Origin of the sequence: Sphingobacterium chungjuense (assembly GCF_011316935.1) — a bacterium.
Classification (GTDB): domain Bacteria; phylum Bacteroidota; class Bacteroidia; order Sphingobacteriales; family Sphingobacteriaceae; genus Sphingobacterium; species Sphingobacterium chungjuense.
Genome location: NZ_WLYS01000001.1, coordinates 922,741 through 980,411, shown reverse-complemented (window position 1 = coordinate 980,411; position 57,671 = coordinate 922,741). Strand labels below are relative to the sequence as shown.

Here is a 57,671-nt window from a genome sequence, read left to right as displayed (position 1 = left end):
GATGTCGATGCCATCCGCACGCGTGCGGGATTAGCTGGACTATCTGCATCGCTCACGCAAACGCAACTGCTGACGGCGATCGAAACGGAACGCTTGCATGAGTTTTTCGGGGAGCTTGGACACCGTTGGTTTGATTTAAAACGCACCAATCGGGCGACCGCAGTCTTGTCTCCAATCAAGGCGAACTGGCAGCCTACAGATGTGCTCTTCCCAATTCCGAACGCACAGATTCTCTTAAACAATAACCTGACTCAAAACGCAGGATACGAAAATTAGCATTACATACGTCAACCATAAAAACATAGACAAGATGAAAACTAAACTATTGATAGCTATGCTCCTTACCGCGACTTTTAGTTACGCACAGCAGCAGCCAGAAAACCTGTACCAAAAAAATCGCGGCGTCATAGAAAATGGCACACTAGAACAGAAGGATTCCTTAGCGAATGTGTTGTTTAGTGACGTCAAAAACTTGAAGGCCGAACAAGATTACCGCATGACGATCAACATCCTTCGTACGCTCGACCACGAGGATAAGATGGAGGCCGTAACCAAGACGGCTACAAAGAAATTCCCGAAAGGCAGTCTGACCAGAGATACATACATCACTGAGGTATTTTATGAGGCCGAAGGTAGTGCCGCGAAAGAAAAGGCATATAAAGAGTTGGTCAAAAAATGGCCGGTGAAAAACTTCCCAGAACAAGAGCTCACTTACGATTATGTGCTCGCTAATTTGGCGGGAACTTTTGCCAAAGAAGAAAAACCAACGCAAGCAATTCAATATTTGGAGCAGATGCACGAGCGTTTTTGGCGTGGGAACGGTTATCTCCCTGTCGGACAAACTTTATTAGCGGCGGGCGACACGGTTTCTGCAGCGCCGCTATTGAAGGTCGCGATGGACGACGCTTATTATTACATTAGCCTGCCCGAAGAGCAAAAGGATAATAAAGCCAAATTTGCTGCAATGGGTTATGCGAGTTCTATGTCTTCATACGTGGGCATTTTAGTAAACCGCGGAGAATACGCCGAAGCATTGGATCTTATTGAGAAGGCGATGGCGGTTGCGCCAGAGCAGGCAGATGGTTTATCGAATGTGTACTACAAATCGTTGATGGGCACAAACCGTAAATTGGAGGCATATAATGTGCTGTCGAAACTGTATGCCAAAGGCCAATTTAACGTAGAGAATGATTTGAAAAAACTCTACGAAGAGCTGAATGGTTCTATGCAAGGTTATGAACGGTACAACACCGGCCTGAAGCAGGAGCTAGTAAAATCTATCCAAGAGCACATGAAAGAAATGGCGGTCTACAAGGAGGCTCCAGCATTCGACTTGCTGAACCTTAAGGGCGAAAAAGTAAGCTTGGCCAGCCTGAAAGGCAAAGTGGTCGTTTTGGATTTCTGGGCAACATGGTGTCAGCCATGTATTCGTTCCTTCCCGGGCATGCAAGCTGCTCAAGCCATGTACGAGAACGATGAAAACGTACAGTTTTTATTCATCAACACTTGGGAACGCGACAAAGAATACAAGAAAAATGTGGTATCATTCATCGAGAAAAACAACTACCCTTTTGAGGTATTGTATGACGATCAGAAAGATGCGCAAACGGGAGAAGTATTGGCTGGGAAATTTGGCGTGAGAGGAATTCCAGCGAAGTTTATAATCGACGCAGATGGTAAGATTCGCTATTTCTTAACTGGCTCATCACCCAATGTAGATTATATCAAAATGGAGATGAAGGAGCTTATTGAGGCAGCTAAAAAACCCTATCAGGCAGCAACTAAATCTTAATTTTTCAGCTCGTTAGGGAGTGATGTATTGAGCATTACTTCATGAATATACAATGATAGCTACTATCTCAAAGAGCCTGTTTCCTTTCGGTAACAGGCTCTTATATTTATTAAACTAAACTACGAACACTTATTTTTTATAAAAGGAAATCTCTCCTTTATTGAAATTCAACGTCATTTTATATTGGATCAAAAATGGAGTCCCCAATAAACCTACAATAGGTAATGCCTGATCTCCCGTACCACCACCGATCATCTGATCTGTCACGGCGGTATACATATCTTCAAGATCTACATCACCAACAGAGGAATGCATCAAAAACCCCACTTTGTTATTCTGGGCAGAGCCGCCAACTCCGTTAATGGAAACCTGCTCTTCGTCATAATCCATATGTTCGGCTAAGACCTCCGCAGCTGCCACTTTAATCACGTTTGCATTGGCACCACAGTCAATCCCCATCGGATAGACCGCTCCATCTACTAGTACATCAACAATAGGGATATGCCTTTTCATACGCATGACTGAGCTAGAAAGAATTTCGCCTTTAGCAAATTGAGTACCCGTCAAATTGCCTTGCTCATCCACCTTTTCTAATAAAAGTAGTTGCTTACCGTAATCAAAGGTAAGCTGATATCCTTTCAGAATGCCGTAGCCCATCAATCCAAAAATAGGAACGCCATTTTCTAACTCCATGTCATCCATGGAAGCGACCGGAGCATCAAGATCATTCAATTGAATACCTCCCCAATCCAAGGTATTCCCTGTTGCCCATTTTACGTCTTGCATCATGCCGCCCATTCCCGTAAAATCTACCGATACATCTTTGCTGATGTGGGCTTCACTGATATATTTTTTTCGAAGAATTAGTACTGGCGCGCCGCTATCAAACATGAAATATCCTTGTTGATTATTCAGTTTTGCGGGTACATAAATAAGACCATTCATCATTTGAAATGGAATTTGCACCGTATCTGGCTGTATGGCTGATGCTTTGGCATCTGCCAAGGCACGCTCTGGATTTCCAGTCAGACGTGCCTTGATGATGCCTAGATTAACGATATCACCCTTTTTATTAAAGGTAAAAGTAGGTTTCCCTTCCTTACCATCTTGGTAGGTGACACCTAAAGAAATCAACAGATCCCCATTCGGCAAATGCTCTTGCTTAGAAACAGAAAAATCCGTTATGCTATTGAATTTGGATAAGATCTCTGGCACCACTTTGCTGTTATCCATCACAGGTAGATTGCCAATACGGGCACTATCGGCCATCATCCGCAACAATGCATCGCTATTCTTTGTATTGAGATGCTCTATAATCGTATTCACCTTTTTAGTGGACTGACTTTCCTGTGCAGATAGTGTATCGAATAGCCCCAAAGACAAAACGATCAGAATAAAACTCTTTTTCATTATTTCACCGTTTTGTCTAACCAATCACCCACGAGCGCCAACGTACTAATTGGCATGGCGCCTAGCTCCGCATATTCCTTCGTATCGCAAGTCACACATTGTTGCATCAGGTGATTTACCTGCGGCAAAAGGATCGTAGTGACCAAACCTTTTTGTCCTGACTGACTGTAATTTTTCCAGCCGTCCAAATTAGTGGGATCGACAAACATATCTTGATCACCATTGATGGCCAAAATAGGCACTTTGACATGGCTCAATACTTTTTCGGCGTTGTAACGCACGAAATATCGATACCATGGACCGGCAGCATTCAGCGAATAAGAATAGATTGGAAATCTAAAATGGTCGTGCTCTATACCCAACGTCTTGAAGTACAAATCATCTTTTATTTTCCAATAATCGTACACTTCGTTTAGCTTACTATGCAAGCTATCTGACTCGGCATATTGGTACGCCGTAGAAAACATCAATCGGTTAATCTGATTGTAGCGCCCTTGATCCACAGGCGTTGCGGGCGAGTTACGCACAATGTTTTCGTTCTGCACCAACAATGATTCCATACCATTGGTTGCTAAACCCGCCAAACTCACTAAAAAAGTAACATCATCCGATTGAGAAGCCGCAATCGACATTGCTGCACCTCCCTCGCTATGTCCTAGAAGACCGATTTTATTCACATCAACTTGTGGATACGCTTTGAGATATTCTATCGCTTCTAAAGCGTCTTTGGCAAAATCCGCTGTGGTCGCATCCATATAAGTTCCCGTGGTTTTTCCTACACCGCGATCATCCATTCGCAATACGATATATCCACGATTACTCAAGTAATCTGCTAACTGAGCAAACAATTTTTGCCCCGCCATGGTACCATCACGATCCTGCGGCCCAGTTCCAGAAAGTAGAACTAGGGCAGGAAATGAACCGGCACTGTCAGGAACAGTAATCGTAGCACCGATCTGTATCGTATCTTTTTTTGTATTGATAACAACATCCTCTTGTTTGTACTGCTGTGCAAAACCTAATCCTGGAATCAAACACACAGACAACACCAATAGGTTAATTAATTTCCTCATGCTATTTACCCTCTTTTAATACACGTACCATTTCGATAATCTCATCCGATAATTCTGAAGCGCTACCCATATAGCCTACTTCCGAAAACCGCATCTTCCCATTTGGCCCTACCACAATCTTATGTGGAATAGCGCTAACACCGAAGTTTTTTGATGCTTTGCTGTCGCCATCCAACAATACGGTAAAGGGATAATTATTCTCTTCCATATAATTTTTCACATACTCCGTCATATCACCTTTTTTCTCTTGCGTATCTACGAAAAAGAAAACCACATTATCATCGTTTTTGAAATGATCGACCGCGAGTTTCATACCTGGAAAAGCCGCTTTACAAGGTGCACACCATGAAGCCCAAAAATCTAGCACGACGATTTTTCCTTTTTGATCAGCTAAGCTGACGGTCTTGCCGTATTGATCTTTCAATTGGAAGTTAGGTACCTCTTTGCTGATCAGCAATTTGTTGACTTTGGCTTTCAATTCTTCGCCCTTACTAGCATCTTTTAAAGAGGCCATATATGCATCGTACCCCTTTTCAGATCCTTTGTCGGCGATGTATAGCGCTTTCATCAGATCCAACATATAGGTGGAGCTTTGATTCAATCTATAACTCGTCTCCAGCGCTTGTCTCAATTCTTTGGATTTTTTCTGACCTTCTAAGGCACGTACATAGGTGTCATTAAGATCCGCACGCTCGTATTTTTGAATACCTTGCGCAGCAGCAGCGTATTCAAAAGCCTCATCAAAAAGACCATTATCTACCAATATCTTCGCAAACAGATCTGCACTTCCATAATACATTGTTGCATATTTATCATCCTGATAATTATCTCTGTAGTATTTCAGCCTGTCCATTACCACGCGAGCATACGGAAGAATTTCTTGCGCATTCATACTTTTTTGAGATAGATAAGGCACATACAATGTACGATAGATTACATTGCTCATGGCCTCATACGGTGCCAACGTGGAAATGTATTTTGTATATGCTGCCAGATCTTTAGCCATACTGGTGTAGACAGACAAACTCCAATACACTGTAATGTAATTAATACGATTGGCATCATTAAAAGCTGTTTCTGCCTCATTATATGGATGTTTATCCAAGAATGATTTAGCCAATGCTAGACGGGTTTCATCAGTGCTTGCTTCCGTAAACTTCTTAAAATCCGCCAATCGTTGTTGATCTTTCACATACTGACCATTAGGGAAGCGAGTCGTAATCATCGACTCTAACTCCTTCGCTTTTGCCTGATCATTTAAGATTTCTTTATATACCTTCTGAATTTCCAAAAGATCTTCTTCTTTCAAATCTGGAATCTGCATAAGCGTGTTGAGCTCATTATTAAGCTTCCCTAAGGAAGTTTCGGTATTCATATGCTTCAAGGCAGATGCTGCAGCATACAACACTTTGAATCTATTTTCTGGGTGATACTGCAATTCATATTTTACCCACATCATCAGAATTTCATCCGTCTTGTACGAAGCGCTATCTACCACATACGGAACGCCTTTTACTAGGTGAGGTGTGCGTAGCAAACCCCAGCCTAGCATACCGCCCGATACTTGACGTCCATCAGGTGCAGATAGAATGTACGAATAGGTCAGATCACCGCCCAAATCCATCAATTCTCCTGATTGAAAGACTAGATTCATCAAACCAAGTCCTGCTGGGATAACATAATTAGCGGTCCACACTGAATCGCGCTTAGTGAAATTAAGCTGCTCCTGTGTCCATGTAAAATTTCGATATCCTGTGAGCGTAGCGGTGATTTCCTGCGCATCTTTCAACGATGTCTGTCTGGCATCATAGCTAAGCTCTACTTTTTCATTTTCTTTCGGAAATTCCGGCGTCACCTTAAAGTTGGGTGTCTGTGCTAGCGCCGAAGTGCTGAAAAAAATAGCTGCGGCTAATACTTTAATTCTGTTCTTGATATTCTTCATCTTCGTATATGTTGCTTAATTCTCGTTGTTTTTTAGCTCTTAATTGGTAGCTCTCGCAGCCATATCCACCACACGGCCTCCCACGTCAAATGTGCTTACGGGATTGGATGAAATAACACCTGAGGTTTCATTCAAGGCTAGTTCGTAGACTTTCCCAGTTGTGCCATTCCATGTAGCTACGTATAACACCCTTTCCTCTTTGTCCGTAACTCTAATATTCGGAATAGGCTTGTAAAATCGCATGCACGTAATTTCTTCGCCCGCAGGAACTTGAAATGCGACACTCGCTGTATTGGCGTTGCGGTAGGCGTAATTATATATCTTATCATGAGTAGCGTAATAAGCAAAACCACCAAAACCACTCACTTGATAATACTTGGCCTGCTCTATCTCTGGCAAGGCAGCCATATTGTACATACCGACTGCTAGATCGCCACCATCTACACTTTTAGTAAAATCTATGACATGCATCCACCGACCGTTGCCCGTTTTATCCTTAAAGAAAGCATAGGTATAGTTGGAAGCTCCATTACACATGTAAAGCATATCTTTTCCTATATTCCGTAAGCTAAACAACTGACCCGGTATGGATTCTGCGAAATCACCAATGGAGTTATTAGATAGATAATATCGAATGAAGCGACCATTTTTTTGATCATAAGCTATGGTGGAGAACGCTGATGCGTGGCGCTGCACCAAATACGGTGCTACCTCATAATTACCATCTACTGCGCCCGGAAATTTGATATCACTTTCGTAAAAGCCATTTCCAGTAACATGTAGTTTTTTACCATTGATCAATACGTGCAATGAATTGCTGTTATATACATAAGCTTGCGGGTTGATTTCCGTTTCTCTACGACGATAGATATCTTCTTGATCACGAATAAATGTAAAATCTCCGCCTTTGAAACGTGCTAGGTAATTATCACTTCCTAAAGTGATCCAGTTGGTAATTTGAAACGCTTGGTAAGCGCTCCAGATAAATTTGGCTTGACCGCTCAGCGGCTTGCCCATCGAGAGGCTGTATAAGCCTTTGACATGGGTTTTCTCGGTAATGGTACTAGATAAGGCTGGCGTACGAATAAAATCTACATCGCCACCGGCCGAACCTTGATACAAGATCATCATCCCAAATTCCATATTGGCGGTGACACTGACATTAAACGTCACATTTGACTTAATACCCGTTGTCTGATCCGTTACAATTAATTCCGCAACATACTCCCCGATAGGTTCTGCGATAACAACATCTAAATCTGCACGATCCGAAATCTCTTTCGAACTCATCGAAGAATTATTCGAAGTTTGCTTCGCATAAAATAACCATTGATACGTTCCGTTATGCCCTTCGGGAATACGGATTTTCGGTGAAATTTTCAGGTTGGACAAACGATTCATACGGTAAGTGGACCCCATTCCAGTGGTATCGATCTGAACGATATCCGTATCAACATAGTCATATGAGCCGAGGTCTTCTTTACAGCATGTAAAAGCGGTAAAAAATAGCCCCATTACTAAATATATTATTCCTTTCATCTGTATGCTCCTTTTTAAAATACGATCAACACCCCATTTTCATCCCGTAAAGGATAATTTGGGTTACCTACATTCTGTTCATTTACTTCTCTCAACCGGATGCGAAGCAGACTGGCCATATCTGTCAAATCGGCTAGTGAGTATTCGCCGGGTTTTGCCTCAATGCGTGGGCTCAACTGCGCCGGATAATCCGCAATCCCCAGTTCATCGATCACAAACTGGTACTTCACATTACTATAAGCTCCAAAAGCAAATGGCCAAGTATCTGGACGCACTAAACGGTCAGACCAACTCAGTGAAAAGGTATCATCTTCACGCACACCACCCTTAAAATCAGCAGATTCACCAATAGTGAGATTCAACACCACCGTTTCCTGCTTGAGGCGCGCCGTACGATGCAAAACCACCGCAACGTAACCCTCAATCTGATTGGCGGCAACTAATCCTGGAATAAATTCATAATCGGTTCCTTCAACCGCCGTCGTACCTTCCTTGAGCGTTTTTGCAATGGGATATCTGTCGTTGGCAGATACTTCGCCCATTGTTTTTACTTTAATGTGTAGGGTATCCTTCCGTTGTTCTTCTTTTAAGGTCAGGAACGTAAAGCTGCGCTGTGTGATACGTGTCGCAGTAACATCATTGGCGCGCTCAAAGAAATAGACGCGTGCATCTTGCTCGTACCCCATAATATCTTTCTCGCAGCTCGAAAACGCAATCACACTCGAAAGTATAATAGCTGCTTTTATCTGTTTAAAATATGTCTTCATTTTGCTATTCCTTTCCAATTATTGTCCATAAGATATTTCACGATCAGGCAAAGGCAATACATACGTATTCTCTGTCATTGTGATATAAACGCCATCAATTTGCTCCGCATTCATGCGCTTGTAATAGTAAAAAATCTGCCCTTCACCGATCAATTCTTTGCGGTATTCATTTTTGATTTCGCCTGCCACATCTGCGGAAGACAAGGAAGACGATAACTCACCGGCATTACGATGCGTGCGCACAGCATTTAGATAATTTATGGCTTCCTGTGGATTGGTTTCGAACAAGCATTCTGCTGCAATGTAATAGAGTTCCGACTTACGGATCATCGGCATACGGTTGCTAAACGCCGCTTGTGAAGAAGGCGGTTGTACCAATTTGGTAGAATATCTAGCCCACACCGCATCGCTGTATTTCGTCAAATAGACAAACCGATAATCATCTTTATTGTCAAACAGGTTTGAATAATCGAAGTCAGACCTTTTCAAAAGAGCCCCCGATACGCCTTCATCATAAAAAGGACTGGTGATCGTAGACATACCGTTGATATACAAGCTAAAGATGAGCTCTTGTGTAAATACGCGGTTTCTATTTCCTTCCACCGTAGTGGCGATTTCTGAAGATGGTGTCCATTCAAACACATTGGACTCGATCACCGCTTTGGCTGCGGCCAAGGCACGCTCTTTATCGCCCGCATACAGATATACGCGCGCCTGCAATGCTTTTACCGCATAATAGTTGAATTTTAAGTATCGATCACGCAGGTAGGTTGTCGCATTGACAGCATTGGCAGGGACAATAGGATCATATGCTCTCAGCTCCTCGGCAGCAATCTCCAAATCTGCTATCACGCGATTGAGAATAGCGCGCGTTGTTAAACGTTCTTTTGGAGTCACACCAACCGCGTCCATATAAGGAATGGCAAGCGCCGTCTCTCCGTTGGCCGCAATGGCAGATCCGTACAACCGCACTAAATCAAAATGTAGAAATGCACGAAGCCCATAAGCCTCACCTCGAATAGTATGGTAATTGACACCCGAGAACAAACTTGGCCCTTTGCTATCTAAATTGGCGATGAGCATATTGATATTGGCTATTGTGTTATAGCCGCTTTCGAATACATCGCCCGATTTTGTGATAAAGTTCTCTTGATTGTAATCGTAATTTATGGTGGAGTAATATTCATTCGCTGTGCCCAAACCATTGAATTGCCCGCCGAGGCCATCCAACATCCCGAAGGTTAGCTCTCTGCCATATAGCTTTTGATCCGTCATTTTGACGTATACGCCGGTCAGAGCATCTTGAAATCCAGATTCTTTTTCAAAAACGCGATCTGCCTCAATTTGAGTTTGTGGAGCTACATCCAGCCATTTCTCACACGATGATAGACATACCGCCAAAGCGATAATTCCAATATGTAAATATGTAGTATATGCTTTCATTGTATTTCTTCTAATAAATGGTTACTAAAAACTTGCACTCACACTAAACGATAGTGTACGAGCATAAGGATAGTCGATCCCACGTTCAATGCGCACGGTACTCAATCGTCCTAAGTCGTTTAGATTACAGGTCGCCATTAAACTTTTGAATGGTGACTTGGTTACAAAGCCCATTCTCGTAAAATTGTAGGACAGACTCACCGATGAAAAAATAAACTCATTGTAGTCTTGCACAAAGCGCGAGGTCGGACGCGTAGCTGTGGAGCTCAATTCGGTAATCCCTTTGAACAAGGAGATATCACCGGGCTGCTTCCAACGATCTTCCAAGGCGCGAATATCCACGTTGTAATTAAAGTCGGCATCGTCCACTAAGCTCACCAAAGAAGAGTTGTACATCTGTCCGCCCCAACGATAGGTAAAGGCAAAATTCACACTCAGATCCTTGTACTGCACATTTGCTCCAAACGTTCCGTTGTACAGCGGTTGTGTGTCGCCCAACACTTCTTGATCTTCTGCAGCCCATTGATACGTCATGGTGCCATCGCGCTTTAAGAATATCTCCTGACCATTAGATGGATCAATACCCAAAGATCGTACAGCCCATATCGCTGACATGGAACGACCGACTTCATAGCGTCGTGCTGGTCGCTGTCTATCGCCTTTAGGAGCGAGAGCTTGACCGTCGCCTCCTGTTTCATCGTATTTATCGCTATTCAAATTATTCAAGGCTTCTAAGGAGCTTGAAATACGACGAATCTTATTGGTATTGTGTGCTACATTTCCAAAAACATTCACATTCAAACCTCGGCCTGTATCTTTGATCAGTCGGTAGTTCAAAGTAGCTTGGAATCCCTTGTTTTGTACATCGCCGATATTCTCTGCATAGTCGGAGAAACCTAGCGAAGGTGCAATCTCCAGACTCAACAACAGATTGTTGGTATTCTTGATGTAATAGTCGAAACTAGCATTAAAGCGATTTAAAAATCCAAACTCGGCGCGGTAATTCGTCTCTGCTACTTTTTGCCATTGTAAATTAGGATTAGCCAAAGCCATCAGCTCCAAACCCATGTCGCCATTGTACGTTCTGTCCAAGATATAATTGTAAGTGGCTAATGCTTGATACGCGTTTTGTCCTGGAGGCGTGCCCGTTACCCCTGTATTGGCCGTGATGCGGAACAAATCGACCCAACCGAAGTTGCGCACAAACTCTTCTTCGTGCAAATTCCACCCAGCACCTAAGGACCAGAAGTTACCCCATTTAGCATTGCGGCCATATTGTGAGGACGCATTTCTACGAAATGATGCATCTACCAAAAATCTTCTATCCAACACATAGTTGAGGGCAGCAGTAGCGGCAGCAACACGTACGGTATTCTCTGTGCCCAATGCTTTTGTTCCTTCTTGGTATTGCTTACCCATCGAGATATTATTCAACTCATCATTAGGAAAACCGACCATACTCATCCCATTCATCTCCATAACGTTTTCGTTAGCGGTCAAAATACCATTGAAGTAGAACTCATGTTTTCCAATTACTTTATTGTAGATCGCACTTAAGTCTACGGTATATGCTTTTTGAAAAGCATTAGTTATTCTATATGTTCCTCGGTTTAGATACTCCGCGCTCGTCGGTGAAACATTCAGGTAATCGGTATGTAAAGCAGAGCGGAAAAAGTCGGTTGCCGTATTTTGTTGATTGTATCCTACACGCGCATTGAACCTCAAATTATCATTTTGCCTGTAGTCTACCTGAAAGTTTTCGGTAATGGCCGTATAGTTACTTCCATCCTTAGAATTCAGCGTACCATTGTACAAGGGATTTCCTATGATCAGGCTGGAAGCGCCAGTACCAATGGTATATGATTTAATAAGATTACCATTATCATCATGCACACGCCAATAGGGATTCATCCGAACATAATCGCGGAAAGTTCCGTACGGGCTATTATGAGAAAAGTTACGATCAACCGTTAAGTTGTTGGTCGCAGAAAGTTTGCCCTTTCTGTAAACTAGTACAGACTGACCGGTGTAGTTGTCACGATCCGAACCGATCATCACGCCCTTGACATTATTGTAACCTAGATTGACCGAATATTGCAGGCTCTCTTCACCGCCATCAAGCGTGACCGAATGACGTTGACCGATACCATTTTGCAATGGTTTTGAAAGCCAATAGGTATCGACTCCGTCTAACGCTGCTTTCAGGTTTTGAGAATACACTTTGGTAAGCGCTGCTTGCGTTTCTGGATTCGCAGAGAAGTACTTGCCCGCTAACACCTCTGCTTGTACTTTTTCGTGGCTGTTGGTCATCCGGTAACTACTCAAATCTGGCGCTTGAATATTCAAACTGGCGTTGTATGAAATACGCATTTGCCCGACCTGAGGGCGCAATGTTTCAATAACAACGACACCATTACCTGCTTTGGCTCCCCACATCGCTTTCGCGGCGGCATCTTTTAATATCGTGACACTTTTAATAAAGTTGATATTCAAATCAAATACCCGTTGTATGGTCGACTCAAAACCATCGACAATAAAAAGTGGTTGATTGGCTATATTGCTGTATTCTGTACGCAAATCCTCGGAAAAACCGGTCTGCCCGCGCAACTGAATATCTGGAATCATGTTAGGATTAGACCCAAAATCGTTATTGGCTAGCATTTGAAAAGCAGGATCTAAAATGGCCAATGCAGACAAGACGTTTTGATTGGTCACTTCTTTGATCTGTTTCTGATTAAAAGTCGACGTACTTCCGGTGAATGTCCCCGCTTTACGCTCGAAAAGACCTGTATTGATGACGACCTCTTCTAACACATTATCTTGCTTTTGTAGCACGATATCCCCCATTTTGCCATCGCCGATGGCCACAATACGTGTTACAAAACCCAAATATTTAAATTCAATTTGGCTACCACCTTCTGGTGGAATAATGCGGAAACTACCCACTTCGGATGTCGTGCCTCCATAACGTGTGCCGACCACCCAGAAAGTGACTTTCGGAAGTGGATTTCCCTCTTGATCCACCACACGACCGGTCACTTCTTTTTCTTGATTTGAGTTATCAAAAGCCGATCTTTCATTTTCTTGTCGGTGTATTGCGTACAACGTATTATTGACCTTAGATACGGTGATATCCTTGCCTGCAAAAGCACGCTCCAAAACGGCTACGACATCTTCATTCGTTGCACGTACCGAAACCTCGATATTCTGATCAAACAAATCATCACTATACACAAAGCGCACTTTGGACTTCTGCTCCATATCATGTAAGAATGTATGTAGAGCAGTATTCCGGTAATTCACCGAAACCTTGTTTTGAGCAATGGCATTGGCTGCTGCACTTAGTGTGCCGATGCAGACCAATAATAGCGTCAGTTTCATATATATTAAAACTTTAGGGCAAACAGAAGTCTGGTTAAAGCTATTCTGCTTTAAAAAATTATTCATAGATTTAGAATGGATTTAATAGTTAATCAATAGAGAGGTACGGACGCCAATCTTAAAACCTCTCGATTACTAAAACCGGTAGTGTACAGAGTTGTAGCAACGATTTCTGTGCACTACTAATTAGTTGAGTTAGTAAATTACAATGATACTGCCCTCCTTCCTGTAAGAAAATGGTTTCACCAGAATGAGTGCGCGCAACATTTCATCAATACCCTCTTTCTCAAATGTGGCCGAATATCGATTATTGGCAATTTCAGCATTCTCAATTTTTATCTCTACGCCATATCTTCTTTTCATTTCTCTACCAATATCTTGTAGTGGCATGGAGACAAAGGCAAATTTCCCATCTTTCCAAGCGACATCAACTGGACTGGAGAGATCATCGTCTCCCAAAAAATCAAGTGTCTGAATTGAGATTTTTGGCATGCTCACCTTGTTCTTATTCGAATTTAAATGCTCCTTTTTCACCACAATTTTTTCGTTTGGTTTGAGGGTACTGAGCACCTTGCCATCGTCAGCCTTCAACACCTCTACTTTCCCGTGTATAAGTGAGGTCTCTACAGCCGGATCTTCTTGATATGCTTTCAAATTAAATGTAGTGCCCAACACGCGAATCTTGACCTGCGGAGTGGATACGATAAAAGGATGCAAACTGTCTGACTGCACTTCGAAAAATCCTTCTCCCGAAAATGTAACCTGACGTGAATTGCCGGCAAATGCAACAGGATAGCTAACCGAACTATTCACATTCAAGGTGATCTTCGAGCCATCTGGAAGTAAAATCTCTTTGGTTTCTTTACCGGTCGAGACCACGACCAACTCTTCTTTATTGATGACAAAGACATAGGTCATCCATGAAAAAACCCCAATCAAAAGTAGGGATGCTGCAATCCGGATGTAAAATGACATGGATCTTCCTTTTCTAGATTCTACTGCGTATTGGTTTTCTTGGATTCGCGCAAAAAGTTCCGCTTTCACGACAGCCTCTTCGCCCATGTAAGACGCATCCCAAGCGGAAGACCATTGGTAGCTATTATAATAGTCCATGAGCTCTTGCCGCTCGTCAGCAGATAGTTGACCACTATTAAGTTTGTCTACCAGTTGATGTAGGTGATTGCGATCCATCTTTTCTTAATTGTACGGTTAATCAGGTGCGAGATTTTACTACCCGCTTTTATATGTATGTAACGCTGATGCGCGCTAACCCCCAAGGGAAAATGAAAAATTTATTAAAAAAACATTAAAACAGTGTTAATACGTAAAAGATTGATCCGCAAGAATGGAATTCTATTAATCACTGTAGGTAAAAGGGAGGAAGCTATGATCGGTAAAAAAGCAAAGGAAGGAGGTAGGCTAAATCCTTTAAGGAAATTCGAAGTTTTTTTTGCGCGATAGAAATTTGGTTTTCTACGGACTTGACAGATATCGCTAGTTTGACGGCGATATCGTGATGGGATAAACGATCAATACGACTTAGTATAAAAATCTCCCGACAGCGCGGAGGTAATTGTTCTATACCTTCGAGCATGCGGCGATGCAGATCCTCTTTGACCAATTTTAGCTCACCGATATTCTGCGTAAGCTCTTCTACGATATACAGGTTTTCAAAGCGCGTACGCACTTTGCCGGATCGTAAAACATTAAAAACTTGGTACCGAACAGCAGAGAACAGCCAAGCATTGAGGTTTAGAATGTTCAATGATTCTGCATTATTCCATAAGCTGCTAAAGACCTCTTGAACCACATCTTCGGACTGCTCTTTATTGCGAAGCACATTAAAAGCAGAAATATACAAGCTTGACCAATACAAATCGTAGACTTTTTCAAAAATAGCCTTATCGCGGTTTTTCAAACCTTCTATGTAATATTGATCAATATGTTTGGAGCGCTCTTCCATCTTGCTCTTCTGCGTAAGGCAATATAGTTCTTCGCAAATATAATTTTTTAAAACTTTAGAAGTATATCTTTCGAAGATGCTTACTGTAGTGTGAGAATTTGTACTGGTTCTTTAGGGTTTTGAACTTTTCGCAAACCCCATAAACGACAAAAGCTACAAATCGTTGATTTGTAGCTTTTGATCATTTTTTAGTAGCCCGTAGGGGAATCGAACCCCTGTTTCCAGAATGAAAATCTGGCGTCCTAACCCCTAGACGAACGGGCCGATTTTCTGTTTCGGTGTGCAAATATAGAATTATATCCCTACAGATCAAAATTATTTTTAAAAAATTGCGGCAACCTTTTAAAAAAGCTATTTTAGACCAACGTAATATCCATCCCATGAAAAAAATAGGCCTATCACTTTCCGCTTATCTTGTTGCCCTGAGTATCGGATACGCTCAACAACCTTATTCTTTGAGCTGGCGAGTTTCGCCAAATGACACCACCGGTAAGCAGTTTGATATTGTATTAAAAAACAACCAAAACGAGACGCTGGATCTAAGTACATATGATCTGTGGTTCAATTCCAACTATCATCTTAAGGAACAAGAACAAGCTAAATATAAAATATCTGACGAGAATGGGAATCTATATCGCGTCAACTTTACCGAGGCAATACGCCTAAAAAATCGCGATTCGCTACTCTTAACGTACAAGACAGATTTTCCGATTACACATACCTCTATATCACCCAATGGCTTTTACCTGCAATCACGAAAAGATCCAAGTAAGGTGATTGCCTTACCGAATCCAGAGATCGCAGCGCCAAAATTATCGACCGAGAAGCACGTCAAAATGCTGGCTGACTTGTTCGACAAAAACGCGTTATTTCAAGGCACGAATACACAGCTAATCTTACCTACACCGCAGTCTATTACCGCATCAGCAGGTCAATACGAACTAAAAAAAGGTTTCTCATACTATATCGATGCTACAATAGCACAAGAGCTATCTACCGTATTAAATGAAGTAGCTCAAGATTTTTCTGCTTGGAGTCTTAAAAACGTCGATCAACCAAAAAATGCCCAATTAGCGATCGAAAAAGTTGATGGATTGGCAGATGATGCTTATCAGCTTTCAGTAGATGCTAAAGGCGTTCGCCTGCACGCTAGCCATGCCAAAGGCGCGTTTTATGGCCTTCAATCTTTATTGTCCCTATTCCCAGCCAATTTTCAAGCAGGCCAATCGATTTCGCTCCCATTTGTAATGGTACAAGATGCACCACGCTATGCTTATCGCGGTTTGATGTTGGATATTTCGCGAAATTTCAAAGATCTACAAACGCTGAAAAAGTACGTAGATGTGATGGCGCGGTACAAATTAAACAAACTGCACTTACACCTTATCGACGACGAAGGATGGCGTTTGGAAATTCCTTCTTTGCCTGAGCTAACCCAAATCGGAGCCAACAGAACACCACAATATGCAGATGGATCTGGCATTCAGCCATCGTACGGCTCAGGTGCCAGTGTAAAAGAGAAACAGTACTTATCGAAAGAAGAGTTTAAAGAATTATTGCGCTACGCGAATGAACGATTTGTCACAGTGATTCCCGAAGTAGAGACACCTGGACATGCGCGCGCCGCCGTAAAAGCGATGGAAGCCCGCTACCATAGATTATTGAAAGCCGGACAAAAAGAGGAAGCCGAACGTTTCTTGATGAATGATTTTCAGGATACATCGACCTACTATTCTGCTCAATATTGGCAAGATAATGTGATGAATCCAGCTATGCCCGGCACCTATCGTTTCATTGCACACATCATGGACGAGATTAAAGCTATCTATGCAGAAGCTGGCATACCACTAAAAGTCATTTCGATCGGTGGTGATGAATTGCCAACCGGATCTTGGGAAGGATCACCGCTCGTGCAAGCTTTAATGAAAGAGCAAGGTTATTCTTCGGTACACGAAGTGTGGACGTATTATATAGATCGCGTACATAAGATCCTGAAGGAAAAAGAGCTGACCATGGCCGGATGGGAAGAAGTAGGCATGGTGAACCGAGGCAAAGGCATGGAAGTAAATGAAGCTTTTGCCGATCGTGGGTTTTTGCTCGATGTGTGGAATAATACCATCGGCGGTGGCCAAGAAGATTTGGCTTATAAACTAGCGAACGCCGGACATAACACCGTGTTCGTAAGTGCTAGTAACTTCTATTTTGATATGGCGTGGGATAATCGCTTTGAAGAGCCTGGTTTGACTTGGGCTTCAAAAACAGATCTATACCATGCGTATTCATTACTTCCAGAAAGTTACTTTGCCAATATCGAATATACAGATCGTGGAAAGCCACTAGGCAAAAAGCATTTTGAAGACAAAACAAGACTGACAGCAGCAGGTGCAAAACACCTGAAAGGGCTGAAAGGCGCTTTGTGGGCAGAAACCGTGCTCGACAACGATGCGATGGATTATATGATCTTCCCACGTTTCTTCGCACTGGCAGAACGCGCTTGGGCACCCGCAAGTGAATGGGAAAGCGAAGCCAACTTTGATAAAAAAGCCTTTGATAAGACCTATGCCGGATTTATTGACAAGATCGGGAAACAGGAGCTACCGAAATTGCGCAGCTTTGCCGGCGGATTCCACTATCGCCTACCAGCCGTAGGACTAAAAGCAAAAGATGGAAAAGTATGGGCTAATGCCGAATATCCGGGCTTCCCGATCCAATATACCATAGGCTCTGACGCAAATACAAAGCCATTTCCGGAAGGAGGTTTGTCTTTGAAAGCGGGCGAAAAAATTCAGGTATTTACCATCGATGTAGATGGTCGCAAAGGTCGTGTGAGTCATTACACTAAGTGATAATGAGCTATATGGAGATTCCCCACATCTATTAAGTGAGATGTGGGGAATTTTTATTTACGGACGATAGCGACTGTAAGACGAGACACACAAGTCAATTTGCCTTTGCTATCTCTGATTTTGATATCCCAAACATGAGTTTTCCCGCCAATATGTAATGGCGTACAGGTAGCGATGACCTCACCAGATAATACCGGACGCAAATGATTGGCATTTACTTCCAAACCTACGCCCACATATTTTTCAGGATCTACAATGAGGTTTGTCGCCACACTGCCGACCGACTCAGCCAGCACGACAGAAGCGCCACCATGCAATAATCCATAAGGCTGCTTGACTTTATCTGTGATCGGCATGCGGGCTACGAGTGCATCTTCGCGAATCTCAACCACCTCTATGCCTAGAAAGCCACTCATATTCTTACCGAAGAGCTCATTGAGTTCTGCGATACTGTATTCCTTAAACCACATGCAATTGCTTTTGATTATTATTATCTTCTTTGAGGTATCGACTCCGCAAAATACTCATATGATGATTCATGTGCCCAGCAATGATATAGATAAATGCCTGCACACTAATCAAACGATCGGAGGCCATGCCTTTACGATTGAGCTCCGTATCGTTAAATGTTTTAAATAGCATCATATTAGCTTGGCGTAGTGCCGTAAACTCCTCGATAATGCTTTCAAAAGACCGTTCATTATGTCGACCATTGGCCACAAACTCATCTTGCTCAAAAGAGGCCAAGGCTGTCATATCATTGCGTGCGAAACGCAACGCACGATACGCCATAATGCGTTCGGCATCTAAAAGATGACAAAGTACTTCCTTTACCGTCCATTTGCCTTCGGCATAGGAATACGTCCCCATCTCTTCGGGAATGCTGCGCACAAACTTTGGAAAAGAGCTTAATTTGGCTGCAAGTTCATCCATAACCGGTTCGGTCACACTATCGATATACTCTTTGTAAATCGCCGGATAATCATCCGATTTGAGTTGGTTCATATCTCAAATTACTTTTTAAAATTATTCTGAAAGTGGTGCCCTTGCCCACTTCGGATTCCTTTACAAATATCTGGCCACGATGCAGTTTCACCATTCTTTTGGTGAGACTCAATCCTAAGCCCCAACCACGCTTTCTAGTGGTAAATCCCGGCAAGAAAATCGTTTCCCAATTGGATCGCGGTATACCTCTCCCGGTATCACTTACATCTAGGAAAATCTCTTCCTTGGCGATGTTTTCATGGATGTGAATATGCACTTTTCCCTCCGACTCGATTGCATTCACCGCATTCTTCAAAAGATTTTCTACAATCCAATCAAACAGTTGCACATTCAGCATGGCCTCGACATGTTGATCGCCATCCAGTTCAAAAGAAATACGACCACTCGTACGCACGCGGAAGTAATCCATATACTCTTTGACCACATGGTAAATATTATGATTGGAAAGATGTGGCTCAGAGCCAATTTTTGAAAAGCGATCGGCTACGACCTCCAGTCGATATACATCGCGTTCCATCTCGTCAAAAAGCGTATTATCTTCCGATTCAAAAGTGGCTCTCGCCAATTCTAGCCAACCCATCAAAGAAGAAATTGGTGTGCCGAGCTGATGCGCGGCCTCTTTGGCCATCCCTACCCATACTAAATTTTCCTCCGAGCGTTTGATAGAATTGAATACGGTATACGCAATAATCAGGAAGATCGCTATTAAAGACAATTGAATGTATGGAAATATCCGAAGTTGTCGCAGTGCATCCGAATCTTTGTAATACACAAACCACTTCTGTCCTGCGGTTTCCAACTCGATAATAATGGGCGCATGTCGGCGCTGCATTTCGGCTAGCTCTTTTGCAAAATAGCCCGGATCATACACCAACTTGGATGACAAGGTGTCACTTACTTCTGTCTTTATATTTGTACGTGTGCTGTCCAAATCACGCCAAAAGATAACATCCCCTGTGTCGTCTGTAATGATCGCTGGCAAAGAAAGACTATCGCGCACCGCGTAAATAAAACTGATGAATTCGTCATTCACATCGGGCAAAGAAACGATGGTGCGCGTACTCATGGCCCACACTTCTGCCTTAGTACGCTCGGATTTTGACAGACTTTTGGTCAGATAATTCGTGTATAGCAGGGATGCTGCCGCAATCATGGCTGCAAATAAAAACAGAAATAACTTCCAATGTTGTCGATGGTGACGGTACGGATTTCGTTGCATAGTTTTCTAAATCGCTTTACAAAATAGGCATTTTCTAATTAGCAGTAGGCCATTTGCGCTGTCACGATCGGGAAATAATATGTAGTTTTGTGGTTATGAGTTTGGAAAAGAAAGTTCGGGTGCGCTTTGCGCCCAGCCCTACAGGTGGTTTGCATCTGGGCGGCGTACGTACCGCATTGTTCAATTACCTGTTTGCAAAACATCACAAAGGAGATTTCATTCTTCGTATCGAAGACACCGACCAGACACGTTTTGTAGCTGGTGCAGAATCATACATCAACGAATGTCTAGCATGGTGTGGCATCACACCAGACGAAAGCCCAGAAAAACCAGGTTCATTCGGACCTTACCGTCAAAGCGAGCGCAAGCCTTCTTACCGTCAATATGCCGAGCAATTAATTGAAAAAGGACACGCTTATTACGCTTTCGACACGGCTGAAGAGCTGGACGAACAGCGCAAACTGCAACCAAACTTTCGCTATAGCCACGAAAATCGCCTTGATCTTCGAAACTCCTTAAGTTTGGATGAGGCCGAAGTAGCGCGCTTATTGGCCGAAGGCCATCCGCACACCATCCGCATCAAAATTCCTGCAGAAGGAACCGTCTCTTTCGAAGACATGATTCGCGGTCGTGTCGCTTTTGAAACTAGCTTAATTGATGACAAAGTACTTTTAAAAGCCGATGGCATGCCGACGTATCATCTAGCCGTAGTTGTGGACGACAAAGCGATGGAAATCTCCCACGTTTTCCGTGGCGAAGAATGGCTTCCATCTGCACCTGTACACATCTTACTTTGGGAATACTTGGGTTGGAAAGAAGAAATGCCTCAATGGGCGCATTTGCCTTTGATTTTGAAGCCAGATGGCAATGGAAAACTGAGTAAACGCGATGGCGATCGCTTAGGATTCCCTGTATATGCCATGAATTGGACAGATCCCGCTTCTGGAAATACAACGATAGGATTTCGCGAAAAAGGTTTCTTGCCAGAAGCATTTGTCAATATGCTGGCAATGTTGGGGTGGAATGATGGCACAGAGGAAGAATTCTTCACGTTGGAGCAACTTATTGAAAAATTCTCATTCGAACGCATCAGCAAAGCAGGAGCAAAATTTGATTTTGAAAAAGCAAAATGGTTCAACAGAGAATGGATCCAACGCACGCCAAATGAAGAATTAGTTCCTCAAATCAAAGCATTATTAGCCGAAAAAGGCATCCATGCGGAGACAGATAAAGTAAATACAACCTTGGCGTTAGTAAAAGACCGGATGACCTTCGTTGCGGACTTCTGGGAACATGCTTCATACTTCTTTCAAGCGCCAGAATCCTTGGATACAGCTGCTGTAAAACCAAAATGGACACCAGAAAAAACGGTCTTTTTCGAAGAAGTAATTACGCTTTTTGAAGAACAATCTGACTGGACGGCTAGTAATTTAGAAACTATATTTAAAGAGAAAATTGCACAATCTGGATTGAAAGTAGGAGAGTTGATGTTGCCTTTGCGCATTATGTTGGTAGGTGGAAAATTTGGTCCAGATGTCTTTGTGATCGTAGAAACCCTTGGCAAAGAACAAGTGGCAAACCGTATCAAAAATGGCCTTGAAATCATACAAAACTAATCACTAATAAATCATCACTATGAAACTACAAACCACGATGCTACAAGCGGCCTTGGTGGCCCTATTAACATGGACCACGACTGCTTGCAACAACAATTCAACATCTCAAAACGCAGCTGAAGAAACGGCAGACACCAGCACAACGGTTGCAGCAAGCTATCCAGAGGAAGAATTAGGATGGAAATTAGGCGCACAAGCGTATACATTTCGCCTATTCTCTTTCGAAGAAGCATTACAAAAGATCAAAGAAGCTGGTCTACAACATGTAGAAATGTATCCTGGTCAAGATTTGACCAAAGGTAGTTCGGATAAAACAGGACATCAACTATCTGCCGAAGGCCGCAAAAAAGCCAAAGAATTGTTGTCTGCACATGGCATCACTTTAAATGCTTACGGCGTTGTAGACGGAAAAGACGAAGCAGAATGGCGCCAGATCTTTGAATTCGCGAAAGAAATGGGCATAAGCGTGATCGTGTGTGAGCCAAAGGCGGAGCATTTGGACATCTTGTCTAAATTGTGCGATGAGCACAATATTAAAGTGGCTATCCATAATCATCCAGATCCTTCGACGTATTGGGATCCTACAACGGTATTAAAAGCAATTGAAGGCCGAAGTGACAAAATGGGCGCTGCGGCTGATGTTGGGCACTGGGAGCGCTCAGGATTGAATCCAGTAGAATCTTTGAAAAAACTAGAAGGAAAAGTATACCATATGCACTTCAAAGATCTAAATGTAGCTAACGATAAATCGGCTCACGATGTGCACTGGGGAACGGGTGTGATCGGCATGCCACAGATCATCGAAGAGCTGAAACGTCAGAACTTCAAAGGAATGATTTCTGCAGAATACGAACACAATTGGGAAAACAATGCTGGTGATGTTAAAACCAGTGTTGCCAATTTTAGAAAAGCACTATAAGCACTTCTAGCAACTAATTAGAAAAAGCGATCAAGACTCGGAGTTTTGATCGCTTTTTTGATGTCAAGAGCAGCAGAAATTTTAGAAAACAATGAATCCTGCTGGCGTAATCAGCCTATCCAAAGGTACATCCCAAGGATCTGCTGGAATGAGCGTTTCTAATGGCTCAAAATACGAGATACCAACCTTTTGTACATCCGGCCGACAAGCTTGTAGAAAACGGTCATAATACCCTTTCCCGTAACCGATACGATTTCCTTCGCGGTCACAAACCAATAAAGGAATCACCACCAAATCAATGTCCGTAGGATTTACCCGCTGAGTATTTGGCTGTACAATAAGCTCAGGGATTCCCCAAGCATTTTCCACGACCGATTCTGTATTCCAGATAAAGTGTTCTAAAGTTCCATGCTGCAACTCAGAGACCGAAACAATGATATGTATTTCAGGATGATATTGGCGCAGCCAATGAATGAATGGCATCGTATCGTACTCCTTCCACTTTGCAATAGGCAGATAAATATGTACATACCTAACTGCAGAGAGATCCAAACGTTTCAACCCGTCGAGCAACTGATCATCCAACAACTGCCTTTCTGCTGGCAAAAGTGCCAGACGCCTGTTTTTAAAGCTGGCTCTCAGTTCGTCTTTCGTCATGTTTTTCATCCAGTTGTTGTTTTGATGCTGCCGCAATGGTTTGGCGACATCCTATCTTTAATCACAAACGCGGCCTTTGGAGATTACCAGAGGCCGCGTTTGTGCTATTTACAGAATAGTAAACTCGTATAAATTATTTTACACGTTCAATATAATCTCCTGTGCGGGTATCGACCTTTACGCGATCACCCTGGTTGATAAACAAAGGTACTCTAATCTCTACACCAGTCTCCACGGTAGCACTTTTCAATGCATTCGTAGATGTATCTCCTTTTACAGCCGGTTCGGTGTACGTTATTTCTAGCTCCACCGTAGTTGGAGCATGTGCCATAATCGGCTCTTCACTTTCGAAAGCTACAATAACATTCATACCTTCTTTCAAGAAACGCGCACTGCCTCCAAAAAGATCTTTTGGCACATTGAATTGCTCGTAACTATCATTGTCCATGATCACGAAGAAATCGCCATCATCGTACAGGTATTGATAGTCATTCGTTTCTACGCGTGCAATCTCTACCTCCTCGTCAGTTCTGAAGCGGTATTCTACCAATTTACCAGTCTTCAAATTGCGCATTTTAGCTTGATAAAATGCTCTTAAATTGCCTGGTGTACGGTGTAAAAATTCGTCTACGCTTACCAACTCTCCGTTGAAACGCAATATATTTCCAGATTTTACGTCTGATGCTTTAGCCATAATAGTTTTTATTTCGGACTCAAAAATAGAAAAATCCGCGGTTATTTAAAAAGCTTGTAGTCTTGGATATGGAGATGTTCGTCACAAAAATCGTATTCTTTAGGCTGATTAGAGCCAACAATCAAGATTCTCTCTGAACCGATGGTCTGCTTCACAAGATCTAGATACCAGTTTTCGCCCTGTACATCCAAGTTGCTGGTCGGTTCATCCAAAAAAACTAAATCGCTGGCCGAACAGCAGGCCAACACCAACTTGAGGCGTTGCTTCATCCCCGAAGAAAAGTGTTTGATATGCTTGTCTCTGGCAGTCTCTAATTGCGATAATTGCAATAGCGATTCTTTGTCGTATCCCGCCAAGTAATTTTTGTGTTTGAAGTGGAAGTCGATCAACTCCGATAAGGTGAACTCTTCGATCAGCTCCATATAAGGCGCTGCCATGGTAAGATGATTGTATACATCATCTACCAAGCATGTATTCGCTGGAGTTCGTTCGTATTGTATTGTGCCTTCACTGGCCGACAAACTACCTGTCAGCACCTTAATCAAGGTCGATTTTCCAGAACCATTTGGTCCTAGAATCGCGTAGCTTTTTCCAGCAGAAAAGGTATAACTGAGGTGTCTAAATATCCACTCTCGGTTATACCTTCTTCCTATATTGTGCAGCGTGATCTTCAAGTCCGTGCAATTAGTGCTTTGCTGCTACAGACTAGCGCGTCCTTGGCCAAAACCTTTGACCACGCCACGGTTTGAAGCACGAACGAATCCGATGATTTCATCTCGAAGCTCTGTCGCTTCAAATTCAGTTTCTACAATATCTAGGGCTTTACCTAAGTTACTGTGCTTTACAAAAAGCACACGGTAGATATTCTGAATTTCATTGATTTGCTCATTCGTGTAACCACGACGACGCAAACCCACAGAGTTAATTCCGGCATACGCGATTGGCTCGCGTGCCGCTTTGATATACGGAGGTACATCTTTACGTACCAGCGTACCGCCGGTCACGAAAGCGTGTGATCCTATTTTACAGAATTGATGCACAGCAACCATTCCTGCCAATACCACGTAATCGCCAACAGTAATGTGCCCGGCGAGTGTGCTTGAATTAGAGAAAATACAATTATCTCCCACAAAGCAATCGTGCGCGATGTGGCTATAAGCTTGAATCAAACAATTCTTGCCAATCACCGTACGGTAACGATCTTTCGTACCTCTGTTGATGGTGACACATTCACGAATCGTGGTATTATCGCCGATTTCTGCTGTAGTCACTTCGCCCTCAAACTTCAAATCTTGGGGTTCACCGGAGATAATAGCTCCTGGGAAGATGCGGCAATTCTTTCCAATGCGCGCGCCATCCATGATCGTCACATTAGAGCCGATCCAAGTTCCTTCTCCAATCACCACGTCTTTATGTATGGTAGAGAAAGGTTCGATCACCACGTTGTGCGCTATTTGCGCTTCGGGGTGTATATATGATAATGGTTGTATCATCATGCTTAATTTATTCTTTTACTCGAACGATTTGCGCCATCAATTCCGCTTCGCTCGCTATCTTTTCGCCGACCATCCCAACTCCTTTCATGCGCGCAATGCCGCGACGTATCGGCTCTAGCAACTCACAGGTAAATATCACTGTATCGCCCGGGCGAACTGGGTTTTTGAACTTGGCATTTTCTATTTTCAAGAACAGTGTCAACCAGTTTTCTGGATCAGGCACTGTATTGAGCACCAAAATACCACCCGTTTGTGCCATTGCTTCAATCTGCAATACGCCAGGAAATAACGGAGAACCTGGGAAATGTCCCATAAACAGATCTTCGTTCATCGTTACATTCTTCAAGCCGACTACGTGTTGCTCAGATAGCTCTAAAACCTTGTCGATCATCAAGAATGGTTGACGATGTGGCAATATTTTCATGATTTGTACGGTATCGTATACCGGAGTCATGTTTAAATCATAGACTTTAACATTTTTGCGCGAACGCTCTTTTTTCATTTGAGCCTTAATACGCTTTGCAAACGCCACATTGGCCGCATGACCAGGGCGCGCCGCCATAATGTGCCCTTTGATCGGTCGGCCAACAAGTGCCAAATCACCAATCATATCGAGTAATTTGTGGCGAGCTGGCTCATTCAAGTGGCGTAGTTGCACATTGTTTAAAATGCCTTCGCTAGCTACTTCTACTTTTTTGTTGAAGACGTGCTCTAGCTTGATGAGCTCATTTTCTTCAATCTCTTTATCAACTATAACGATCGCATTGGACAAATCGCCACCTTTTACTAGATTTTGCTGTACGAGCATCTCCAACTCGTGTAGGAAACAGAATGTTCTGGAAGAGGCAATCTCTTTTTCAAACTCCGAAATATGGCTGATAGATGCGTGCTGACTACCAAGCACAGGCGAATTGAAATCGATCATACAGGTTAATCGATAGCCATCCAATGGCATGGCCACGATTTCCACTTTTCGCTCCGGTTCGTTATAATGGATGTTGCTACTTACTTCAAAATATTCGCGATCGGCTTCTTGATCTACAAAACCAACCTCGCGTAGCTTAGCGACGTAAATGTCTGCGCTACCATCCAAAATGGGCACTTCAGGTCCATCAATCTCAATCAAGATGTTGTCCAGCTGCAGCCCGACTAATGCAGACATTAAATGCTCTATGGTACTCACCGATCCGCCATTTTGCGCAATCGTGGTGCCTCGTGAAGTGTCTGTTACATTGTCTGCATCCACATGTATCAACGGCTTGTCTTCTAGATCTACACGTTGGAATTTGTACCAGTGATTTTCTGGTGCAGGTTTGATACATATATTTACGTGATGTCCGGTGTGTAGTCCTACACCGGAAATCTTCACGTCGGACTTGATAGTTCTCTGTTTTACATTCATATCTAGCATTATATTGACTCAAGTATGTATTAAATGTAGCTATTATTTGTCTCGGAGACGTCTCTCGAGTTCGGCAATTCTCTTCTCTAACTCAGGTAATTTGGCGTAAAGCACTTGTGATCTGAGTTCCCCTTGATAAGGAAATGCCGGCGAACCAGCCCATTTTTTATCTTCTTCGTTAATCGACTTATTTATACCTGATTGCGCCTGTACTTGCGTGCCCTTGGCTATAGAGATATGACCTACCACACCTACTTGCCCACCAAGAATTACGTTTTCTCCGATCTTAGTACTACCGGATATTCCAGTTTGTGCAGCCACCACTGTATTTTCGCCGACTTCCACGTTATGCGCGATTTGTACCAGATTATCCAATTTGACACCACGGCGCAATACCGTTTGTCCTAGTGTTGCGCGATCCACCGTTGTATTACTTCCGATTTCAACGCCATCTTCTATCACCACGTTTCCGATTTGCGGGATCTTCTTGTATGATCCATCTTCTTGTGGTGCAAAACCAAAACCATCGCTCCCAACCACAGATCCTGCATGTACTGTTACATTATTTCCCAATACACAATCATGGTAGATCTTAGCTCCTGGATATATCGTACAATTATCTCCAATGCGTACATTATCGCCGATATATACTTGTGGATAGATCTTGACATTGGCACCTAATACTGTTTGCGAGCCGATATAAGCGAAAGCGCCAACATAGTGTCCTTCTCCAAGCTGAGCGGAATCGTGCACAAAACTGTATTCTTCTCGCCCCGATCTATCGAAACGCATTTGCTCATAGATCTTCAATAACTCGGCAAAAGCTTGATAAGCATCCTTTACACGAATCAAAGTCGGATTTACCGTACGTTGCGGATCCAACACTTGAGACTCATTAATGATGACGATCGCCGCTTTACTATCGTAAAGATGTTGCTCATATTTCGGGTTAGAAAGAAATGACAAGCTTTCGGCATCGCCTTCTTCAATCTTCGATAGGCGAGATACCGCCACTTCGGTATTCCCTTCTATTGTGCCCTGCAATAATGTAGCAATTTGTTGAGCTGAAAATTTCATCGCGTTTAAAGGACTCTTTTAATTAAAAATTTCTTTTGGGTAGATGACTGCATGCTTGACCACGATTTTCGACAAAGCGTCTAGATTTGACAAGTCTGATGCAGCCGTTATATCCAGTAATGTACCGTCTTTCGCCAATACGTTTATATTATTCTGAGTAGGATCGTAGGCACTATTTTGAATAGTCTGCGCGTAAACAAAATAATCTACCTCATGATCTTGCAATTCAAAAGTGGCTTGCGTACGCTTTTGCAATTCTTGAAACTCAGTCGCAGTCACGGCTCCGCTACGCATCTCGGTACGGAACAGCTCTCTATTCATCAATTTAGAACAGAGTATGCGCAAAATTTTGTCTTCATGCGTACTCCAGGCCTTGATCGCCGACATAATATCGGTATCATCCAAACGAGTAAACCACGAAAGATGAGAGTGATCACTCAGAAAATTATCTTTCGTAATCCGCTGATGTAAAAAATGAACCAGCGCCGGACTAGCAAATAAACCAACACCTTCTTGCGCTAACACTTTCGCGCGTCGCAGCGCTTGTAGCAACATTTGCTCGGCAGCTACCACGGTCTTATGTAAGTATACCTGCCAATACATCAGCCTTCGCGCGATCAAAAAATTCTCGACAGAATATATGCCTTTCTGCTCAATGACCAACTGCTCATCCACCACGTAGAGCATTTTGATGATGCGATCAAATGAAATGACACCTTCGGAAACACCTGTAAAAAAGCTGTCGCGATTAAGGTAATCCATCCGATCGGTATCTAGCTGACTGGATACCAACTGATGTAAAAATGGACGATTATATTTATTGTTAAAAATACAAATGGCTAAATCCAACTTTCCGTGAAATGCTTCGTTGAGCCGTTGCATCAATACGGAGGATATCATCTCATGCGATACGCCTTCGATTATGGTTTGCTCTAAAGAATGGGAAAATGGGCCATGCCCAATATCATGTAAAAGAATCGCTGCCAGTGCCGCTTCTTCTTCTTCTTCCGATATTTCAACGTCTTTGTTACGTAAGGTACTAATGGCCAGACTCATTAAGTGCATGGCACCGATCGCATGTTGAAAACGCGTATGCAAAGCGCCAGGATACACCAGATGGCTCATACTGCCTTGCTTGATGTACCGCAACCTCTGAAAAAAAGGATGCTGAATAAGATCGTAAATGAAAGCAGATGGAATGGTTACAAAACCATACACCGGATCATTAATTATTTTTTTCTTATTCAATACTTTATAGTCTATTAATACAATAATCTAGCCTTTTTGCCTTACTTTTAAGCGTAATACTGCTCGAATATAACGGCAAAGATACACAGATATGCGTTAATTCTTGTTAAAAAAGCACAACGATTTGATTGCAGAGGCACAGGATGGTTTTCTTCCCCTTATCTTCACAGTTCAAATCATTTTTAAACTTCAGTTGTTGAACTGAATGATTTCCTAAGGCAACACACATGCAGAAAACACGTATACTCTGGGCGGACGATGAAATTGAATTTCTGAAGCCTCACATATTATTACTAGAACAAAAAGGATACAAAGTCAAAACCGTAAATAACGGTTACGATGCGGTAGATGCCTTTAAAAGCGATCCGTACGATCTTGTTTTTCTTGACGAGAATATGCCGGGACTTACCGGACTAGAAACACTGAGCATCCTAAAATCGGTCAATGCCTCGATTCCTACCGTATTGGTCACCAAAAACGAGGAGGAACATTTGATGGAAGATGCTATTGGATCCAAAATCGATGATTACCTCATAAAACCGGTCAATCCTAAACAGATATTACTGACGATAAAGAAGCTAACAGAGAACCGAAGATTAGTTAGCGAAAAAACGTCATTGGCTTATCAGCAAGATTTCCGAAATCTAGGCACTATCATGAATGATGCGCTAAATTATGAGCAATGGATCGAAGCGTATAAGAAACTGTTGTATTGGGAACTATCGCTTGAAAAATTGGAAGATAGTGGCATGCATGAAATCCTGACGATGCAAAAATCGGAAGCCAATGCTTTATTTGCCAAATACATCGAGAATAATTACTTGGGTTGGATCAATGATCCGAGCAGCGGACCGACACTATCCCATCACATTTTTAAGAAAAAGGTTTTCCCAACCATGGAAGAGGATCGACCGACCTTTTTCTTCCTGATCGACAACCTGCGGTACGATCAGTGGCGCGTGATCAACGAAATCATTACCGAATATTTCCGACTGGAAGAAGAAGACAGCTATTACAGCATTCTGCCAACGGCGACACAATATGCGCGAAACGCCATCTTTAGTGGATTAACACCGTTGGAAATGGAACGCCGCTTTCCCGATCACTGGCAAAATGACAATGACGAAGGTGGAAAGAACATGCACGAAGACGTGTTTTTGGCCGATCAAATCAAGCGAGTATATCGTAAAGACATCAAGCATTCGTATACCAAGATATTGACTCACGAGCAAGGAAAGGATGTTTTAGAAAATCTAAACAACCTGATGAATAACGACCTGAACGTATTGGTGTACAATTTCGTCGATATGCTATCGCATGCGCGTACTGATATGGCTATGATTCGCGAACTGGCGAATGATGATGCCGCTTATCGTTCGTTGACATTGTCTTGGTTTGAGCACTCGCCTTGGCTAGATGTGCTGAAGTGGCTGGCGCAACACAAGGTCCGCGTCATTATAACGACAGATCATGGCACTATCCGCGTCAAAAAACCAAGCAAAATAGTGGGCGACCGCAACACCAATACCAACCTGCGGTACAAACAAGGCAAAAACCTGAATTATCAGGACAAAGATGTATTTGTGGTCAAAAACCCGCATGATGCGCAGTTACCGAAGTTAAATATCAGTTCGGTATACACCTTTGCGAAAGAAGACGCTTATTTTGTATACCCTAATAATTACAATCAGTTTGTGAATCATTTCTATGGTACATTCCAACATGGCGGGATCTCATTAGAAGAAATGATTATTCCATTTGCGACCTACACGCCGAAATAAGTAAATTTGCTTATGGAATACCGCGTAGATAGCTTGGCAGACCTCAGCGCGGTCGCCAAAAATATAGTAAAATCATTTTCCGATGCCCGCGTGATCTTATTCTATGGAGACATGGGCGCCGGCAAAACAACGTTCATTAAAGAAATCTGTGCGGAGCTTGGTGTAATTGAAAACACATCTAGCCCCACATTTTCAATTGTGAATGAATATGATTCTTCAAACGGCCCTATCTATCACTTTGATTTCTATCGATTACGAGACGAGCAGGAAGCCTTTGATATGGGATATGAAGAATACTTATACTCCGGCAATTATTGCCTAATTGAATGGCCGAATAAAATCGCTAACCTATTACCTCCAGATTCTAAATCTGTCTACATCAAAATTACTGGCCCTGACAGTCGCATAATCGAACTTATTTAAGATTTTTTAACTTTTTTTTAATTTCTGTTGCAACCATTCGTTCTGAAGCTCCGTCTTGCTTATAAAACCAAGTAAAAATTGAAACTGACGAATATTGACATGGTATGGGAGGGCTGCAAAAAGCAGGATCGCAAAGCACAGGAAGCTTTATACCATCATTTTTCGTCGAAGATGTTTGCCGTGTGTTTGCGGTACGCTAAAGACCATCTGGAAGCAGAAGATATGCTACAAATGGGCTTTGTGAAGGTATACACCAAACATCATTTGTATGACGGCGCTGGATCTTTGGAAGGTTGGATTAGGCGCGTGATCGTCAATACCGCGATTGAAGTATACAGAAAAAGGAAGATCATGTATGTCGATCTGGAAGAAGAAGGCATCGGTGCCTCAAAGATGGTAAGCACATTTCAGGCCGATCAGACGGCATACAAAGATTTATTGCAATTGGTCAATCAACTGCCCATCAACTACAAAACGATCTTCAACCTGTATGCGATCGAAGGATTTAGTCATAAAGAAATTGCCGACAGCCTATCGATTACAGAAACAAATTCGAAATCGCAACTGTCTAGAGCAAGGAGCTGGCTGAAAGAACGATTACTCAAAATGGATAATATAAGTTAATAGTATAAGGAGGAATGGATATGAAAGAGAAAGATCTCGACAAACTGTTTCGTGATGCGCTCGAAAGCGAGCAAGCAACCCCGAGCCCACAATTGTGGGACAAGATCGCGCAGCAGTTGGATGAGGAAGCGGAGAGCGAGGACCGAATCGTCCCACTAATTCCTGCGATTAGCAAAAAACGAAATTACCAGTGGGTAAAGTATGCGGCAGCTTGCGCCCTAGTCGGAATCGGATTATTTGCCTACTTTGCGCTGCAACAGGAAATCACTGATCCGCAAAAAGAGATGGCGCAACAGCAACCGGCACAAAAGGAGGTTGAGCAAATGAACGAAGGTACTTCTTTTGATTTGGAATCAACTCCTAGCCAGGTGGAAGAAGAAAAGATAGTGGCCTACAGCGCGGCACCAGTGCATCAGCACGCATCTGACAGAGAAACGCCAAGCGAATACGTAAAACAAAAGCAGATCACTCCTGTTGAACAGCCTGAAGTAAATCAGCTCGCGAACATAGAACAATCGGAAGTTCCAAATTTACCCGCAGTTCGTTTGGCTGAGGTGCCAGCAGTAAGTCTTCCTACTCGTTTTGTGACCGATGTAGAACCGATCAAGCCACTGATTGAGCCTTTTGAAGAGGAGGAGGAAATGATGATCGCCGGCACAGTCCGCAAAGCAACGAGCAATGTCATCAACAAAATCATCGACGTGGTGAGTGACAATACACCAACACAAGTAACAAAAGATGTATACGTACTCAAGGATGATGAAGGCTCTTTCCGTCTAGAAATAGGAAATCTCTTCGCCAAAAACAGAACAAAAAAACGTAAATAACGATTACCATATATTTCAACAACACTACGATGAAAACATATCTATACCTTATGATTGTCTCGATTGCATTCGGGCTTTCAGCGACCACCGCAACACAAGCACAGACACAAGACAGCTTGATCACAGAACGTGATTCCAGTCGAAAAGTAAACATGAATATTACCCTTGGAAAGGGTGACGACGAAGACGATAAAAGCAGCAAAAAGAAAGTAAAATACCCACGTATCTTTGGTGGATTGACGTTCACACGGATTGATTGGGGATTTTCACGGCCGATGGACAATGGCAGCTTCACTTTCTCGGAGGAGAATCAATTCTTGTCGCACAGCAGAGCGTCCAACTTTGGTTTCGATATTGCACAATTTGGTGTGCGCTTAGATGACAATATCAAAATCTACACCGCAGCGGGATTTGAGTGGAACTATATGCGATTGACCAACAATGTAATCTTGAACCAAAATCAAGCGCCACTTACACCCACTTTTGTAGATCGTAATGAGGTAAATTATACCCGCAATGTATTAACCTCTACTTACCTGCGTGTGCCTTTAGCTTTTGAGTGGCGTAGTAATCGTAGTCGTGGTGGCGATCGTGTACGCATCGTGGCAGGGCCAATGTTTGGCATCCTATTAAAAGGTTCGCAACGATTGCGCAGCGATGAATTGGGCAAACAAAGTTTTCGGGATACCTACAACCTACAATCTTTCCAGTATGGCGGGCATTTACGCGTAGGATTCGGATCTTTCGGTGTTTTCACCAAGTATTATATGAACGATATGTTCGAACAATCTCCAGATCAAAAAGGATTCAAGAATTTTGCATTCGGTCTAACCTTGGGTTTCTAGGTAATCATTTCCTGATTTTAAAACCGTATTTTTGTGCCGGATCACCTAAAACGATCCGGCATTTTTTATGAGCACGACTTCCTCCTCTTGTCAATACGTACCCCAAGACATACAACAACATGATTTACCATTAATCTATGTCCATGATGTATCTTGCGTTTTTGAGGGCAAGGACGATGTTGTTGCGGTTGATCACGTAAGCGTTGGAATTCAAAAGAATAGCATCACGGCGATTATCGGAGCTTCCGGAAGTGGCAAGAGCACGTTGCTAAAATTGATCTACGGATTGCTCGAACCCACGAACGGCGAAATCCGTTACCGAGGCTGGTTGGTACCAACGCGTAAAGATAAACTCATTCCTGGCCATGAAGCCATGAAGATGGTTTCTCAGAATTTTGACGATCTCAATCTGTATGCAAAGGTTTGGGACAATGTGGCCTCACAATTATCCAATATCAATCTAGAATACAAACAGCGCAAAACGGAGGAAACGTTAGAAAAACTACAAATATCCCATCTTGCGCAAAAGCGCGTTGCGGATTTGAGTGGCGGCGAACGCCAACGTGTGGCCATTTGTCGCGCTTTAATTAATGACCCAGAAGTCCTGTTGATGGATGAGCCATTCAACCAAGTAGATGCTGCTTTTCGCGATGCGCTGCAACATGATATTAAGCAGATCGTAGCCGATACCGGGCTTACTGTGCTATTGGTTTCTCACGATCCGGCAGAAGTGTTGGCTATGTCCGATCAATTGATCGTCATGAAAGATGGGAAGATTATCGATGACGGCAAACCAAAAGATTTGTACTTCAAACCGAGTAATACTTACACAGCGCAGTTATTAGCCAAGAGTAATATTCTCTCTGCCAAACAAGCAACTGCTTTGGGCATAGAAACGGCTTCTACGATTGCTATCCATCAGGAAGATATTTCATTGATTGCGGATGAATCCGCACCCTTCGAAATTCAAGAAATTAAGTTCCGCGGCATGTATTATGAATACGCCGCAGGCAATGGAGATGTTAGTGTTCGCGCAGCGAAGATTGGAACTCCAACCCTTGAAAAAGGCGATAAAGTGCAGATTCACTTTGAAAGGCACATAGAGTTTGGTGATTAAATAGCGAAAACTTCTTTACTATATATTTGGCATCATGCTCTATCTTCACATTCCTTTCTGTAAACAAGCTTGCCACTATTGTGATTTTCACTTTAGTACGCAGTTGAGCGATAAGGCTGCGATGGTCGATGCATTGCTTCGGGAGATTGAGCTGCGCTCAGATTATTTGGTAGATCGTCATATTCGATCGGTCTATTTTGGTGGCGGTACGCCTTCGCTGTTAGCTGCTTCGGATATTGAGCGTGTGTTAGACAAAATTGCACAACATTTCATCTTAGATCCGCAGGCAGAGATTACGCTGGAAGCCAATCCTGACGATCTTAGTCTTTCTAAAATACAAGACCTCCGTGCTACGCCGATCAATAGATTTAGCATCGGCATTCAATCCTTCTTCGAAGAAGATCTTCGCTGGATGAATCGCGCGCATAATGCGCAAGAAGCAGATGTAGTAATAAAACGGGTTCAGGATGCCGGCTTTGATAATATCACGTGCGACCTGATCTACGGTTATCCTTTGCTGACCGATGAAAAATGGCATAGCAATATAGATCAATTGATTGGTTACGGCGTACCTCATATTTCCTCCTATGCCATGACGGTCGAGGAGCGAACCGCACTGCATCATCAGATCAAAAAAGGAAAGACAAAACCCATCGATGAAGGACAAAGTGCTGATCAAATGGCCATTCTCATCGATAAATTGACAGGTAATGGTTTTGAGCATTACGAAATCTCGAACTTCGCCAAAGACGGAAAGTATGCGCAGCATAATACGAACTATTGGAATGGCACGCATTATTTAGGGATCGGGCCATCAGCACACTCTTTCAATGGTGTTTCCAGATCTTGGAATAAAAGCAACAATGCATTGTACATGCGCGGCATGGCGCATGACATGCCTATGTTGGAAAGTGAGGTGCTAAGCACAGAAGATCGCACTAATGAATACATCATGACGAGCCTACGTACCATGTGGGGCATTCGCAGAGATATCGTAGAGCAGCAATTTGGCATTGATGTGATGCAATTTCTGCTACAACAAGCTAAACCTTACATCGGTAGTGGAGCGCTTCTGTATGATAATGATACGCTGAAACTTTCGCCAAAAGGCAAACAGCTCGCTGATCGTATTGCCAGTGAGCTGTTTGTGTTATCTGATGAAGATTAAAAAACACTAATCATTTACTCACGTAATTTGTCGCGCAGGGTCTGTTCTTTCAATGATAAACGTTTATTTGCTTTATATACTTTGACGGCTGATAAAAAGTAGACCAATAGAAGCGGACCGAACACCAAACCCAAAAGTCCGAATAACGGGATACCAATAATCACACCTACCACCGTAATGATTGGGTGAATATCGCCCATTCTCTTTGCAATGATAAATCGCAACACATTGTCGATATTGATGACCAGTCCAAATCCCCAGATCAATAAACCTATGGGTTGCCAAGTCATTCCCTGAGAAAACATAATCACCGCAGCGGGGACGAAGATAAGCGGAGGTCCTAATAATGGGATAAAAGACAAAATCGCGGTAATCACTCCCCAAAAGAAAGGATCGGATGCACCAAATATGTAAAACCCGATACTTAGACAGGCCCCTTGTACAATAGCGATTAAGGTTTGTCCAATGACGTTTGCGTAAGTGACATTTTTGAATTCGTTAGCAAGAACCCCTGCACTAGAATCATCAAACGGTAGATAAAAGCGTAAAGATCTTTCAAAACTTTTGTAGCCTACAAACATAAAATACAGGATAAAATACATCACCGTAATTTCCAAAAATAGATTCGCTGCTCCACCAAGCGTATTAGTTAATAAACCGCCTATATAAGAAGAACTAGATTCTAACTGCTTTTCAATAAAATCTGGCTGACCCAAGGTGTCTCCGGCGAAATCTTTAATCGCCGTTACTAGATTATTGATCCAGGCAGGATCACGTTGTAGCTCGATTGCCTTGGAAAACAACATCTTTCCTATGCCATAAAAGGGCAATACAATAATTAGAATTGATAGGATGATAATGAATATGGCCGATATTGGCTTTGGCCATTTCCAACGTTCTATTAAAAATATATTGAGCCCACGGAAAAGCGTATACATTAGCATAGTACCTAAGAAAGCGCCAAATAGGCCTTGCGTGGCATACATAATGATGCCTCCTAGAACGAGGACAATAAGCAGAATAATAATGTTCCGCTCTTTTTGAGAAAAAACTGGATTTTCCATGTTAAGTTAAAAAAATTTACGATCTGATGTCGTTACAACAACAAACTAGAAATTTGGTTTGCGTTTGGCAAGAAATGAATCGACACCTTCGCGAAAATCTGGTGTTCCAAAACTGTCGCCAAAGGCTGCTATTTCACTCTCATAACCGTCTTTTTGCTTATCCAAGCCCGCATTTACCGCTTTTATGGCCGCAGCAATGGCGTTAGAAGACTTGCTATACATTTTTTTCAATAACTCGGTTGATTTGCTTATTAATTCATCTAAGCTAACCACGTGATTTACTAACCCCCACTTGTGCGCATCTTTCGCATCAATCATCTCACCGCTCATGATCATTTCCAATGCTTTTCCACGCCCCACCAAATCGGTAAGACGTTGTGTGCCGCCGTATCCTGGAATCAACCCTAAGGATACTTCTGGAAGTCCTACTCTAGCATTATCAGATGCGATGCGAATGTGGCAGGCCAAGGCTAATTCCAAGCCTCCGCCTAAAGCGTAACCGTTAATGGCCGCAATTACGGGTTTCGGAAATTGGTAAATACGATTCATTACTCCGTGACCCCACTTGGCTAATGCCATACCTTCTTCCGTACTGTAGTTTTCAAACTCTTTAATGTCGGCACCAGCAACAAAGGCTTTCTCGCCAGCTCCCGTGATGATAACGCCACGGATAGCTGGATTCTCAAGTAAATCATGCTGAAAAGCGTGCTCGATTTCCTCCAGCGTTTCTCTGCTGAGTGCATTTAAGAATTTGGGACGGTCGATCTCCACTACTGCCGTTTGGTCGAGCAATTGGATTTTGATGTTGTTGTACATAACGTATCGGTTTTAGAAATTTAGGGACAAGGAAACGCGGTATCGATCCTGACTAATGTTTGGAAAGTCTCGATGTGTAAGCCTGCGCACATACTCCACGCGCAGTACGCGCAGAATATTATCTATTCCTACCGATGCTTCCCAGTATGGTCTTCCGTTCTGGCTGCGCGTTATTGGCAACCCTTCGTCGTCCAAATCAAATTCGAGTACTCGATCGCTTAGGGCGGGATCATTTTGTGGACTCATTCGTCCGTAAAACATTTGCGCTCCCCAGATTTCGCGTAATCTTAACCTACGCAACAAAGGAATTTTGTTAAAAATAAAACCATTTAACGCATGCTGAAAACCAAACTTCACATATTGATCGGCCGCGAACTCCATGCTGTTCATCAAATCATAGCGAATTTCGTGCCGACCGTCTAACTCTTGCTGCCTAACATTGGGCATATGTAAGAGTGTGTAAGGCAACACACCCCAAATTTTGCCGCCCGTTACCGTTATATCGGCAAAACCAAGTTGATCTAAGAATAACCGGCGTGATACGGAAGCTTTGATCATATCATAATCATAGGGCGCATCCAAAAAACCTTTCAAGCCCTTATTGTATTGTACCGTAAAGACGGGGTGGCGTTCGATGATGGTACTTCTCGTTAAGTTTCGATAATAAAACCGCTCATAAGGTGCCCAGCGCAAAATCACCTCCGCATCATTGGTATTAATATCTCGAACGGCAAGGGTTGGATCGCCTGAGCTGATTAATCGAAAATCGCCGATGGTTCTTCGTCTGATATGGCTAAAAGCTGTGGCAATGGAGAAATGATTGCCAAATTCCACGACATGACCCAATCGGTACGCATCAGTCATAAACCATTTAGTAGGCCTGTTGCTTCTAAATGATTCGAAGAAACTATCTCCACGTAAGAAACTCGGCTGCCGTCCTGGCTCTAAAATATCGTGTTGAATCGTACCTTCAATATAATGCGCTGGAAAGGTCGCAATATTGCGGCCATCCAGAGATACAGCCGTTCGCAAGAAATATTTCAGATCATTGTCGCGTGTACCATAAGCCACGTATCCTTCTAAATACATTTTTTCGGACAGCAGTGGTGTTGTACGTCCACCAAAACGGATGCGATTTCCTTCAATATTATTACGGCTATACGTGTATTCTAAAGGTCCCAGCTCGAATTCATTGAGGTTGTAATATCCTTGTGCAATGAGATAACCCAAAGCCAAGGTGGATCTAAAAGCAGCATTCTCCTTAAGACGATTGATATTTTCATACGTGTTTCTTTCAAACACCGTAAGTGGTATTGGTCTATTGGGAATAAAAGCATTGACATTGGGTATAACCTCGATTGGTGGCCCACCAAATACGCTATTATCAATCGGGCTCTCTAAGTCATAATCGCGATGTATACTTACACGCTCGGCGTACATAGCTTGATTATTCTCCGATCCAAAAGATACACCTACATGGGTATTGTCTAACAACATCACACCATCTGCTGTCGGAGAATAGTTTAACTCTAAATCTACCGCACTAATCCAATTGATATTAGCCGACGTTCCGAGGTGCAATTCGGCACGCTTTACGGCGTAGCTTCCATCCAATGCCACCTGCAACTTGCCTCGAAATAATAAATCTTTGTCATTGCGCGGCACAAATTCCAGCTCCAGAAATTCACCATATTCATTCTTGACGGTATCTATTACAAAATACTTGTAAAAGGTCTTTCCCCTATTGGCAATAGGGCTCAAGATGAGCTTGTCGAGCATGAAGATACTTTCATCGTAAATATCTATCGGCTGCAACACATAATTGATGTAAGATTGGATGTTGGGGTTATTCACATAACGCTGATCAAACTCTGTTTTGATCTGGTGTTCAATTCGTCGTTTGGAGCGCGATGGGTTTCGTTGACTATATACTTTGGCTAAGTTTTCTTCTTGGTACACTCCTAGCAGTTTTTTGCCTGGCAGCGTGAGGCTATCCATATAATCCGTTGGAAAGTTCACCATTGCCAACGTACGTTTGAGGAGTTTTGGGGGATCTACAATCCCGATCTTGATCTTATCGTATTGCTCGAATTGTATACGCGCGTTTCCAGAAAGACGATTTTGTGATTTGTACCGGATGACCGAATCGATCAACTCAACAGCAGGGTTGTCCTTATTGGAATATCGTCGGTTGGAACGAATCGTAATGCCATCAATAAGCGTACCTTCGGTTCGCAGAGAAATCAAGTTTGGTTCTTGTTCGCTCACGCGCAACATCTTTGTGGCGTATCCTATCGACGTTAACTCGACCTGTGCATATGGTCTATCCAGAAGCAATATAAAACTTCCTGTAGAATCGGTCGCTGTACCGATATTGCTTCCCAGTACGCGCACCGAGATACCCATCAATCTACTTCCTGAGTCTTCGTCTACTACGACACCTTGTATTCTATGCTGTGCAAATACAGCAGGTGTTACGCAGGATATTAGAAAAATTAGGTATATGAATCGAATAGCTAATGCCCCTATAGTCATGTTTCATCTATGCTCACTCTGATAAAGATACAATTTGTTCGCAGAGTTAATCGCTTATAGAGGAAAAACTTATTTCTTTGTTAACGTTCGGTTAGAATCCATATTTACAACAAATTGATCAGCCATTCTGGGTAGACACCCACCGCCAAAGTCAACAGAATCGAAATGGCAAATATGATTTGAAAATTCAAAGGTACTTTGATGGCCGATGTTTCCACTTCCTCGCTGGCGGATTTGAAATATAGATGTACCACAACGCGTAAGTAGTAGCACACACCTATGACCGCATTGATTGCCGCTAGCACTAATAACAAGGTATGGTAACTCTCCATCACCCGGCCAAACATCATGAACTTTCCGATGAAACCTGCGGTCAATGGGATACCTGCTAAGGACAGCATAGCTACAGTAACGACAAACGCCAGGAATGGGTTTTGCTTGGCCAATCCATTAAATGATTCGAACTGATCAGTACCAATCTGTCTTTTCACCAATATGAGTGCTGCAAATGCCACAACGGAAGCGAGTGAATAAGCCAATCCATAGGTGAGGATCGCCGATGGCGAAAGACTTCCGATCGAAAGAATAGCAAATAACATATAGCCAGCATGTGCGATACTAGAATAAGCGAGCATACGCTTGAAGCTAGATTGTACCAAGGCGGAGATATTACCCACAAATAGCGTAATGATCGCGATGGTCAGTAATAGTGGTTCCCAGAAACCGTCTAAAGGTATCATCACCATAGAAAACAACCGCAGGAAACCGGCAAAAGAAGCCACTTTCACCACTGTACTCATGTAAGCAGTAATCAAAATTGGTGATCCATCGTATACATCTGGAGTCCAGAAGTGAAATGGTGCTGCGCCGACTTTGAAACATAAGCCCACCAAAATCAACAGTATTCCTCCGAAAAACAACGGCGAAATCTGATAATCTGGTGTGCTGCGCACGTACTGTTGCAGTTCGCTCAAATCGAAAGATCCTGTAGCTCCGTACATCAACGTAATTCCAAACAGCAGAAATCCGGTAGAGAATGCGCCCATCAAGAAATACTTTAAGGCCGCTTCATTGGAAGCGCGGTCTTTCTTACGAATGCCTACCAAGATGTATAAAGCGACAGACATTACCTCTATACCAATAAATAGTATGGCAAAGTTGTGATAAGCACACACCAGTAAAGCGCCCACTAACGAAAATAAGATCAGGGCATAATATTCTGCTACATTTTCGCTGATCGCCTTGAAATAAGCTTTGGAAAGCGATAACACGAGGCCAGCGATAAAGATGCATAAGATCGAAAATGCAATCGAATAGTGGTCAAACAACACCATACCGCTGTATTGTGGCGCAGCCATTTGATTCCAGCCATACCACTCGAAACCGATGGCTAATGCTAAGCCCGCTAAGGTGACCGGCAGCAGCGCACTTTTGGCCTTAAAGAGCCCTAAGTACAAAAGCAGTATTGCCAATAATGAAAGCGTGATAATTGCACCCATAATGTTTGTTGGTATTAAGCTATGCTGTTGTAAATGAAATTTGCTGTAATAAGTTGTTTATTGCTGGCTCGGATAGCTCTAGCAGGAAATTGGGCAATACGCCGATAATGACGACTAATATGACCAAAATTCCCAATATTACTACATCCGTGCTTTTGATATCGGAAACAGAGTTCCATTGCTCGGGCAAATCGCCCAGCATGGTTTTCTGATAGAGTCGAAGCATGTAGACCGCGCCCAAGATCAGGGTGAGTCCACCGAAAACGGCATACCATAAACCATAACCCGCCGTACCAAATAAGCCTTTTAATAAAAGAAACTCCCCAATAAAACCGTTCGTTAATGGCAAGCCTACCGCGCCCATCACCAGAATTAAAAACGCAATAGCCAATTTAGGCGTACGCGATGCCAATCCACCGAGCTCCGATAAACTTCTGCTGCCGGTGCGGCGTTCGATCAGATCAATCACAAAGAACAGACCGACTACGGAGATCCCGTGATTCACCATCTGAATCAAGGCGCCCTGCAAACCATATACGGTTAAGGAAAACACGCCACCAGATATTAAGCCAACGTGCGCAATAGATGAGTAAGCAATAAGGCGTTTTGCATCATCTTGCCGAAAAGCAATAAGCGACGCATAGACAATTCCAACCACGCATAATATCATCACAAGCGTACCATATTCCGCTACGCCTAAAGGCGCGATCGGTAATAACCAACGTAATAGGCCAAAGACTCCCATTTTTAGCATGATACCAGACAACAACATCGTACCGGCGGCAGGCGCTTGTACATAGGTGTTGGGTTGCCAAGTATGAAATGGAATAATTGGGATCTTGATCGCGAAGGCGAGAAAGAATGCCCAGAAAACCCAATGTTGCGTATTCTCGGGAAGATTTAAACCAGTAAAGGCTGTCCATTCAAAACTGCCAGCCGGCGTCTGCTGGTAGAGATAAAGTATACCAATCAGCATCAAAATACTTCCGGCAAACGTATAAATAAAGAACTTGAGATTGGTGGCAATGCGATCACCCGTACCCCACAAAGCACAGATAAAGTAAATGGGAATCAAAGCAATTTCCCAGCCTACATAAAAGGAAAATGCATCTAGTGCTGTGAAAACCAGCAAAAGTCCAACCTGCATAAAAAGCACAAGCGAATAAAAATTCCCTTTGAAGCGTGTACGATCGGTCGTAGCAATGATAAGTGGAATCAGTCCGTTCGTCAACAAAACCAACGGTAAGCTAATGCCATCCAGACCAACATGAAAGTTGATATTCAAGCGCTCGATCCATACCCACATTTGCTCGAACTGTATTCCAGCTTGTGGATCAAAACGCAGTAGAAACGGTACAGTAAGTCCTAAGTTGATTAAGGATAAGAGCAAAGCCACCCATTTAGCACGATCCGAACGCACGAAGACCAGAACGATAGCAGAAATTAAAGGAAGCAGCAGCAGCGAAAAAAGGTTGTCCATGAATTCTTTGGTTATCTTTCTATTAATTGTGCAATAAGGCCATACAACATAATGCCTGCTACGCCCAATACCATCATAAATATATAAAAACTAACGTGCCCAGTTTGCAGATGTCGGAAGCCATTTCCAGCAGTTACAAACACCCTGCCCACTCCATTTACTAATCCATCGACAAACTTTACATCAGCTTTCTTGAAGGCTCCAGCCAAGCTGTTCAATGGTTTTGTAATCAAAAGCTCATAGGCTTCATCGAGGTACAGCTTGTGGTAGGACAGACGGTACAAAATGCCACGATCGTTTACTGATTTTTCGGACCTTCCCACTGTAGATTTGACATAGCGCGTATATGCCACAGCGGCCATTGCCAATGCTGCTATGGTCGACGCAGCCATCAGCAGATATTCGGTAGTATGATCTAAACTCAATGGCACCGACACAGCCGCCGAATCCGCAAAAACAGGGCTCAAAAAGTTGGCTAGCCAATGATGGCCATGCAATGCTTCTGGCACGTTCAGCGCGCCACCTACCACGGATAGTATCGCCAGAACGATCAGCGCAGTCGTCATCGGCCAAGGCGATTCATGCAAATGGCTTTTTTGGGATTCTGTTCCACGGAAAGTTCCTGAAAAAGTCATAAAAAGCAATCTAAACATATAGAAGGCCGTCATGAGCGCTGCTCCTAAACCAAGTATCCAAAAGATCGGGTTCTCGACAAAAGCGTACGCTAAAATCTCATCTTTGGAGAAGAATCCCGCAAAAGGAGGAATACCCGCGATGGCAATCGTACCGATCAGCATCGTCGCAAAGGTGATAGGCAGCGCTTTCCGCAAGCCACCCATATTTCGCATATCTTGCTCATCGCTCATCGCATGAATCACAGAACCTGCTCCGAGAAATAACAGGGCTTTGAAAAACGCATGTGTCAGTACATGGAAAAATGCACCCGTAAAAGCACCGACACCTAAACCTAGAAACATATATCCCAATTGTGATACGGTCGAATAGGCCAGTACCTTTTTAATATCATTTTGCGTCAATGCAATGAATGCTGCCACTACAGCAGTCGCCACACCAATGATGGCAATCACTTGCATCGTAACGGGCGATAAAGTAAACATGATATTTGACCGCGCAATCATGTAAATACCTGCGGTAACCATCGTGGCCGCGTGGATCAACGCTGAAACAGGCGTTGGTCCTGCCATCGCATCAGGCAACCACGTAAAAAGTGGAATTTGTGCCGATTTACCAGTTGCGGCTACGAATAGTAATAAGGTGATGATCAACAAAGTCGCGTCGCCAGAAACCATCAATTTGGCTTGCCCTAGCACGCCAGCAAACTCTAACGTACCAAAGTGTGCAATCATAAAGAACAAGGCAATTAGAAAACCTAAATCGCCAATCCGATTCATCACAAAGGCTTTTTTAGCCGCTTTTGCATAGTTGGTGTTTTTGTACCAGAAGCCAATCAGTAGGTAGGAACACAAACCAACGCCTTCCCAGCCAATAAACATCACCAAATAATTGGAACCTAGTACCAGTAACAGCATAAAAAAGATAAACAAGTTCAAATAGCTGAAGAACTTAGCAAATCCTGGATCTTTATGCATGTACGACGTTGAGTACAGATGAATTAGAAAACCAATCCCTGTAACGATTAAGAGCATGATGGCACTTAATGGATCTACCAAAAAGCGAAAAGAAACCTGAAAGTCTGATACAGAAATCCATGTAAATAACTCCTGCGTAATTGCCCCTGTGCCACCCACCATGCGAGCTTGATACACTTCAACAAACAGCGACACACTAGCAATAAATGCCGCGAGTACCGTGCCACAGCCGACCAAGCTTACAAGCCAGTGCGGCAGGTAATTTCGTAAAGTCCCGATGAATACGAAGCCCAACAAAGGCAGCAAGGGCACTATCCAGATCAATTCGTTCATACGTGGTTAATTTTTTCTATGCAAGTTTATATTCTTGAGTTAGCAAAGTTCTATATATATGCGGCTCTATTACAAGCGCAGCTTGGTTAAGGAGTCTATATCGAGCGATTTCGTGTTGCGATATACCATAATCACGATCGCGAGGCCTACAGCTACTTCGGCTGCCGCCAATGCCATGATGAAAAAGACGAATACCTGACCTGCAGGATCTCCATGATGCGCAGAGAAGGCGGCTAGTAATAGATTCACCGAATTGAGCATCAATTCAATCGACATCATGATAATAATGACATTCCTTCTGATCAACACGCCCACCACGCCAATGGCAAAAATGGTACTACAGAAGATCAAATAATGCTGCAAGGGCACGCCTTGGAGATTAGTTATGAAATTATCCATGTTGCTTCTTCACTCCTTTCTCATGTTTGGCCAATAGCACTGCTCCGACCATTGCCGTGAGCAACAGAATGGAAGACAATTCAAAAGGCAGTAGAAATTCTCCGAAGAGCACTTTTCCTAAGTTCTCCACTAATCCAATATTTTCATGCGGTTTAATGAGTACATCACTTTGTTCCAACGCTCGAAAAGCACCAAGAAACGTCGCTAATAAGCACATCCCTGCGATCGCGCCCATCACCTTTACCAAAGGAGATTTCATCGGTTCGGTATCCTTGTTGAGATTAAGCAACATCAATACGAATAGAAATAATACCATGATTGCGCCCATGTATACAATAAAATTCACCACGGCCAAAAACTGCGCATTCAGCATGATGTAGTGCACCGTGAACGTAAAAAACGTGATCACTAAGTACAAAACACTATGTACGGGATTCTTCGTAAAAATGGTCATCAGTGAAAAAATCACCGATAGAAAAGCGACGAGATAAAAAAAGGACATCGGCTTATATATTTAATCTTTAGCAAGTTTAGTAATGTCGAATCTGGGCTCCACCAACTTATCTTTTCCATAGATAAAATCCTTCCGCAGGTAATCAGCCGTCACATGTGATCCGTCTAGGTAGATCGCCTCTTTAGGACAAGCTTCTTCACACAAACCACAAAAGATACAGCGTAGCATATTGATCTCATACACCGATGCATATTTCTCCTCGCGGTATAAGTGTTCTTCGCCTTTAGCGCGCTCGGCAGATGTCATGGTGATAGCTTCTGCCGGACAGGATAAGGCACATAATCCACAAGCAGTACAGCGCTCTCTACCTTCCTCATCACGCTTCAAAGAATGTTGTCCGCGGAAATTCTTCGAATAAGGTCGTACCTCTTCCGGATATTTCACAGTTGGGATTTTCTTGAAAAAATGCTTTAAAGTAATGGACAAGCCCTTGAATATGGCAGGCAGGTAAATGCGCTCCCAGAAATTCATCGGTTTTTGTTCCAGTACTTTTTTTCTATTCGATAACGATTGCATATGAATCTCTCTAAAAAAATGTATCCTTGATCAATATGATCACACCTGTCAATACGATATTGGCGATAGCCAATGGTATCAACTTCTTCCATCCTAGGCGCATAAGCTGATCGTACCGAAAACGTGGCAACGTCCATCTGATCCACATGAAGAAGAAGATAAAGGCAAATATTTTGGCGAAAAACACCAATACACCGATGATCGTAATCCAATTGGCCGATAGACCCAAATCGTGCATAAAAGGGAAGTTGTACCCACCAAAATATAAGGCTGCCATCAATGCCGACGACACAAACATATTGATGTATTCCGAAAACATGTACAAGCCCAGTTTCATGGAAGAATATTCCGTATGATAACCACCGACTAACTCGGTTTCACACTCGGGTAAATCGAAAGGCACTCGGTTACATTCTGCAAAGGCGCAGGTGACAAAGATGATAAAACCGAGCGGTTGCGACCAGATATTCCAATTGACAAATCCCGATTGTTGCGCTACGATCTCGCCGATCGAAAGCGTGCCTGTTACCATGAGCAAAGCGATCAGCGACAAGCCTAAACCAATTTCGTAGCTAATACTTTGTGACGCTGCGCGAATGGCACCCATCAACGAAAATTTATTGTTAGATGCCCAGCCACCGAGCATAATGCCATACACACCTAACGCAATGACGCCAAAAATGTACAATACGCCGATATTCACTTCCGCAACTTGTAAGCTGATCGTCGTATCGCCAAAGGTCAAAGTTTGTCCCCAAGGGATCACAGCTGAGCTAATACACGCCGTGATAATAGCAATGACTGGCCCCATAATAAACAGGCCCTTGTGTGCGCCAGCCGGTATGATTTCTTCTTTGAAAAAAAACTTACTACCATCGCACAGCGGTTGCAATATACCAAAAGCACCCGCACGATCTGGCCCGTGTCTGTCTTGCATAAAACCCGCAATCTTGCGCTCCGCCAACGTAGAATACATCGCGATCACTAAAGTGATCGTGAATACGACGACCACTAATATCAATTTTTCGAGTAGAAATGCCGTTTCCATAGCTTCTAGTGGTTTATTTCAATTTTTCTGTTCTTGCCAACTGTTCCCAATTGGCTTCTTTCAATGGAGTATTTTCTGCAATCACCGCTGGTGGTTGGAATTGCGTATAATGGTTGGATGCGATCACCGACTCTTGGCTTATTTTAGTCGGATCCTCCAAAGTCCAATCGGACGTTTCCTTCTTGTCGAACCGACAGGTGTTACAGATAAATTCCTCCACCTCATCGTATTCATCCTTGCGTGCCGTGACACGCAATACATCTGCTCCTTTGTACCATAAGGTCACTTTACCCGAGCAAGACGGGCAATCGCGATGCGCATTGACCGGCTTCGTGAACCAAACTCTATTTTTAAAGCGAAATGTTTTGTCGGTTAATGCGCCTACCGGACACACATCTATCACATTCCCGATATAATCGTTGTCTAAGGCATTCTCAATATAGGTGGATATTTCAGCATGATCGCCGCGATATAAAATACCGTGTTCTCGGGTATCCGTCAATTGATTAGCCACATACACGCAGCGATAGCATAGAATACAACGATTCATATGCAACTGGATTTTGTCGCCGATATCGATACGTTCAAACGTACGACGAGGAAAATCATAGCGCGTATTCTCTGATCCATGCTCGTAGCCCAGATCTTGCAGTTTACATTCTCCCGCCTGATCACAAACCGGACAATCTAATGGATGGTTTATCAAAAGCATTTCCACGACGCTCTTGCGCGCATCCACCACATCAGGAGAAGTGATATTTTGCACTTCCATGCCATCCATCACTGTGGTGCGGCACGAAGCAACCAGTTTTGGCATCGGACGAGGATCTTTCTCAGATCCTTTGGTAACCTTAACGAGGCACGTGCGGCATTTACCACCGCTACCTTCCAACTTCGAATAATAACACATCGCTGGCGGCACAATATCTCCACCGATCTGACGAGCCGCATTCAATATGGTTGTGCCGGCATCTACTTCGACCGAGATACCATCTATACTTACTTGAAATTTTTGTATTTCTTCCGCCATCACCGTTTTCTTAGCTCTATGATTCCGTTACGACTTCCAAAGGATCCGCGTAATGTGCCAATCCATAATTTCTACTCTGTGCTTCCTGCCCATGGTTGATATGCCATTCAAACTCATCTCTGAAATGTCTTATCGCTGCCGCAACAGGCCATGCCGCTGCATCACCCAATGGGCAAATGGTATTACCTTCTATTTTTCGCTGAATATCCCATAGGAGATCGATATCATTCATGGTACCTTGGCCATGCTCAATATTGTAGAGCACTTTCTCCATCCAACCGGTACCTTCTCGGCAAGGCGAACATTGTCCGCAGCTCTCGTGCCGGTAAAAACGGGTAAAATTCCAGGTATTTCGCACGATGCATTGATCTTCATCAAAGGCGATGAATCCGCCCGATCCCATCATCGTACCCGATTGAAAACCGCCATCGGCCAAGGATTCGTAGGTCATCAGCCGTGCGTCGCCTTTGATTGTTTTCGTAATAAGATTAGCTGGTAAGATGGGTACAGAAGATCCTCCAGCTACGACAGCCTTCAGTTTTTTGCCATTGGCAATACCGCCACAATACTCATCGGAGTAAATAAACTCTTCTACGGGCAACCCGAGTTCTATTTCATACACACCGGGTTTTGCCAAGTTTCCGCCTGCAGAGATCAGTTTCGTGCCTGTGCTGCGCTCGATGCCGATCTTCGCGTACTCTTCACCACCATCATTGATGATGGGCACGGTCGCTGCGATGGATTCGACATTATTGACTACCGTCGGACAGCCGTAAAGTCCTGCAATAGCCGGAAAAGGCGGTTTGATACGTGGATTTCCACGCTTTCCTTCCAAAGATTCCAGCAAAGCCGTTTCTTCACCACAGATGTATGCACCGCCACCAGGTTGTACATACAATTCAAGATCGTAGCCCGATCCTAATATATTTTTGCCTAAATACCCTGCTGCTTTTGCTTCCGCAATCGCTTTTTCGAGGATTCGAATTTGTGGCATCATCTCACCACGCACATAGATGAAAGAAGTGTGTGCGCCCAATGCATAACTGGATACAATCATTCCTTCAATTAATGCGTGCGGAATATGTGTCATGAGATACCGGTCCTTGAATGTTCCCGGTTCTGATTCATCGGCATTGCACACCAAATAGCGTGGCACACCTTCTGGCTTCGCCAGAAAACTCCATTTCATTCCAGTCGGGAACCCCGCTCCACCACGTCCGCGTAGTCCAGATTTCTTTACCTCTTCGACCACGTCGTCCGGACTCATAGATTTCAGGACTTTATCGACCGATCGATAGCCGCCTTGCGCCTTGTACACGGAATAACTTTGTATGCCGGGTACGTCTATATGTGTGAGTAATAACTTTCGCCCCATGGTACTAATCTTTAGCTTGTGCTTCGGTTCTCAAATTTGCGATTAACGCATCCACACTGTCTGGCGTGAGATTTTCATAAAATGTATATTCTGGACCGATTTGCAATACAGGACCAAATCCACACGCAGCCAAACACTCAACGCCGCGCCACGAGAATAATCCATCTGCCGATATTTCGCCTTCTTTGATGCCCAGCTTATCTTCTAGATGATCCATGATCTTCTCTGCGCCTACCAAACAGCAAGGGCCAGTGCGGCACACCTCCAACGTATATTTACCTTGTGGCTGTAAGAAGTACATGCTGTAAAATGTAGCGACTTCGTACACTTCGATGGGTTTAATCGAAAGATAAGAAGCCACTTTATCCATCATATCCACACTCAGCCAACCATAAACCGCTTGCACTTCGTGCAATATCGGTAGTAAGGCCGATTTTTGACGACCTTCCGGATAGCGAGCAACGATCTCACCAAACTTCTCTAGTAAGCTAGGAGAGAAGTCGACCACTAGATTTTCTTTGAGACTAAGCATCTAACTCTCCCGCAATTACGTTTAAACTACTCATATTAATAATGGCATCCGAAAGCAACATTCCGCTGCTCATCGGCGCAAACATTTGATAATTGATAAAAGAAGGTCGACGGAAATGCAAGCGATAGGGCGTGCGACCGCCATCATGTATAAGGTAAAAACCTAATTCACCATTCGCTCCTTCTACTGCATGGTACACTTCTGATTTAGGCGTTTCCCATTCACCCATCACAATTTTGAAATGGTAAATAAGTGCTTCCATATTGGTATATACTTGCTCCTTAGGAGGCAAATAAAACTCAGGTACATCCGCGTGAAATACACCTTTTGGTTCGCCTTCTATTTTCTTCAGCGCTTGCTCAATGATCCGAATGGATTGTGTCATCTCCTCGTTTCGCACCATAAAACGATCGTATACATCTCCATTAGTACCCACGGGCACGTCAAATTCAAATTCTTCATACGAACAGTATGGCGACATGACACGCACATCGTAATCCACGCCAGTAGCGCGCAAAATTGGACCACTCCAACTATAATCCAACGCCTTCTCCGGCGTTACGGCCGCGACATTGGAAGTTCTCTCTATAAATATGCGATTCCGTGTAAATAACTCCTGAAATTCGGCTAATACCGCTGGGAAACGCTTCACAAATTCGTCGATCTTCGTGAAAGCAACCTCATTAAAATCACGCTCGAATCCTCCAATACGTCCAATGTTAGTTGTCAAGCGCGCTCCACAGATTTCTTCGAAGACTTCGTAAATGAATTCTCGTTCTTGCATGAGATATAAGAAGCCGGAAAAAGCCCCAGTATCTACCCCTAAGATTCCGTTGCAAATGATGTGATCCGCTATTCGCGCCAGCTCCATCACGATCACGCGCATGTATTGTACGCGTTTTGGGATTTCAATCTCCAGCAACTTTTCGACGGTCATATGCCAGCCCATATTGTTGATTGGAGCGGAGCAATAGTTCAATCGATCGGTTAGCGGTGTAATTTGATAAAATGGCCTGTGCTCGGCGATTTTTTCAAACGCGCGATGAATGTAGCCAATAGTAGAGACGCCACTAATTATACGCTCACCATCAATTTGCAGCACATTTTGAAATACACCATGCGTCGCAGGATGCGTAGGCCCCAGATTGAGCGTGGTTAACTCTTCTTCCGGATCATGCTCCTCGAATACAGGTCTGTTAGATGTCAATTCAGTGATCGGCTTGCTCATGCGTATCGCGCTTTATAATATGGACTAACGTCCGAAATAAAAATCTCTTTTATCTACTCGGTTTGGATCTTCTAGCGGATATTCCCGACGCATCGGAAACACTTCCATGTCATCCATATTCAAGATTCGACGTAGATCGGGATGCCCTTCAAAGTCAACTCCAAAAAAATCATATGTCTCACGTTCCATCCAATTGGCTCCTGCCCAGACTGCTGTAGCAGAAGGTATTTTAGGATCATCAACTGGAATTGTGACTTTGATCCTTACCCGAACATTTGCCACCAAATTGTGAACATGATATACGATTGCAAAGGTATTTTGCCCGTCAGGATAATGCACTGCAGTGATATCAGTTAAATAAATGAAACCAACAGATTCTTTCAGAAAGCGGAGTAATTCTATAATTCGCTCTTTGTTAGCATGCACTGTCAATAAGCCATATGGCTCTTCATGACGCGTAATATCTGCGCCAAAGCGATCCGTTAGCTGTTGCAGCAGTTGCTGATTAGTTAATTTATCCATTATCTGTGGGTATACCGTACTTCTCTAATAATGCTTTATACTCTGGTGTATTTCTGCGGTTCAGAGATTCGTTTTTTACAATATCCTGTAATCGCATCACACCATCTAAGATCGCTTCTGGTCGCGGTGGACAACCCGGTACATATACATCTACTGGAATGATTTCATCTATCCCTTGCAATACCGAATAGGTATCAAATATGCCACCGCTTGACGCACAAGCACCAACCGCAATTACCCATCTAGGCTCTGCCATTTGAATATATACTTGTTTGAGCACGGGCGCCATTTTCTTGGCAATCGTCCCCATCACCAACAACATATCTGCCTGTCGTGGCGAAAAGCTAGGACGTTCGGCTCCAAAACGTGCCAAATCGTAGGTAGATCCCATCGTAGCCATAAACTCAATTCCACAACAGGATGTCGCGAAAGGAAGCGGCCACAACGAATTGGCACGAGCCAACCCGACTGCTTTATCTAATGTCGTTGCAAAAAAACCGGATCCTTCTACTCCTGGTGGACGATCGGCTAATGTTATTTGACTCATTTGTTCAAGTTCCTTTCTCTACGCTGAATAACACCTAAGGTACTATCAGAAAATAATTCTTACTCCCAATCCAATGCTTTTTTCTTTAGGATATATATGAAGCCCAGCAGCAACAATCCCATAAAAACAAACATTTGTACTAATCCTTCCCATCCAAACTCTCGAAAGTTTACCGCCCAAGGATACATGAAGATCACTTCTATATCGAAAATGACGAAGAGTATGGCTACTAAAAAATATTTAATGGAAAATGGTTGCCTTGCGTTGCCGATTACCTCTACTCCAGATTCGAAAGCAGTTAGCTTATTTGCGTTGCGCACTTTAGGCCCCAGCAAGTGTGTACCAATAATTGTGGTGATGCCGAAGCCAGCAGCTACAGCAAGCTGAATCAATATAGGCACATAGTCAAATGGCGTATTTTCCATTGGCAATGTTGTATTATAATCGTGTTAGAATTCTCTTACCTTCTCTCTATCAAATATATAAAATTAAAGGGTAAAAAAAAAGGGCTGATATAAATATCAGCCCTTTTAGAATGTATCTAAACGTGGTCAATTACATTTGACTTACGAATGCATTTGCTGTTTCATTTTCTGGATCAATCGCTAAAGATTTTTCAAAATATGATTTAGCTTTTGCCATGTCACCTTTGAAATAAGTGTGGTATCCTAAGTAGTTGTAAGCATCTACTAAGTATCCGCGCTGCGCATCAGGCAATTCTGCTTTTTCTGATAATAGAGCTGCTAATTGCTCGAATGTAGGAACGAATAAACCTTGGTGTGCCTCAGGGTCAAACTGCAAGTTATCCAATGCTAGCTCAGAAAGACCTTTGAAATACATCGCATTCACTAAATATTTTTCGATAGTTTCTGGTTTCTTTGCGCCCAAAACTACATCGAAGGCTTTGATTGCTTTCTCCAAATATGGTCTAGCTGCCTCTAGGTTAGCTGCGCCTTTATCTTCTGGCTCACCACCTTGACCAATATACAACTTAGATCCTTCCGTGTAGGCTGTAGTACCCAAGTAGTAGTTAGAATCATAGTAGTAATCAGACTCTGGGTTAGCAGCAGGAATAGCAAAGATTTTCATCGCGATATCTTGCTCGCCATCTTGGTATTTCGCGAATGCTGTTTCTGCAATTTCCGAATCCAAATCTTCGTCTTCACCTTGTTTCTCTACCGCTTTTTTAAGCAACTCAGTACCTTTAGCTTCATCTCCGGCAGATACTGCAGCAAGACCAGCGATCAAGTAATCACGACCAATTAATCTAGTTTCTTCAACTTCTTGGAACAATTTGTCCATATACTCGCTTGCTTTCGCATAATCTTTCTCCTGCAAGAAAGTAATGTATCCTAAATAACGGTATACTTTTGCATCTACTCCCGGGATGCTACTTAGGCGTTGAGCTACTGTTTTCAACTCTTCGTAGTTACCGGTGTATACCAAGAAGTCAGCATAACGAACTTGCGCATCGATTGATTGATCACCAGAAACCTCTAAGTACTTTTTGTAAGCATCTAAACCTTTTTGGTTGATTTCACGGTAATCTTCTTCCGCTGCTTTTAGCGAAGAGTAGTAATACGTCTCAGCAAGCTCACGGTACAAAGGTGCGTAAGTTGGGTTTTCTGTGATTAAGTTATTCAAATCTTCGATAACCACGTCATACGCTTGCGCCCAACGAGAGATGACCGCTTGTCCGATTTTTGGAGCGATTAAGCTTTCATCCAAACTTAAGGCATCACGGTAGCTGATGTATGCTTGGTTACTTTCACGCAATCCAGCATAGGCATCACCTAATGCAGTAGGGATCATTGGATCCTTCGCATTTTTCTCTTTTGCTTGAGTTAAGTACTCAATAGCCTTTGTGTAATCTGGCTTAGGTGCAGCGATATATGCACGACCTGTGAAATACAACGGCAAGTAATCTTTCTTACCTAAATTAGAAGTAGCTTGAGTAAATTTACTTTCTGCAGCAGATGCATCACCTTTCTGTAAATCAACCGCACCCAATCCTACTGTATTCAACACATCTTTTGCATTGCTCGCAGCTCCTTGCTGGAACACAATCTGAGCAGAGTCTACCTTATCATTCACCAAATGAATTTGACCTAGATAAAAGTAGTTTTCTGCATCTTTAGGCTTCTTTTGAATCAACTCTTGCAATATGCCCTTTGCTTTGTCATATTGCTCGACTTGCATAGCTTCTTGCGCGTCTTTCAACTTCTGTGCGCTGGCACCGCCCGCTACACTAGCCATTAATAGTCCTAAAAATAATTCTCTTTTTGTCATAATCTATTTCTAATTCTTGTTGTTTACTCTATTAAAAATTTGCTTCGTCTCGAATAATTAATTGTCTGCCTGGCATTGTAAATGGCAACAGTCCATATTTCAACACCACACGCTGGCCACGATCACCCGTTAGGAAAGCCGAAAAACCAATTCCTAAACCCATATTCGGCTGATAATTCAACACAAAGAACTCATGCTTCAGAGGATAGGTATCGTCGCCTAGTGTACTTTGCGAAGGACGATAAGCGGATCCATTGACCTCTTTACTTACGCTCAATATACGAATTTTATCCCGACTGCCTAATGAATCTCGTAGTGCCAAATACTGATTCAACGTTAAAACACCAATTGTATTCGACTTGTTTTGCACCGTACTCAAAACATCTGCGGCTGACCCCGCGGCAGACACCTGTGCGGCACTTACCTTCTCCACATTTGTTACTTCCTTTAATAAACGTAACGAACTAGAGTTTATGTTATCGAATACCAAGCTATTTTTGCCTGCTGCATTCCCTGCTAATAGATCGCCTATCTGTTTATAATTGATCGTAGAATCTGATGATGTTTTGCTAGCGACAAATACCACTGCATCATACCCAACGCCAAAGATGCGAGGCTTAATCGATCGCTGCGTAAATCCTTTAGCTTCGGCATCTGTTAGCTTTCTTTTCAAGATGGCAATGCTTCCTTCGCCATTCAACAAACGATTGATGGCAGGACGCTCTGCATCGGCAACCAACTTTACCTCCGTATTAACGTAGGATGAACGAAAAACATCCAATTGGTCTTTCATGATTTCTGCTACGGATTCGTCGACAATGACAGTCATACTGCCGGTCAAAATATCATTCCTATCATCTGCTAACGGAGTCTCGGTACGTTGCTGACTTCCATCACCAGAATTATTAGTGCATGCAGCTAACCCCAAGAGTGCTACGCAAAATAATGATATGTTCAAATAATTTGCCATTTGTAATATAAGATTAGAAAAATAAGAAAAGGATTAATACTAATCTCTAAAATTATTCTGCCAAAGTCTAGCAAATCGTAAAAAAGAGTATACGATCAGCAGACCACCAAAAAGCTTGCGATAGGTGGGGTCAATTTGGATTGGAAGCTCTTCCCAGAAGATCACAACCAGACCCAAGACGAAGTAAAATAAGAACATCGCCAGCCCTAAAATAGACAGAAATCGCTGTGTGGGCGATTTCCGTCTGTAATTTGATATACGTCGATTTTCCGACATCTGTGTTATTAGTTTTGTAAGTTCAATGAGATTGGTAATCTATATTGAACACGCACTGGACGACCATTCTGAATACCTGGTTTCCATTTTTTAGAACGTTTCAACAAGTTCACACCTGCTTGACCTGTTCCGTAACCCAAATCTTTCAAGACTTTGATGTCTGTTAATGATCCGTCTTTCTCAACAACGAATGTCAATTCAACAGCTCCTTTAACACCGGCATCAATCGCACCTGAAGGATATTGGAAACTGGTTTCCACATACTTACGGAATGCTGCCATACCTCCTGGATACTCTGGCTCTACTGCTACTGACGTAAAGATCTTATTTGGATCTGCGTCGCCATCAGGATCACCTTTTGTACTACCAGTAATAGCACCTTCTACTTTTTTCGGACCGAATTCACCTGTCGGTACACCAGTAGCTCCTGGCGTTCCTTTCAAGGTTAAACGTGCCGGCGTAGCATTCTTTTCCTTAATCTCTTCCTGAGAAACGATCTCTTCCTTCACGTCTTTGGCATCTGCCACATTTACGTCAGGGAAACGGATAAGGTCTTGCGCTGGTGGTTCTTCGGCGATACGTTGAGGTGGAGTTTCTTCGATCTCAATCGGTTCCTCTTCCTCCTCTTCCTCTGGTTCTGGTATATCCAAATCTTCCAGTGTTACCTCTGTATATTCTACTTCTTCTTTGGGTTCTCCCGCAGGGAAGTAGCTAAATCCGAATACTTTAGGTAAGCTAATGATGGTTACGATGACGACTACCGCTAGCAAACCAATGTTGGTCGCTTTATAGGCATTCTTACGCAATTCATATG

Annotated in this window: 52 protein-coding genes and 1 tRNA gene (2 of these 53 only partly in view); 12 read left to right on the top strand and 41 right to left on the bottom strand. The window is 43.1% G+C overall.

Going from position 1 to position 57,671, the window contains the following annotated elements:
• Both GKO22_RS04455 and GKO22_RS04450 read left to right on the top strand, forming a co-directional pair.
• On the top strand, positions 1-276 hold the end of the coding sequence (locus GKO22_RS04455; RefSeq protein WP_166332856.1) for a RagB/SusD family nutrient uptake outer membrane protein. The gene continues 1,098 nt to the left of window position 1, outside the view; 276 of the gene's 1,374 nt are visible here — the last part of the coding sequence; its start codon lies beyond the left edge, outside the window; its stop codon occupies positions 274-276.
• Between the two features lie 34 nt (positions 277-310).
• Complete coding sequence (locus GKO22_RS04450; RefSeq protein ID WP_166332855.1) at positions 311-1,792, top strand: TlpA disulfide reductase family protein; 1,482 nt, start codon at positions 311-313, stop codon at positions 1,790-1,792.
• Between the two features lie 129 nt (positions 1,793-1,921).
• Here the strand turns inward: GKO22_RS04450 and GKO22_RS04445 are convergent, their stop codons facing one another.
• The 10 genes from GKO22_RS04445 to GKO22_RS04400 all read right to left on the bottom strand — a co-directional run bounded on the left by GKO22_RS04445 (position 1,922) and on the right by GKO22_RS04400 (position 15,574).
• Complete coding sequence (locus GKO22_RS04445) at positions 1,922-3,202, bottom strand: aspartyl protease family protein (RefSeq protein ID WP_166332854.1); 1,281 nt, start codon at positions 3,200-3,202, stop codon at positions 1,922-1,924.
• Complete coding sequence (locus tag GKO22_RS04440) at positions 3,202-4,275, bottom strand: alpha/beta hydrolase (protein WP_166332853.1); 1,074 nt, start codon at positions 4,273-4,275, stop codon at positions 3,202-3,204. The genes GKO22_RS04445 and GKO22_RS04440 overlap by 1 nt, the downstream gene beginning before the upstream one ends.
• Before the next feature lies 1 nt (position 4,276).
• A complete protein-coding gene (locus GKO22_RS04435; RefSeq protein WP_166332852.1) occupies positions 4,277-6,217 on the bottom strand; it encodes a TlpA family protein disulfide reductase in 1,941 nt (646 codons plus the stop codon).
• A gap of 39 nt (positions 6,218-6,256) precedes the next feature.
• On the bottom strand, positions 6,257-7,756 hold the full coding sequence (locus tag GKO22_RS04430) for a PKD-like family lipoprotein (RefSeq protein ID WP_166332851.1): 1,500 nt from the start codon (positions 7,754-7,756) through the stop codon (positions 6,257-6,259).
• A 14-nt stretch (positions 7,757-7,770) separates the two neighbouring features.
• Positions 7,771-8,523 (bottom strand): DUF4843 domain-containing protein, encoded by a 753-nt coding sequence (locus GKO22_RS04425; protein ID WP_166332850.1) that lies wholly within the window; start codon positions 8,521-8,523, stop codon positions 7,771-7,773.
• 18 nt (positions 8,524-8,541) lie between these two features.
• Complete coding sequence (locus GKO22_RS04420) at positions 8,542-9,966, bottom strand: RagB/SusD family nutrient uptake outer membrane protein (RefSeq protein WP_166332849.1); 1,425 nt, start codon at positions 9,964-9,966, stop codon at positions 8,542-8,544.
• A 24-nt stretch (positions 9,967-9,990) separates the two neighbouring features.
• Positions 9,991-13,347: a SusC/RagA family TonB-linked outer membrane protein gene (locus GKO22_RS04415; RefSeq protein WP_166332848.1), complete on the bottom strand. Its 3,357-nt coding sequence runs from the start codon at positions 13,345-13,347 to the stop codon at positions 9,991-9,993.
• Between the two features lie 195 nt (positions 13,348-13,542).
• The gene (locus tag GKO22_RS04410) at positions 13,543-14,538 is read right to left on the bottom strand and encodes a FecR family protein (RefSeq protein WP_166332847.1); all 996 of its coding nucleotides are present in this window, start codon (positions 14,536-14,538) and stop codon (positions 13,543-13,545) included.
• Between the two features lie 193 nt (positions 14,539-14,731).
• A complete protein-coding gene (locus tag GKO22_RS04405) occupies positions 14,732-15,310 on the bottom strand; it encodes an RNA polymerase sigma factor (protein WP_166332846.1) in 579 nt (192 codons plus the stop codon).
• 192 nt (positions 15,311-15,502) lie between these two features.
• Positions 15,503-15,574, bottom strand: a tRNA-Glu gene (locus GKO22_RS04400).
• A 116-nt stretch (positions 15,575-15,690) separates the two neighbouring features.
• Between GKO22_RS04400 and GKO22_RS04395 the strand changes: the two genes are divergently transcribed.
• Complete coding sequence (locus GKO22_RS04395; protein ID WP_166332845.1) at positions 15,691-18,156, top strand: beta-N-acetylhexosaminidase; 2,466 nt, start codon at positions 15,691-15,693, stop codon at positions 18,154-18,156.
• A gap of 53 nt (positions 18,157-18,209) precedes the next feature.
• On the opposite strand, the gene GKO22_RS04390 is transcribed toward GKO22_RS04395, so the two are convergent.
• From GKO22_RS04390 to GKO22_RS04380, 3 genes are read right to left on the bottom strand one after another with little or no spacing between them, the layout of a single operon-like run.
• On the bottom strand, positions 18,210-18,626 hold the full coding sequence (locus tag GKO22_RS04390; protein WP_166332844.1) for a hotdog fold thioesterase: 417 nt from the start codon (positions 18,624-18,626) through the stop codon (positions 18,210-18,212).
• On the bottom strand, positions 18,616-19,161 hold the full coding sequence (locus GKO22_RS04385; protein ID WP_166332843.1) for a DinB family protein: 546 nt from the start codon (positions 19,159-19,161) through the stop codon (positions 18,616-18,618). Before GKO22_RS04385 ends, GKO22_RS04390 begins: the two co-directional genes overlap by 11 nt.
• Positions 19,139-20,380, bottom strand: coding sequence for a sensor histidine kinase (locus GKO22_RS04380; protein WP_166332842.1), 1,242 nt, complete (start codon positions 20,378-20,380; stop codon positions 19,139-19,141). The genes GKO22_RS04385 and GKO22_RS04380 overlap by 23 nt, the downstream gene beginning before the upstream one ends.
• Before the next feature lie 95 nt (positions 20,381-20,475).
• On the opposite strand from GKO22_RS04380, the gene gltX reads away from it, so the two are divergent.
• Both gltX and GKO22_RS04370 read left to right on the top strand, forming a co-directional pair.
• Positions 20,476-21,996, top strand: coding sequence for a glutamate--tRNA ligase (gene gltX / locus GKO22_RS04375; RefSeq protein ID WP_166332841.1), 1,521 nt, complete (start codon positions 20,476-20,478; stop codon positions 21,994-21,996).
• A gap of 19 nt (positions 21,997-22,015) precedes the next feature.
• Positions 22,016-22,915 (top strand): sugar phosphate isomerase/epimerase family protein, encoded by a 900-nt coding sequence (locus tag GKO22_RS04370; protein WP_166332840.1) that lies wholly within the window; start codon positions 22,016-22,018, stop codon positions 22,913-22,915.
• A gap of 81 nt (positions 22,916-22,996) precedes the next feature.
• On the opposite strand, the gene GKO22_RS04365 is transcribed toward GKO22_RS04370, so the two are convergent.
• The 7 genes from GKO22_RS04365 to GKO22_RS04335 all read right to left on the bottom strand — a co-directional run bounded on the left by GKO22_RS04365 (position 22,997) and on the right by GKO22_RS04335 (position 29,489).
• Positions 22,997-23,581, bottom strand: a complete 585-nt coding sequence (locus GKO22_RS04365) for a 5-formyltetrahydrofolate cyclo-ligase (protein WP_166332839.1) — start codon at positions 23,579-23,581, stop codon at positions 22,997-22,999.
• A gap of 124 nt (positions 23,582-23,705) precedes the next feature.
• On the bottom strand, positions 23,706-24,266 hold the full coding sequence (gene efp, locus GKO22_RS04360; protein ID WP_166332838.1) for an elongation factor P: 561 nt from the start codon (positions 24,264-24,266) through the stop codon (positions 23,706-23,708).
• Positions 24,267-24,307: 41 nt separating this feature from the next.
• The gene (locus tag GKO22_RS04355) at positions 24,308-24,940 is read right to left on the bottom strand and encodes an ABC transporter ATP-binding protein (protein WP_166332837.1); all 633 of its coding nucleotides are present in this window, start codon (positions 24,938-24,940) and stop codon (positions 24,308-24,310) included.
• Between the two features lie 24 nt (positions 24,941-24,964).
• A complete protein-coding gene (lpxA, locus tag GKO22_RS04350; protein WP_116775599.1) occupies positions 24,965-25,759 on the bottom strand; it encodes an acyl-ACP--UDP-N-acetylglucosamine O-acyltransferase in 795 nt (264 codons plus the stop codon).
• Positions 25,760-25,769: 10 nt separating this feature from the next.
• Positions 25,770-27,164: a bifunctional UDP-3-O-[3-hydroxymyristoyl] N-acetylglucosamine deacetylase/3-hydroxyacyl-ACP dehydratase gene (locus GKO22_RS04345; protein ID WP_206367798.1), complete on the bottom strand. Its 1,395-nt coding sequence runs from the start codon at positions 27,162-27,164 to the stop codon at positions 25,770-25,772.
• A gap of 42 nt (positions 27,165-27,206) precedes the next feature.
• Positions 27,207-28,241 (bottom strand): UDP-3-O-(3-hydroxymyristoyl)glucosamine N-acyltransferase, encoded by a 1,035-nt coding sequence (gene lpxD / locus GKO22_RS04340; protein ID WP_166332835.1) that lies wholly within the window; start codon positions 28,239-28,241, stop codon positions 27,207-27,209.
• A gap of 18 nt (positions 28,242-28,259) precedes the next feature.
• Positions 28,260-29,489 carry an HD domain-containing protein gene (locus GKO22_RS04335; protein ID WP_166332834.1) on the bottom strand — a complete coding sequence of 410 codons (1,230 nt, stop codon included), beginning with the start codon at positions 29,487-29,489 and terminating at the stop codon, positions 28,260-28,262.
• A gap of 227 nt (positions 29,490-29,716) precedes the next feature.
• Here GKO22_RS04335 and porX point away from each other — a divergent pair, with 227 nt between their 5' ends.
• The 7 genes from porX (at position 29,717) to hemW (ending at position 36,274) form a co-directional block, all read left to right on the top strand.
• The gene (gene porX, locus GKO22_RS04330) at positions 29,717-31,270 is read left to right on the top strand and encodes a T9SS response regulator signal transducer PorX (RefSeq protein WP_166332833.1); all 1,554 of its coding nucleotides are present in this window, start codon (positions 29,717-29,719) and stop codon (positions 31,268-31,270) included.
• A gap of 12 nt (positions 31,271-31,282) precedes the next feature.
• Complete coding sequence (tsaE, locus tag GKO22_RS04325; protein ID WP_166332832.1) at positions 31,283-31,693, top strand: tRNA (adenosine(37)-N6)-threonylcarbamoyltransferase complex ATPase subunit type 1 TsaE; 411 nt, start codon at positions 31,283-31,285, stop codon at positions 31,691-31,693.
• Positions 31,694-31,771: 78 nt separating this feature from the next.
• On the top strand, positions 31,772-32,317 hold the full coding sequence (locus tag GKO22_RS04320) for an RNA polymerase sigma factor (RefSeq protein WP_166332831.1): 546 nt from the start codon (positions 31,772-31,774) through the stop codon (positions 32,315-32,317).
• A gap of 92 nt (positions 32,318-32,409) precedes the next feature.
• Positions 32,410-33,144, top strand: coding sequence for a hypothetical protein (locus GKO22_RS04315; protein WP_166332830.1), 735 nt, complete (start codon positions 32,410-32,412; stop codon positions 33,142-33,144).
• Between the two features lie 29 nt (positions 33,145-33,173).
• Positions 33,174-33,989 carry an outer membrane beta-barrel protein gene (locus GKO22_RS04310; protein WP_240920103.1) on the top strand — a complete coding sequence of 272 codons (816 nt, stop codon included), beginning with the start codon at positions 33,174-33,176 and terminating at the stop codon, positions 33,987-33,989.
• 67 nt (positions 33,990-34,056) lie between these two features.
• Positions 34,057-35,106: an ABC transporter ATP-binding protein gene (locus tag GKO22_RS04305; protein WP_166332829.1), complete on the top strand. Its 1,050-nt coding sequence runs from the start codon at positions 34,057-34,059 to the stop codon at positions 35,104-35,106.
• A gap of 34 nt (positions 35,107-35,140) precedes the next feature.
• On the top strand, positions 35,141-36,274 hold the full coding sequence (hemW, locus tag GKO22_RS04300; protein WP_166332828.1) for a radical SAM family heme chaperone HemW: 1,134 nt from the start codon (positions 35,141-35,143) through the stop codon (positions 36,272-36,274).
• 14 nt (positions 36,275-36,288) lie between these two features.
• Here hemW and GKO22_RS04295 read toward each other — a convergent pair whose 3' ends face one another.
• The 21 genes from GKO22_RS04295 to GKO22_RS04195 form a co-directional block, all read right to left on the bottom strand.
• On the bottom strand, positions 36,289-37,338 hold the full coding sequence (locus GKO22_RS04295; RefSeq protein WP_166332827.1) for an AI-2E family transporter: 1,050 nt from the start codon (positions 37,336-37,338) through the stop codon (positions 36,289-36,291).
• A 45-nt stretch (positions 37,339-37,383) separates the two neighbouring features.
• A complete protein-coding gene (locus tag GKO22_RS04290; protein WP_166332826.1) occupies positions 37,384-38,154 on the bottom strand; it encodes an enoyl-CoA hydratase/isomerase family protein in 771 nt (256 codons plus the stop codon).
• A gap of 12 nt (positions 38,155-38,166) precedes the next feature.
• The gene (locus GKO22_RS04285) at positions 38,167-40,689 is read right to left on the bottom strand and encodes a DUF5686 family protein (protein ID WP_166332825.1); all 2,523 of its coding nucleotides are present in this window, start codon (positions 40,687-40,689) and stop codon (positions 38,167-38,169) included.
• Between the two features lie 104 nt (positions 40,690-40,793).
• Positions 40,794-42,188, bottom strand: a complete 1,395-nt coding sequence (locus tag GKO22_RS04280) for an NADH-quinone oxidoreductase subunit N (protein WP_166332824.1) — start codon at positions 42,186-42,188, stop codon at positions 40,794-40,796.
• A gap of 19 nt (positions 42,189-42,207) precedes the next feature.
• Entirely contained in the window at positions 42,208-43,668 is a 1,461-nt protein-coding gene (locus tag GKO22_RS04275; protein ID WP_166332823.1) for a complex I subunit 4 family protein, read from the bottom strand.
• Between the two features lie 11 nt (positions 43,669-43,679).
• Complete coding sequence (gene nuoL / locus GKO22_RS04270; RefSeq protein ID WP_166332822.1) at positions 43,680-45,611, bottom strand: NADH-quinone oxidoreductase subunit L; 1,932 nt, start codon at positions 45,609-45,611, stop codon at positions 43,680-43,682.
• Between the two features lie 69 nt (positions 45,612-45,680).
• Entirely contained in the window at positions 45,681-46,010 is a 330-nt protein-coding gene (gene nuoK / locus GKO22_RS04265; RefSeq protein ID WP_166332821.1) for an NADH-quinone oxidoreductase subunit NuoK, read from the bottom strand.
• The gene (locus tag GKO22_RS04260) at positions 46,003-46,512 is read right to left on the bottom strand and encodes an NADH-quinone oxidoreductase subunit J family protein (protein WP_116775476.1); all 510 of its coding nucleotides are present in this window, start codon (positions 46,510-46,512) and stop codon (positions 46,003-46,005) included. Before GKO22_RS04260 ends, nuoK begins: the two co-directional genes overlap by 8 nt.
• Positions 46,513-46,524: 12 nt before the next feature.
• Positions 46,525-47,040, bottom strand: a complete 516-nt coding sequence (locus GKO22_RS04255; protein ID WP_166332820.1) for a NuoI/complex I 23 kDa subunit family protein — start codon at positions 47,038-47,040, stop codon at positions 46,525-46,527.
• 10 nt (positions 47,041-47,050) lie between these two features.
• Positions 47,051-48,088 carry an NADH-quinone oxidoreductase subunit NuoH gene (gene nuoH, locus GKO22_RS04250; protein ID WP_166332819.1) on the bottom strand — a complete coding sequence of 346 codons (1,038 nt, stop codon included), beginning with the start codon at positions 48,086-48,088 and terminating at the stop codon, positions 47,051-47,053.
• Between the two features lie 13 nt (positions 48,089-48,101).
• The gene (locus GKO22_RS04245; RefSeq protein WP_166332818.1) at positions 48,102-49,118 is read right to left on the bottom strand and encodes a 2Fe-2S iron-sulfur cluster-binding protein; all 1,017 of its coding nucleotides are present in this window, start codon (positions 49,116-49,118) and stop codon (positions 48,102-48,104) included.
• A 16-nt stretch (positions 49,119-49,134) separates the two neighbouring features.
• A complete protein-coding gene (gene nuoF, locus GKO22_RS04240) occupies positions 49,135-50,493 on the bottom strand; it encodes an NADH-quinone oxidoreductase subunit NuoF (protein WP_166332817.1) in 1,359 nt (452 codons plus the stop codon).
• 4 nt (positions 50,494-50,497) lie between these two features.
• Positions 50,498-51,025, bottom strand: coding sequence for an NADH-quinone oxidoreductase subunit NuoE family protein (locus tag GKO22_RS04235; RefSeq protein ID WP_166332816.1), 528 nt, complete (start codon positions 51,023-51,025; stop codon positions 50,498-50,500).
• Positions 51,018-52,253: an NADH-quinone oxidoreductase subunit D gene (locus tag GKO22_RS04230; protein WP_206367797.1), complete on the bottom strand. Its 1,236-nt coding sequence runs from the start codon at positions 52,251-52,253 to the stop codon at positions 51,018-51,020. The genes GKO22_RS04235 and GKO22_RS04230 overlap by 8 nt, the downstream gene beginning before the upstream one ends.
• A 24-nt stretch (positions 52,254-52,277) precedes the next feature.
• The gene (locus GKO22_RS04225; protein WP_166332815.1) at positions 52,278-52,775 is read right to left on the bottom strand and encodes an NADH-quinone oxidoreductase subunit C; all 498 of its coding nucleotides are present in this window, start codon (positions 52,773-52,775) and stop codon (positions 52,278-52,280) included.
• Positions 52,768-53,322, bottom strand: coding sequence for an NADH-quinone oxidoreductase subunit B (locus GKO22_RS04220; protein WP_166332814.1), 555 nt, complete (start codon positions 53,320-53,322; stop codon positions 52,768-52,770). The genes GKO22_RS04225 and GKO22_RS04220 overlap by 8 nt, the downstream gene beginning before the upstream one ends.
• 59 nt (positions 53,323-53,381) lie before the next feature.
• A complete protein-coding gene (locus GKO22_RS04215; protein WP_166332813.1) occupies positions 53,382-53,747 on the bottom strand; it encodes an NADH-quinone oxidoreductase subunit A in 366 nt (121 codons plus the stop codon).
• A gap of 130 nt (positions 53,748-53,877) precedes the next feature.
• Positions 53,878-55,611: a tetratricopeptide repeat protein gene (locus GKO22_RS04210; RefSeq protein WP_166332812.1), complete on the bottom strand. Its 1,734-nt coding sequence runs from the start codon at positions 55,609-55,611 to the stop codon at positions 53,878-53,880.
• Between the two features lie 31 nt (positions 55,612-55,642).
• Entirely contained in the window at positions 55,643-56,581 is a 939-nt protein-coding gene (locus tag GKO22_RS04205; RefSeq protein ID WP_166332811.1) for a PstS family phosphate ABC transporter substrate-binding protein, read from the bottom strand.
• 39 nt (positions 56,582-56,620) lie between these two features.
• On the bottom strand, positions 56,621-56,857 hold the full coding sequence (locus GKO22_RS04200; RefSeq protein ID WP_082785015.1) for a hypothetical protein: 237 nt from the start codon (positions 56,855-56,857) through the stop codon (positions 56,621-56,623).
• A gap of 8 nt (positions 56,858-56,865) precedes the next feature.
• Positions 56,866-57,671 carry the 3' portion of an energy transducer TonB gene (locus tag GKO22_RS04195; protein ID WP_166332810.1) on the bottom strand. 79 nt of this gene lie beyond the right edge of the window, so the window shows 806 of its 885 coding nt (coding positions 80-885); its start codon lies beyond the right edge, outside the window; the stop codon is at positions 56,866-56,868.

Bases quoted from the DNA above. Each gene is read 5' to 3' on its own strand.
- GKO22_RS04200 (WP_082785015.1), bottom strand. From the start codon at position 56,857: ATGTCGGAAAATCGACGTATATCAAATTACAGACGGAAATCGCCCACA.
- nuoL (WP_166332822.1), bottom strand. From the start codon at position 45,611: ATGAACGAATTGATCTGGATAGTGCCCTTGCTGCCTTTGTTGGGCTTC.
- GKO22_RS04295 (WP_166332827.1), bottom strand. From the start codon at position 37,338: ATGGAAAATCCAGTTTTTTCTCAAAAAGAGCGGAACATTATTATTCTG.
- GKO22_RS04225 (WP_166332815.1), bottom strand. From the start codon at position 52,775: ATGGATAAATTAACTAATCAGCAACTGCTGCAACAGCTAACGGATCGC.
- GKO22_RS04205 (WP_166332811.1), bottom strand. From the start codon at position 56,581: ATGGCAAATTATTTGAACATATCATTATTTTGCGTAGCACTCTTGGGG.
- GKO22_RS04280 (WP_166332824.1), bottom strand. From the start codon at position 42,188: ATGGGTGCAATTATCACGCTTTCATTATTGGCAATACTGCTTTTGTAC.
- GKO22_RS04410 (WP_166332847.1), bottom strand. From the start codon at position 14,538: ATGGATCGCAATCACCTACATCAACTGGTAGACAAACTTAATAGTGGT.
- GKO22_RS04420 (WP_166332849.1), bottom strand. From the start codon at position 9,966: ATGAAAGCATATACTACATATTTACATATTGGAATTATCGCTTTGGCG.
- GKO22_RS04395 (WP_166332845.1), top strand. From the start codon at position 15,691: ATGAAAAAAATAGGCCTATCACTTTCCGCTTATCTTGTTGCCCTGAGT.
- GKO22_RS04385 (WP_166332843.1), bottom strand. From the start codon at position 19,161: ATGAACCAACTCAAATCGGATGATTATCCGGCGATTTACAAAGAGTAT.
- GKO22_RS04290 (WP_166332826.1), bottom strand. From the start codon at position 38,154: ATGTACAACAACATCAAAATCCAATTGCTCGACCAAACGGCAGTAGTG.
- GKO22_RS04305 (WP_166332829.1), top strand. From the start codon at position 34,057: ATGAGCACGACTTCCTCCTCTTGTCAATACGTACCCCAAGACATACAA.
- lpxD (WP_166332835.1), bottom strand. From the start codon at position 28,241: ATGAAATTTTCAGCTCAACAAATTGCTACATTATTGCAGGGCACAATA.
- nuoK (WP_166332821.1), bottom strand. From the start codon at position 46,010: ATGGATAATTTCATAACTAATCTCCAAGGCGTGCCCTTGCAGCATTAT.
- GKO22_RS04415 (WP_166332848.1), bottom strand. From the start codon at position 13,347: ATGAAACTGACGCTATTATTGGTCTGCATCGGCACACTAAGTGCAGCA.
- GKO22_RS04215 (WP_166332813.1), bottom strand. From the start codon at position 53,747: ATGGAAAATACGCCATTTGACTATGTGCCTATATTGATTCAGCTTGCT.
- GKO22_RS04440 (WP_166332853.1), bottom strand. From the start codon at position 4,275: ATGAGGAAATTAATTAACCTATTGGTGTTGTCTGTGTGTTTGATTCCA.
- GKO22_RS04220 (WP_166332814.1), bottom strand. From the start codon at position 53,322: ATGAGTCAAATAACATTAGCCGATCGTCCACCAGGAGTAGAAGGATCC.
- GKO22_RS04230 (WP_206367797.1), bottom strand. From the start codon at position 52,253: ATGAGCAAGCCGATCACTGAATTGACATCTAACAGACCTGTATTCGAG.
- GKO22_RS04285 (WP_166332825.1), bottom strand. From the start codon at position 40,689: ATGACTATAGGGGCATTAGCTATTCGATTCATATACCTAATTTTTCTA.
- GKO22_RS04425 (WP_166332850.1), bottom strand. From the start codon at position 8,523: ATGAAGACATATTTTAAACAGATAAAAGCAGCTATTATACTTTCGAGT.
- GKO22_RS04370 (WP_166332840.1), top strand. From the start codon at position 22,016: ATGAAACTACAAACCACGATGCTACAAGCGGCCTTGGTGGCCCTATTA.
- GKO22_RS04255 (WP_166332820.1), bottom strand. From the start codon at position 47,040: ATGCAATCGTTATCGAATAGAAAAAAAGTACTGGAACAAAAACCGATG.
- GKO22_RS04430 (WP_166332851.1), bottom strand. From the start codon at position 7,756: ATGAAAGGAATAATATATTTAGTAATGGGGCTATTTTTTACCGCTTTT.
- GKO22_RS04445 (WP_166332854.1), bottom strand. From the start codon at position 3,202: ATGAAAAAGAGTTTTATTCTGATCGTTTTGTCTTTGGGGCTATTCGAT.
- nuoF (WP_166332817.1), bottom strand. From the start codon at position 50,493: ATGGGGCGAAAGTTATTACTCACACATATAGACGTACCCGGCATACAA.
- GKO22_RS04235 (WP_166332816.1), bottom strand. From the start codon at position 51,025: ATGCTTAGTCTCAAAGAAAATCTAGTGGTCGACTTCTCTCCTAGCTTA.
- hemW (WP_166332828.1), top strand. From the start codon at position 35,141: ATGCTCTATCTTCACATTCCTTTCTGTAAACAAGCTTGCCACTATTGT.
- lpxA (WP_116775599.1), bottom strand. From the start codon at position 25,759: ATGATACAACCATTATCATATATACACCCCGAAGCGCAAATAGCGCAC.
- GKO22_RS04405 (WP_166332846.1), bottom strand. From the start codon at position 15,310: ATGGAAGAGCGCTCCAAACATATTGATCAATATTACATAGAAGGTTTG.
- GKO22_RS04365 (WP_166332839.1), bottom strand. From the start codon at position 23,581: ATGAAAAACATGACGAAAGACGAACTGAGAGCCAGCTTTAAAAACAGG.
- GKO22_RS04210 (WP_166332812.1), bottom strand. From the start codon at position 55,611: ATGACAAAAAGAGAATTATTTTTAGGACTATTAATGGCTAGTGTAGCG.
- GKO22_RS04380 (WP_166332842.1), bottom strand. From the start codon at position 20,380: ATGCAACGAAATCCGTACCGTCACCATCGACAACATTGGAAGTTATTT.
- efp (WP_166332838.1), bottom strand. From the start codon at position 24,266: ATGGCTAAAGCATCAGACGTAAAATCTGGAAATATATTGCGTTTCAAC.
- GKO22_RS04450 (WP_166332855.1), top strand. From the start codon at position 311: ATGAAAACTAAACTATTGATAGCTATGCTCCTTACCGCGACTTTTAGT.
- GKO22_RS04435 (WP_166332852.1), bottom strand. From the start codon at position 6,217: ATGAAGAATATCAAGAACAGAATTAAAGTATTAGCCGCAGCTATTTTT.
- nuoH (WP_166332819.1), bottom strand. From the start codon at position 48,088: ATGGAAACGGCATTTCTACTCGAAAAATTGATATTAGTGGTCGTCGTA.
- GKO22_RS04275 (WP_166332823.1), bottom strand. From the start codon at position 43,668: ATGGACAACCTTTTTTCGCTGCTGCTGCTTCCTTTAATTTCTGCTATC.
- GKO22_RS04310 (WP_240920103.1), top strand. From the start codon at position 33,174: ATGAAAACATATCTATACCTTATGATTGTCTCGATTGCATTCGGGCTT.
- GKO22_RS04245 (WP_166332818.1), bottom strand. From the start codon at position 49,118: ATGGCGGAAGAAATACAAAAATTTCAAGTAAGTATAGATGGTATCTCG.
- tsaE (WP_166332832.1), top strand. From the start codon at position 31,283: ATGGAATACCGCGTAGATAGCTTGGCAGACCTCAGCGCGGTCGCCAAA.
- GKO22_RS04260 (WP_116775476.1), bottom strand. From the start codon at position 46,512: ATGTCCTTTTTTTATCTCGTCGCTTTTCTATCGGTGATTTTTTCACTG.
- GKO22_RS04345 (WP_206367798.1), bottom strand. From the start codon at position 27,164: ATGAATGTAAAACAGAGAACTATCAAGTCCGACGTGAAGATTTCCGGT.
- GKO22_RS04390 (WP_166332844.1), bottom strand. From the start codon at position 18,626: ATGTGGTTTAAGGAATACAGTATCGCAGAACTCAATGAGCTCTTCGGT.
- porX (WP_166332833.1), top strand. From the start codon at position 29,717: ATGCAGAAAACACGTATACTCTGGGCGGACGATGAAATTGAATTTCTG.
- gltX (WP_166332841.1), top strand. From the start codon at position 20,476: ATGAGTTTGGAAAAGAAAGTTCGGGTGCGCTTTGCGCCCAGCCCTACA.